General features: G+C 66.7%; 61 protein-coding genes, 1 riboswitch and 1 other annotated feature (2 of these 63 only partly in view). Of the genes, 19 read left to right on the plus strand and 42 right to left on the minus strand.

Features of this window, described 5'->3' with window-relative positions:
* Positions 1-1,361 carry the 3' portion of an ATP-binding protein gene (locus AC3WRC_RS05160; RefSeq protein WP_492303129.1) on the plus strand. Its footprint begins 526 nt before the window's first position, so only the last 1,361 of its 1,887 coding nucleotides appear in the window; its start codon lies off the left edge, out of view; its stop codon occupies positions 1,359-1,361.
* Here the strand turns inward: AC3WRC_RS05160 and AC3WRC_RS05165 are convergent.
* A complete protein-coding gene (locus tag AC3WRC_RS05165) occupies positions 1,337-1,765 on the minus strand; it encodes a very short patch repair endonuclease (RefSeq protein WP_492303130.1) in 429 nt (142 codons plus the stop codon). The genes AC3WRC_RS05160 and AC3WRC_RS05165 overlap by 25 nt on opposite strands.
* Positions 1,766-1,816: 51 nt before the next feature.
* A complete protein-coding gene (locus AC3WRC_RS05170; protein ID WP_492303131.1) occupies positions 1,817-2,302 on the minus strand; it encodes a peroxiredoxin in 486 nt (161 codons plus the stop codon).
* Positions 2,303-2,431: 129 nt separating this feature from the next.
* Between AC3WRC_RS05170 and AC3WRC_RS05175 the strand changes: the two genes are divergently transcribed.
* Complete coding sequence (locus tag AC3WRC_RS05175; protein WP_316409329.1) at positions 2,432-3,001, plus strand: YqgE/AlgH family protein; 570 nt, start codon at positions 2,432-2,434, stop codon at positions 2,999-3,001.
* A 24-nt stretch (positions 3,002-3,025) separates the two neighbouring features.
* On the opposite strand, the gene AC3WRC_RS05180 is transcribed toward AC3WRC_RS05175, so the two are convergent.
* The 5 genes from AC3WRC_RS05180 to AC3WRC_RS05200 all read right to left on the minus strand — a co-directional run bounded on the left by AC3WRC_RS05180 (position 3,026) and on the right by AC3WRC_RS05200 (position 7,437).
* Positions 3,026-3,880 carry an outer membrane protein gene (locus AC3WRC_RS05180; RefSeq protein WP_492303132.1) on the minus strand — a complete coding sequence of 285 codons (855 nt, stop codon included), beginning with the start codon at positions 3,878-3,880 and terminating at the stop codon, positions 3,026-3,028.
* Positions 3,881-4,020: 140 nt separating this feature from the next.
* A complete protein-coding gene (locus AC3WRC_RS05185; protein ID WP_492303133.1) occupies positions 4,021-5,721 on the minus strand; it encodes a bifunctional protein-serine/threonine kinase/phosphatase in 1,701 nt (566 codons plus the stop codon).
* Between the two features lie 42 nt (positions 5,722-5,763).
* Positions 5,764-6,546, minus strand: coding sequence for a sulfite exporter TauE/SafE family protein (locus AC3WRC_RS05190; RefSeq protein ID WP_492303134.1), 783 nt, complete (start codon positions 6,544-6,546; stop codon positions 5,764-5,766).
* Between the two features lie 4 nt (positions 6,547-6,550).
* Positions 6,551-7,099, minus strand: coding sequence for a rhodanese family protein (locus AC3WRC_RS05195; protein WP_492303135.1), 549 nt, complete (start codon positions 7,097-7,099; stop codon positions 6,551-6,553).
* Between the two features lie 5 nt (positions 7,100-7,104).
* The gene (locus tag AC3WRC_RS05200) at positions 7,105-7,437 is read right to left on the minus strand and encodes an ArsR/SmtB family transcription factor (protein ID WP_492303136.1); all 333 of its coding nucleotides are present in this window, start codon (positions 7,435-7,437) and stop codon (positions 7,105-7,107) included.
* 71 nt (positions 7,438-7,508) lie between these two features.
* On the opposite strand from AC3WRC_RS05200, the gene AC3WRC_RS05205 reads away from it, so the two are divergent.
* A complete protein-coding gene (locus AC3WRC_RS05205; RefSeq protein WP_492303137.1) occupies positions 7,509-8,372 on the plus strand; it encodes an MBL fold metallo-hydrolase in 864 nt (287 codons plus the stop codon).
* Positions 8,373-8,375: 3 nt separating this feature from the next.
* Here AC3WRC_RS05205 and AC3WRC_RS05210 read toward each other — a convergent pair whose 3' ends face one another.
* The 3 genes from AC3WRC_RS05210 to AC3WRC_RS05220 are packed head-to-tail and all read right to left on the minus strand — an operon-like array spanning position 8,376 to position 11,284.
* Entirely contained in the window at positions 8,376-10,043 is a 1,668-nt protein-coding gene (locus AC3WRC_RS05210; protein ID WP_045809768.1) for a putative bifunctional diguanylate cyclase/phosphodiesterase, read from the minus strand.
* A gap of 31 nt (positions 10,044-10,074) precedes the next feature.
* Entirely contained in the window at positions 10,075-10,653 is a 579-nt protein-coding gene (locus tag AC3WRC_RS05215) for a GNAT family N-acetyltransferase (protein WP_039244861.1), read from the minus strand.
* A 37-nt stretch (positions 10,654-10,690) separates the two neighbouring features.
* Entirely contained in the window at positions 10,691-11,284 is a 594-nt protein-coding gene (locus AC3WRC_RS05220) for a TetR/AcrR family transcriptional regulator (protein WP_492303138.1), read from the minus strand.
* Positions 11,285-11,331: 47 nt separating this feature from the next.
* Here AC3WRC_RS05220 and AC3WRC_RS05225 point away from each other — a divergent pair, with 47 nt between their 5' ends.
* The 4 genes from AC3WRC_RS05225 (at position 11,332) to AC3WRC_RS05240 (ending at position 16,580) form a co-directional block, all read left to right on the plus strand.
* Complete coding sequence (locus AC3WRC_RS05225; RefSeq protein WP_066549725.1) at positions 11,332-12,168, plus strand: metal-dependent hydrolase; 837 nt, start codon at positions 11,332-11,334, stop codon at positions 12,166-12,168.
* An 87-nt stretch (positions 12,169-12,255) separates the two neighbouring features.
* Complete coding sequence (locus AC3WRC_RS05230; RefSeq protein ID WP_492303139.1) at positions 12,256-13,752, plus strand: DUF1800 domain-containing protein; 1,497 nt, start codon at positions 12,256-12,258, stop codon at positions 13,750-13,752.
* Positions 13,749-14,930: a DUF1501 domain-containing protein gene (locus AC3WRC_RS05235; RefSeq protein ID WP_492303140.1), complete on the plus strand. Its 1,182-nt coding sequence runs from the start codon at positions 13,749-13,751 to the stop codon at positions 14,928-14,930. The genes AC3WRC_RS05230 and AC3WRC_RS05235 overlap by 4 nt, the downstream gene beginning before the upstream one ends.
* A gap of 49 nt (positions 14,931-14,979) precedes the next feature.
* Positions 14,980-15,043 (plus strand) — a sequence feature (sul1 is cis-regulatory element that is thought to sense ions involved in sulfur or methionine metabolism; They are found in Alphaproteobacteria).
* A 52-nt stretch (positions 15,044-15,095) separates the two neighbouring features.
* Complete coding sequence (locus AC3WRC_RS05240; RefSeq protein WP_492303141.1) at positions 15,096-16,580, plus strand: SulP family inorganic anion transporter; 1,485 nt, start codon at positions 15,096-15,098, stop codon at positions 16,578-16,580.
* Between the two features lie 4 nt (positions 16,581-16,584).
* Here AC3WRC_RS05240 and AC3WRC_RS05245 read toward each other — a convergent pair whose 3' ends face one another.
* Positions 16,585-16,794, minus strand: coding sequence for a hypothetical protein (locus tag AC3WRC_RS05245; RefSeq protein WP_055753991.1), 210 nt, complete (start codon positions 16,792-16,794; stop codon positions 16,585-16,587).
* A gap of 239 nt (positions 16,795-17,033) precedes the next feature.
* On the opposite strand from AC3WRC_RS05245, the gene AC3WRC_RS05250 reads away from it, so the two are divergent.
* Together AC3WRC_RS05250 and AC3WRC_RS05255 are read left to right on the plus strand one after the other, a co-directional pair.
* Complete coding sequence (locus AC3WRC_RS05250; protein ID WP_008260410.1) at positions 17,034-17,246, plus strand: cold-shock protein; 213 nt, start codon at positions 17,034-17,036, stop codon at positions 17,244-17,246.
* Between the two features lie 225 nt (positions 17,247-17,471).
* The gene (locus AC3WRC_RS05255; RefSeq protein ID WP_165118199.1) at positions 17,472-17,801 is read left to right on the plus strand and encodes a hypothetical protein; all 330 of its coding nucleotides are present in this window, start codon (positions 17,472-17,474) and stop codon (positions 17,799-17,801) included.
* On the opposite strand, the gene AC3WRC_RS05260 is transcribed toward AC3WRC_RS05255, so the two are convergent.
* From AC3WRC_RS05260 to coxB, 14 genes are all read right to left on the minus strand, one after another.
* Entirely contained in the window at positions 17,798-18,352 is a 555-nt protein-coding gene (locus AC3WRC_RS05260; protein WP_492303142.1) for an NADPH-dependent FMN reductase, read from the minus strand. The genes AC3WRC_RS05255 and AC3WRC_RS05260 overlap by 4 nt on opposite strands.
* A 151-nt stretch (positions 18,353-18,503) precedes the next feature.
* Positions 18,504-18,884 carry a hypothetical protein gene (locus AC3WRC_RS05265; RefSeq protein ID WP_492303143.1) on the minus strand — a complete coding sequence of 127 codons (381 nt, stop codon included), beginning with the start codon at positions 18,882-18,884 and terminating at the stop codon, positions 18,504-18,506.
* Between the two features lie 2,112 nt (positions 18,885-20,996).
* Positions 20,997-21,416: a hypothetical protein gene (locus tag AC3WRC_RS05270; RefSeq protein ID WP_492303144.1), complete on the minus strand. Its 420-nt coding sequence runs from the start codon at positions 21,414-21,416 to the stop codon at positions 20,997-20,999.
* 551 nt (positions 21,417-21,967) lie between these two features.
* A complete protein-coding gene (locus tag AC3WRC_RS05275) occupies positions 21,968-23,182 on the minus strand; it encodes a M16 family metallopeptidase (RefSeq protein WP_492303145.1) in 1,215 nt (404 codons plus the stop codon).
* A gap of 58 nt (positions 23,183-23,240) precedes the next feature.
* Positions 23,241-23,981 (minus strand): SURF1 family protein, encoded by a 741-nt coding sequence (locus AC3WRC_RS05280; RefSeq protein WP_492303146.1) that lies wholly within the window; start codon positions 23,979-23,981, stop codon positions 23,241-23,243.
* Positions 23,978-24,379, minus strand: coding sequence for a DUF983 domain-containing protein (locus AC3WRC_RS05285; RefSeq protein WP_492303147.1), 402 nt, complete (start codon positions 24,377-24,379; stop codon positions 23,978-23,980). The genes AC3WRC_RS05280 and AC3WRC_RS05285 overlap by 4 nt, the downstream gene beginning before the upstream one ends.
* Positions 24,376-25,284 (minus strand): cytochrome c oxidase subunit 3, encoded by a 909-nt coding sequence (locus tag AC3WRC_RS05290; RefSeq protein ID WP_055806286.1) that lies wholly within the window; start codon positions 25,282-25,284, stop codon positions 24,376-24,378. Before AC3WRC_RS05290 ends, AC3WRC_RS05285 begins: the two co-directional genes overlap by 4 nt.
* Positions 25,285-25,398: 114 nt before the next feature.
* Entirely contained in the window at positions 25,399-26,100 is a 702-nt protein-coding gene (locus AC3WRC_RS05295) for a hypothetical protein (protein ID WP_492303148.1), read from the minus strand.
* A gap of 73 nt (positions 26,101-26,173) precedes the next feature.
* Positions 26,174-26,590: an NUDIX domain-containing protein gene (locus tag AC3WRC_RS05300; protein WP_055806293.1), complete on the minus strand. Its 417-nt coding sequence runs from the start codon at positions 26,588-26,590 to the stop codon at positions 26,174-26,176.
* The gene (locus AC3WRC_RS05305) at positions 26,587-27,123 is read right to left on the minus strand and encodes a cytochrome c oxidase assembly protein (protein ID WP_017505722.1); all 537 of its coding nucleotides are present in this window, start codon (positions 27,121-27,123) and stop codon (positions 26,587-26,589) included. The genes AC3WRC_RS05300 and AC3WRC_RS05305 overlap by 4 nt, the downstream gene beginning before the upstream one ends.
* Positions 27,120-27,290, minus strand: coding sequence for a cytochrome c oxidase system small membrane protein (locus AC3WRC_RS05310; RefSeq protein WP_017505721.1), 171 nt, complete (start codon positions 27,288-27,290; stop codon positions 27,120-27,122). The genes AC3WRC_RS05305 and AC3WRC_RS05310 overlap by 4 nt, the downstream gene beginning before the upstream one ends.
* Positions 27,291-27,294: 4 nt before the next feature.
* Positions 27,295-28,260: a heme o synthase gene (gene cyoE, locus AC3WRC_RS05315; protein ID WP_492303149.1), complete on the minus strand. Its 966-nt coding sequence runs from the start codon at positions 28,258-28,260 to the stop codon at positions 27,295-27,297.
* Positions 28,261-28,348: 88 nt separating this feature from the next.
* Complete coding sequence (gene ctaD, locus AC3WRC_RS05320) at positions 28,349-30,031, minus strand: cytochrome c oxidase subunit I (protein ID WP_055753981.1); 1,683 nt, start codon at positions 30,029-30,031, stop codon at positions 28,349-28,351.
* A gap of 17 nt (positions 30,032-30,048) precedes the next feature.
* Entirely contained in the window at positions 30,049-31,029 is a 981-nt protein-coding gene (gene coxB / locus AC3WRC_RS05325; protein ID WP_492303150.1) for a cytochrome c oxidase subunit II, read from the minus strand.
* Positions 31,030-31,289: 260 nt separating this feature from the next.
* Here coxB and AC3WRC_RS05330 point away from each other — a divergent pair, with 260 nt between their 5' ends.
* Genes AC3WRC_RS05330 through AC3WRC_RS05340 form a run of 3 tightly spaced genes read left to right on the plus strand, consistent with a single transcriptional unit; the run spans position 31,290 to position 33,009 of the window.
* On the plus strand, positions 31,290-31,634 hold the full coding sequence (locus AC3WRC_RS05330) for a PadR family transcriptional regulator (protein ID WP_039244893.1): 345 nt from the start codon (positions 31,290-31,292) through the stop codon (positions 31,632-31,634).
* The gene (locus AC3WRC_RS05335) at positions 31,631-32,230 is read left to right on the plus strand and encodes a DUF1700 domain-containing protein (RefSeq protein ID WP_066549694.1); all 600 of its coding nucleotides are present in this window, start codon (positions 31,631-31,633) and stop codon (positions 32,228-32,230) included. The genes AC3WRC_RS05330 and AC3WRC_RS05335 overlap by 4 nt, the downstream gene beginning before the upstream one ends.
* A complete protein-coding gene (locus AC3WRC_RS05340) occupies positions 32,227-33,009 on the plus strand; it encodes a GIN domain-containing protein (RefSeq protein WP_492303151.1) in 783 nt (260 codons plus the stop codon). Before AC3WRC_RS05335 ends, AC3WRC_RS05340 begins: the two co-directional genes overlap by 4 nt.
* Before the next feature lie 60 nt (positions 33,010-33,069).
* Here the strand turns inward: AC3WRC_RS05340 and cuyB are convergent, their stop codons facing one another.
* From cuyB to AC3WRC_RS05370, 6 genes are all read right to left on the minus strand, one after another.
* A complete protein-coding gene (gene cuyB / locus AC3WRC_RS05345) occupies positions 33,070-33,744 on the minus strand; it encodes a cysteate racemase (RefSeq protein WP_492303152.1) in 675 nt (224 codons plus the stop codon).
* Positions 33,741-34,946, minus strand: coding sequence for a chromate efflux transporter (gene chrA / locus AC3WRC_RS05350; protein WP_492303153.1), 1,206 nt, complete (start codon positions 34,944-34,946; stop codon positions 33,741-33,743). Before chrA ends, cuyB begins: the two co-directional genes overlap by 4 nt.
* Before the next feature lie 48 nt (positions 34,947-34,994).
* Complete coding sequence (locus AC3WRC_RS05355) at positions 34,995-35,576, minus strand: hypothetical protein (protein WP_492303154.1); 582 nt, start codon at positions 35,574-35,576, stop codon at positions 34,995-34,997.
* Between the two features lie 96 nt (positions 35,577-35,672).
* Positions 35,673-35,939: a DUF3253 domain-containing protein gene (locus AC3WRC_RS05360; RefSeq protein ID WP_492303155.1), complete on the minus strand. Its 267-nt coding sequence runs from the start codon at positions 35,937-35,939 to the stop codon at positions 35,673-35,675.
* 14 nt (positions 35,940-35,953) lie between these two features.
* Positions 35,954-36,952, minus strand: coding sequence for a D-cysteate sulfo-lyase (gene cuyA / locus AC3WRC_RS05365; protein WP_492303156.1), 999 nt, complete (start codon positions 36,950-36,952; stop codon positions 35,954-35,956).
* Between the two features lie 95 nt (positions 36,953-37,047).
* On the minus strand, positions 37,048-37,578 hold the full coding sequence (locus AC3WRC_RS05370) for a hypothetical protein (protein WP_492303157.1): 531 nt from the start codon (positions 37,576-37,578) through the stop codon (positions 37,048-37,050).
* Positions 37,579-37,688: 110 nt separating this feature from the next.
* Here AC3WRC_RS05370 and AC3WRC_RS05375 point away from each other — a divergent pair, with 110 nt between their 5' ends.
* Positions 37,689-38,519, plus strand: coding sequence for a TIGR02587 family membrane protein (locus AC3WRC_RS05375; RefSeq protein ID WP_295217513.1), 831 nt, complete (start codon positions 37,689-37,691; stop codon positions 38,517-38,519).
* 4 nt (positions 38,520-38,523) lie between these two features.
* Positions 38,524-38,901 (plus strand): hypothetical protein, encoded by a 378-nt coding sequence (locus AC3WRC_RS05380; protein ID WP_161639519.1) that lies wholly within the window; start codon positions 38,524-38,526, stop codon positions 38,899-38,901.
* Between the two features lie 7 nt (positions 38,902-38,908).
* Here AC3WRC_RS05380 and AC3WRC_RS05385 read toward each other — a convergent pair whose 3' ends face one another.
* Complete coding sequence (locus AC3WRC_RS05385; RefSeq protein ID WP_091750051.1) at positions 38,909-39,316, minus strand: BLUF domain-containing protein; 408 nt, start codon at positions 39,314-39,316, stop codon at positions 38,909-38,911.
* 133 nt (positions 39,317-39,449) lie between these two features.
* Positions 39,450-39,559: riboswitch (TPP riboswitch) on the plus strand.
* 141 nt (positions 39,560-39,700) lie between these two features.
* Here AC3WRC_RS05385 and thiC point away from each other — a divergent pair.
* The 4 genes from thiC (at position 39,701) to AC3WRC_RS05405 (ending at position 45,170) form a co-directional block, all read left to right on the plus strand.
* Positions 39,701-41,530: a phosphomethylpyrimidine synthase ThiC gene (gene thiC, locus AC3WRC_RS05390; RefSeq protein WP_492303467.1), complete on the plus strand. Its 1,830-nt coding sequence runs from the start codon at positions 39,701-39,703 to the stop codon at positions 41,528-41,530.
* 79 nt (positions 41,531-41,609) lie between these two features.
* Complete coding sequence (locus AC3WRC_RS05395; RefSeq protein WP_055753966.1) at positions 41,610-43,679, plus strand: ATP-binding protein; 2,070 nt, start codon at positions 41,610-41,612, stop codon at positions 43,677-43,679.
* A 170-nt stretch (positions 43,680-43,849) separates the two neighbouring features.
* Positions 43,850-44,731 carry a hypothetical protein gene (locus tag AC3WRC_RS05400; RefSeq protein ID WP_492303158.1) on the plus strand — a complete coding sequence of 294 codons (882 nt, stop codon included), beginning with the start codon at positions 43,850-43,852 and terminating at the stop codon, positions 44,729-44,731.
* 49 nt (positions 44,732-44,780) lie between these two features.
* Positions 44,781-45,170 carry a DUF983 domain-containing protein gene (locus AC3WRC_RS05405; protein ID WP_153923044.1) on the plus strand — a complete coding sequence of 130 codons (390 nt, stop codon included), beginning with the start codon at positions 44,781-44,783 and terminating at the stop codon, positions 45,168-45,170.
* On the opposite strand, the gene AC3WRC_RS05410 is transcribed toward AC3WRC_RS05405, so the two are convergent.
* The 5 genes from AC3WRC_RS05410 to folP all read right to left on the minus strand — a co-directional run bounded on the left by AC3WRC_RS05410 (position 45,167) and on the right by folP (position 48,179).
* Entirely contained in the window at positions 45,167-45,742 is a 576-nt protein-coding gene (locus AC3WRC_RS05410) for a nucleotidyltransferase family protein (protein ID WP_492303159.1), read from the minus strand. The genes AC3WRC_RS05405 and AC3WRC_RS05410 overlap by 4 nt on opposite strands.
* Positions 45,739-46,539 (minus strand): bifunctional hydroxymethylpyrimidine kinase/phosphomethylpyrimidine kinase, encoded by an 801-nt coding sequence (gene thiD / locus AC3WRC_RS05415; protein WP_492303160.1) that lies wholly within the window; start codon positions 46,537-46,539, stop codon positions 45,739-45,741. Before thiD ends, AC3WRC_RS05410 begins: the two co-directional genes overlap by 4 nt.
* Positions 46,536-46,880, minus strand: coding sequence for a DMT family transporter (locus AC3WRC_RS05420; protein WP_492303161.1), 345 nt, complete (start codon positions 46,878-46,880; stop codon positions 46,536-46,538). The genes thiD and AC3WRC_RS05420 overlap by 4 nt, the downstream gene beginning before the upstream one ends.
* A 42-nt stretch (positions 46,881-46,922) precedes the next feature.
* Positions 46,923-47,279, minus strand: coding sequence for a DMT family protein (locus tag AC3WRC_RS05425; protein ID WP_492303162.1), 357 nt, complete (start codon positions 47,277-47,279; stop codon positions 46,923-46,925).
* Between the two features lie 63 nt (positions 47,280-47,342).
* Positions 47,343-48,179: a dihydropteroate synthase gene (gene folP, locus AC3WRC_RS05430; protein ID WP_492303163.1), complete on the minus strand. Its 837-nt coding sequence runs from the start codon at positions 48,177-48,179 to the stop codon at positions 47,343-47,345.
* A gap of 202 nt (positions 48,180-48,381) precedes the next feature.
* On the opposite strand from folP, the gene AC3WRC_RS05435 reads away from it, so the two are divergent.
* Complete coding sequence (locus AC3WRC_RS05435; RefSeq protein ID WP_492303164.1) at positions 48,382-48,795, plus strand: GreA/GreB family elongation factor; 414 nt, start codon at positions 48,382-48,384, stop codon at positions 48,793-48,795.
* Here AC3WRC_RS05435 and AC3WRC_RS05440 read toward each other — a convergent pair.
* The 5 genes from AC3WRC_RS05440 to AC3WRC_RS05460 form a co-directional block, all read right to left on the minus strand.
* Positions 48,792-49,088, minus strand: a complete 297-nt coding sequence (locus AC3WRC_RS05440) for a winged helix-turn-helix domain-containing protein (RefSeq protein WP_492303165.1) — start codon at positions 49,086-49,088, stop codon at positions 48,792-48,794. The two genes, AC3WRC_RS05435 and AC3WRC_RS05440, sit on opposite strands and share 4 nt — an antisense overlap.
* 3 nt (positions 49,089-49,091) lie before the next feature.
* Positions 49,092-49,745, minus strand: a complete 654-nt coding sequence (locus AC3WRC_RS05445) for a hypothetical protein (RefSeq protein WP_492303166.1) — start codon at positions 49,743-49,745, stop codon at positions 49,092-49,094.
* 64 nt (positions 49,746-49,809) lie between these two features.
* Positions 49,810-51,027: an acyltransferase family protein gene (locus AC3WRC_RS05450; protein ID WP_492303167.1), complete on the minus strand. Its 1,218-nt coding sequence runs from the start codon at positions 51,025-51,027 to the stop codon at positions 49,810-49,812.
* Between the two features lie 166 nt (positions 51,028-51,193).
* The gene (ftsH, locus tag AC3WRC_RS05455; protein ID WP_055753954.1) at positions 51,194-53,149 is read right to left on the minus strand and encodes an ATP-dependent zinc metalloprotease FtsH; all 1,956 of its coding nucleotides are present in this window, start codon (positions 53,147-53,149) and stop codon (positions 51,194-51,196) included.
* 86 nt (positions 53,150-53,235) lie between these two features.
* On the minus strand, positions 53,236-53,859 hold the 3' portion of the coding sequence (locus AC3WRC_RS05460; RefSeq protein WP_492303468.1) for a PP-loop family protein. The gene runs 633 nt beyond the window's last position; 624 of the gene's 1,257 nt are visible here — the last part of the coding sequence; the start codon falls outside the window, past its right edge; its stop codon occupies positions 53,236-53,238.

The raw sequence follows: 53,859 nt of genomic DNA on the forward strand, positions 1-53,859 counted from the left end.
ATGTCGCCATCACCGGCCAACGCATGGTCGAGGCCAGCGTCACCGTCATTCGCGCCCATGCCCTGGCTGAGGAATCCCGCCTCAAGGCCGAGCGCAGCCTGGCCGACCACACCACCTTCCTGGCCGCCATCGGCCATGACCTGCGCACCCCGATCGGCGCGATCCTGGCCGGCGCCGCAGAGCTGCGTACGCCCGACGCCCAGTCGCGCAACAGCGCCAATCTGATCACCGACGCCGGCCTGATGATGAAGGCCCTGCTGGACGACCTGCTGGACCACACCCGGATCGGCGCCGGGCGGATGACGGTCGAGGCCAAGGATTTCGACCTGCGGCAAATGCTGGCCCAGACCCTGATGCTGTGGCGCGGCGTCGCCGACGCCAAGGGGCTGAAGCTGCGCATCGAAGGCGCCTCGGCCATGCCGCGCCACGTCAAGGGCGACGTGATGCGCATCCGCCAGGTGCTGAACAACCTGATGTCCAACGCCATGAAGTTCACCGAGCAGGGCCAGATCACCCTGCGGGTCAAGGCGTGGCCCGAGGAGCCGTCGGGCTACGCCCTGCTGTTCGAGATCTCGGACACGGGTCCGGGTATGACGACCGATCAGCTGGCGCGCCTGTTCACCCCGTTCGACCAGACCGCCGAGGGCGTCTCTGCCCGCTACGGCGGCTCTGGCCTGGGGCTGGCGATCAGCCGCAATCTGATCGATCTGATGGGCGGCCGATTGACCGTGCGCAGCGCGCCGGGTCAGGGCTCGCGCTTCACCGTCTCGCTGATCCTGCCGCGCGGCGACGAGGCGGCGCAGATCGTCGAGGTTGTCGATGAAAGCCGTCTGGACATCGCCCGCTCGCTGACGCCCTCATTCGCGCCCACGCCTCAGCCCGCATCCGTCGCTCCTTCGTCCGCGCCTCAGCCCGAGCCGGTCGTCGCGACCCCTGCGGTCGTCGACGAGGCCGAAGACCAGCCGCTGCGCCTGCTGGTCGTGGACGATCACGACATCAACCGCCGCGCGGTGCAGCTGATCCTCCAGCCGCTGGGCTGCGAGATCACGACCGCCGCCGACGGCATGATCGCGCTGGAACGCTGTCAGGAGGCGGTGTTCGACGTCATCTTCATGGATGTCCGGATGCCCGAGCTGGACGGGCGCGAGACGACGCGTCGCCTGCGCGCCGGCGGCGGACCCAACGCCGCCACCCCGGTCGTCGCCGTCACCGCCGACACAGCGCCCGAGGACGTCGCGGCCTGTCAGGCGGCCGGCATGGCCTATTTCGTCTCCAAGCCCCTGACGCCGCCCGCCCTGATCGGCGCCTTGCAGCACGTCCTGAACGACACCGCCGCTCAGGCCGCGACCGAGGCCGCCTGACCCCGGACGCGCGCGACAAAGCGCGCGGCGAAATCAGGCTGTTTCATCTCGCATTCCCAGACGACGACCACGCGCCAGCCTGACGCCTCCAGCGCCTGAACAGCGGCGGCGTCGCGCACGCGGTTTCGGCTGATCTTGGCGATCCAGTAATCGGCGTTGGTCTTGGGCTGGCGTGCTCCACGGGTGCAATCGTGCCCGTGCCAGAAGCAGCCGTGGACGAAGAGGGCGACCTTGCGGCCCTTCATCACCACATCCGGGCGGCCCGGCAGACCCATGCCGCCCAGCCGATAGCCGAGCCCGGCCGAACGCAGGATCCTGCGCACGGCCAGTTCCGGCGATGTATCCCACCCCTTCACGCGACGCATCACGGCGCTGCGCTTCTCGGGGCTGAACACATCCGTCATCAACGTCGATCCGGGCTCAAGCAGCGAAGCGATAGCCTGGATCGACAAGCATCAGAGCTGCGCCAGCAGATGCTCGGCGGACGACACTTTGAACTCGCCGCCCTGCTCGATGTTCAGCTGCTCGACCACGCCGTCCCTGACCAGCATCGAATAGCGCTGCGAACGCTCTCCCAGACCGAAGCCCGAACCGTCCAGCACCAGACCCAGGGCGCGGGTCAGTTCGCCGTTGCCGTCGGCCAGCATGACGATGCTGTCGTCGGTGATGCCCTGGCTTTCAGCCCAGGCCTTCATGACGAAGGCGTCGTTGACCGAGATGCAGGCGACCGTATCGACGCCCTTGCCCTGGATGTCGGCCAGGTGATCCTTGAAGCCCGGCAAGTGGCGCGCCGAGCAGGTGGGGGTGAAGGCGCCGGGCACGGCGAACAGGGCCACGGTCTTGCCGGCGAAGATGTCGTCGGTGCTGACGGGCTTGGGGCCCTCGGCGGTCGCTTGGGCGAGGGTTGCGTTCGGGATGCGATCGCCGATCTGAATGGTCATGTCTGTCTCGCTGAGGTTTAAGGCCGGCGCGTTTGAACGGCCGTGTGCGACACATAGACACCACGGGCGACACCGCAAGCGCCGGTTCGGCTTGCTTGCGCCGCTTTCCGGACGGATGATGCCAGGATCATGAGCCAAGCCTCCACCCTGACCGGCCGACTGCTGGTCGCCATGCCCGGGATCGACGACGCCCGGTTCGAACACGCCGTCATCCTGATCTGCGCCCACGGGCCTGATCACGCCATGGGCCTGCGGCTGGATCGTCCGGCGCCGGGCGTGGATCTGAAGACGGTTCTGGACAAGCTGGACGCGCCGGCGCCCGATCAATCCATCGGTCGCGCGGTCCTGATGGGCGGACCGGTCGAGCGCGAGCGCGGCTTCGTGCTGCATACCGACGACTGGACGGTCGGCGACGACACCCTGGCCTTCGGCGACGGTCTGGCGATGACCGGGACGCGCGAAGCGCTGGCCGCCATGACCGACGAGATCGCCGGTCCGCGCCGCTCGGCCCTTCTGCTGGGCTACGCCGGCTGGGGCGAGGGGCAGTTGGAGGAAGAGCTGGCCGACAACGTCTGGCTGACCGCCGACGCCGATCTGGATCTGATCTTCGACGGCGAACACACGTCGAAATGGACGCGCGCCCTCGCCCAGTTGGGCGTGAACGCGGCCATGCTGTCGAGCCGGGGCGGCCGGGCCTGAGGCCAGACCGCCCCGCCTTGAGGCTTAGAAGCGGTAGTTCATGCCGATGCGGAACATGTGGGTTCCGAAGCGACCGTTGCCGCGCACCATGTCCGTGCCCGTGGTGTTCGGCGCCAGGATGAACGGGTTGGTCGCCGGGGTCGTGCCGGTATTGCCGACGCGGATCACCGGGCTGTCGACGTCCAGCGAGGTGTAGAGGTATTCGCCGCTGACCGTCAGGCCGCGGCCCAGGGCGTATTCCACGCCGCCGCCGGCCTGCCAGCCGTCGCCGTCATCGCCTTCGCTGGTTTCGGTGAAGCTGTTGGCCAGGTTGGACGTGCGGAAACGGTTTTCGAACTTGCCATAGGCGTAACCGCCGGTGCCGTAGATCAGCGCCGGGCCGACCGCATAGCCCAGCTTCAGGCGCGCGGCCGCCGTGCTCTGCAGCTCGCGCGTGAAGGTGTAGAAGGCCGGGGTCGTCGAGAAGCCGGTCACTGAATCCTGGACATTATTAACGCTGTATTCGGCCAGGGCGCCGACGACGAAGTTGCCGAACTGCATGTCGTAACCGGCGCGAACGCCCGCTTCGACACCGTCGTTGTCGTCACGGCAGCCCGTGGTGGGAACGGTGCTTGTGGCCATGCCGCCGCAGAAGCCGGGGCTGAAGGCGTTGGTTCCGACGGTGGCGGGGGCGACAGGCGCAGTGGTGACCTGGTCGCCGTAGTTGCCGTCCAGATTGCGGTCGAAGCGCAGGATCTCGTCACCGTCGTCGTTCGACTGGTTGTAGCCGCCGAAGATGCCGATGTAGGGGCCGGACCAGTCGGGGGCGACGGACTGGGCCAGGGCGGGGGTGGAAACCATGGCCAGGGCCAGGGCGCTGGAAGCGAGGGTCTTGATCATTTGGGGGAGGCTTTCGTGCCGAAAGTGCGGGCGCGACATCCCCGCTCGCCGTCACAAAAGCCGAAGGCGGCCACAGGTTCCCTCGAGTTCCCATCGCCAAATGTCGCACATCCAAAGGCTTAGGTTGAACGTAGGCCGCCCTAGCGCGTCGCCATCGACACCAGAAAAGCGATCAGCAGGACCAGGCTGACCGCCTGCCAGAACCGCACCGGATCGCGCTCGATCAGGGACAGTTGACGCGGCGGCGGGGCGGCGACGGCGCTGCCGGTTTCCAGCACATGGATCAGTTCCTCCACATCCTCGAACCGCTCGTTCGGATCGACGGCGACGGCGCGCATGATGGCCGCCTCCAGCCAGGCGGGCATATCCGGCCGGTGTCGCGTCGGCGGCGCGGGCGCCCGGTCGAAGCGCGGCGCATCGGCCGGATCCACCTCGCCCCACGGATAGGTGCGGGTGAACAGCCGGTACAGCGTCACCCCCAGGGCGAACTGATCCGTGGCGGCGTCGCCGCTCTCGCCCGCATACATTTCCGGCGCCTTGTAGCCGGCGGTGCCCGGCGCCTCGGCCTCGGCGAACTCCTCGGCCAGCCGCAATCGCGCGACGCCCAGGTCGACCAGTTTCAGCCCGCCCTGTGTCTCCAGGATCACATTGTCCGGCTTGATGTCGCGGTGCGTCACTCCCGCCCGGTGCAGGGCCGACACGGCGCGCGACAGGCGCAGCGCGACGCCGATCCCGTCGGCGATCTCGAACGGCCCTTCCTGCGCCAACCGCGCATGCAGGGTCTGTCCGGCATGGAAGGGCTGGGCGATATAGAGGCGGCTCTGACGGCCCGCATCCAGGCTCAGCACCTTGCCGACGAAGGGGCTGTCGATGCGCCGCCCGATAAAGGCCTCGCGCAGGAAGGCGGTGCGCGCCCCGCGCTCGGACACCACGGCGGGCTTGGGGAACTTCAGCACCACCGCGCCTGCGTCGCCCAAAGTGTCCCTCGCCAGGAACAGGGTCGTATAGCGCCCGTCCGCCACGATCCGCTGAAGCGCGAACCCATCGACATTATCGCCCACGGCGGGCGGCGGCAGGATGGCCAAGCCTTCCGCCTCGGCCGTGATCGCCTCCCAGTCGGGCGCACCGGTGCGGACCACGTCGATGACGATGGCGGTGGCGTTGTCGCGGGCGCCCGCCGCCTCCACCTCGGCCAAGATCGCCTTGGCGTCCGCATCGGGCGAACTGCGCCGTCCCAACAGGCCCGCGATCACCGCATCGGCCAGAACCCCATGCACCCCGTCGGTGGTCAGCAGCAGCCGGTCGTGCGGCTCCAGCCGCACTTGACGGACGTCCAGCTTCACATCCGCCTCGATGCCGACGGCGCGGTACAGCACATGGCTCAACCCTTGCTGGGCCCGCGTGTGATCTTCCGTCAGCCGCGTCAGCACCCCGTCGCGGAAATGCCAGGCCCGGCTGTCCCCCACATGAAGCGCCGTCGCCTCGCGCCCGCGCAGGATCAGGGCCGTGAAGGTGGTCGCCGCTCCCTCCATGGCCGGATCGATCCGCCCGCGTGAATGGAGCCAACGATTGAAGCCTCGCAGCGCCTTGATGCCGTTGGCGGCAATGCCGTTCAGCGGATTCTGATCCAGATAGCCGTCGATGAAGCTGCGCGTCGTCAGCTCCGCCGCCATCCGCCCGGCCTTCGATCCCGACACCCCGTCGGCGATCACCGCCACCACCCCATGCTCGCGCTGCTCGGCCGCCGTGCCGATATGGACGCCGCCAAAATCCTGATTATCCGCCTTGGGCCCCTGCAAGGTCGCAAAGCCGGCGGCGATCTCCAGTCTGGCGTCGGTCATGGGCGCAACTGTCGTCGAAAGACGGCCCGCTGAACAGAGGTCTCAGAGCGCCAGGATCGCCCGCACCGCGACATAGGCGGCGACCATCAGGATCAGCCCCGCAAACAGGATGTGCCCAAGCCGGGCGTTCGACCCCAGCCGTCGCGCCAGCGGCAGACCCGCCGCCGTCCCGGCGACCCCGCCGACCGCCATGGCGGCGACCAGGCCCGGATCGACCCATCCGGACAGCGCATAGTTGCCCGCCGTGGTCGCCCCGAACGCGGCCACGCTGAGCAAAGACGTCGCCTGGGCGGTCGCCAGGCTCATGCCCGTCGACGCCATCAGACCGGGCACGATCAGAAAGCCGCCGCCGATGCCGAAGAAGCCGGTGGCCGAGCCGACGCCGGCGCCCGCCATGCCGACGCGCGGCGACATGGACCAGTTCAGCCGGGGCTCGGCCCGCGCGACCGCCGCCTTGGGACGCAGCATCGACACGCCCACGGCCGCCATGGCGACGGCGAAGATCAGCAGCAGCTGATGGCCGTCGATCATCTTGGCCAGGGACGATCCGAACCAGGCCCCGGCCGCGCCGGTGAAGGCGAACAGGGTGGCGCAGGGCCAGCGCACCCGCCCTGCGCTGGCGTGACCGGCCAGAGCCGTCAGGGCGTTCAGCGCCACGCCCGCCGCCGACACGCCGATGGCGACGTGGGGATCGGCGACGCCGACGACATACAGCAGCAGCGGCACGGCCAGAACCGATCCGCCGCCGCCGAACAGGGTCAGCAGCAGGGCGACGACGCCGCCGCTGAAGGCGGTCAGGACCAGCGGTGTCAGCTCGGTCGTCATCGGATCACGCTGCTCTTGTCACGGGCCGGGTCGCGGTTCTGTTCCAGGGCATGACGGCCAGCAGCCGCGCCATGCCGCAAAAGCCCGTCGCACCCGCGACGAACAGACCCGCGCCGACGAAGGCGGACAGACCCCAGAAGGCCGGATGCACCAGCAGGCCCAGCGCTGCGCCGATCAGGATCAGGCCGCCCGCGACCATCTGCACCTGACGCATCAGTTCGATCGGCTTTGAGCGGTCGGCGTGGGTGGCCAGGCCCTTCGCCTTCCACGCGTCCAGCCCGCCTTCCAGGACAAAGGCTTGCCCCGTCGTCTTGGCCGCCAGGCGGTCGCAGTTGACGCCCGTCCGATTGCCGGTTCGGCAGGTGAAGATGACGTCGCGCCCGTCGATGCCCGCCGGCGTGAAGGCGTCTAAGGCCGACAGCGGCGCATGGACGGCGCCGACGACATGCTCTCTGACGAACTCGTCGGGCTCGCGAATGTCGATCAGCACGGCCGCGTTCTGCTTCAGCCGATGCGAAACCTCGGCGGGGGACAGGGGGGTCAGGACGCTCATGAGGATCATGCCTTTTCGGAGGAAACAGGGGGACAATAGATTTCGGCCAGCACGGCGATGACCTTCAGGACGGCCGGATCGGCGATGCGGTAGAAGATGGTCGTGCCGTCCCGACGCGTGCTCACCAACGCCTCGTCGCGCAGCTTGGCCAGGTGCTGGGACAGGGCCGATTGCGACAGGCCGACTTGAGGCAGCAGCTGGCTGACGGCCATCTCGCCGTCGCCCAACTGACACAGGATCATCAGCCGCTTCTCGTTGGACAGGGCGCGCAGCAAGGCCGCCGCCTCGCCCGCGCTGGCCTGGAATCGCTCAAGTCCGATGGTCTGAAGGTCGATCATGGCGTGCAATATATGCGAGGTTGCTAAATAAGCAATACCTAATATATTGGGTGGCGAAGGAGCATTCACGCATGACCCAATCCCCCGATGTTCGCGGCTTTTTCGATCCCGCGACCCACACCGTCACCTATCTGGTCAGTGACCCCGCGACGGGTCAGGCGGCGATCATCGACCCCGTCCTGGACTTCGACGCGCCCTCGGCCCGCACCTCGACGCGGTCGATCGACGCCGTCATGGCGGCGCTGCGGTCATCGGGCCTGACCTTGGCTCTGGTTCTCGAAACCCACGCCCACGCCGACCACCTGACGGCGGCGGCGCACCTGCGTGCGATGACGGGCGTGTCGATCGGCATCGGCGGGCGGATCACCCAGGTTCAGTCGGCCTTCGGCCCCCTGTTCGGCGCCGACAACGTGCGACCGGACGGCGCGGTTTTCGATCATCTCTATGCGGACGGCGACGCCTTCGCCCTTGGCGATCTGACGGTCGAGGTCATCCACACGCCCGGCCACACCCCCGCCTGCGTCAGCTACCGGATCGGCGATGCGGTCTTCACCGGCGACACCCTGTTCATGCCCGACTACGGCACGGCCCGAACGGACTTCCCCGGCGGCGACGCCCGGACCCTGTATCGCTCGATCCAGCGCCTGCTGACCCTGCCGGACGAAACCCGCGTCTTCGTCGGCCACGACTATCTGCCCCAAGGCCGCACCGACTACCAGTTCGAGACGACCGTGGCTCGGCAACGCGCGCACAACATCCACATCGGCGGCGTGTCGGAAGACGCCTTCGTCGCCATGCGAGAGGCGCGCGACGCGACCCTGGGCGCGCCGCAGCTGATCCTGCCCTCGCTTCAGGTCAACATCCGCGCCGGCGACCTGCCGCCCCCCGACGCCAACGGCCAGCGCTACCTGCGCCTGCCGCTAAACGCGATCTGAGCCTTACGCCGAGCGCTGCTTCAGCGGCGCGGTGCCGTCCGCCAGGCTTTCGGCCAGATAGACCTCGGCCTCCTGCGCGGGCAGGGCGGGGGCATAGCCGAAGCCCTGGCCGTAGTGGCATTGGGCGTCCAGCAGCAGGCGGGCCAGTTCGGCGTTCTCCACGCCCTCGGCGACGACTTCCAGCGACAGGTCGCGGCCCAGGTTGACCACCGACTTGACGATCTTGGCCGAGCCTTCGTCCTTGTTCATCGTCAGCACGAAATAGCGGTCGATCTTCAGCGTATCGAACGGCAGGCGCGCCAGATAGGAAAGCGACGAGAAGCCGGTGCCGAAGTCGTCCAGCGCCAGCGAGGCGCCGACGTCCTTCAGCGATTGCAACACCTCGGCGGCGCGCGCGGTGTCGCGCATGATGTCGCCCTCGGTGACTTCCAGCTTCAGCGCGCCCTTGGGCAGGCCTGTCTCCTTGATGATGCGCGCCACGTCCTCGCACAGATGAGGGCGCTCGATCTCGCCGACCGAAAGGTTGACGCTGCAGAACAGCTTGCCGGCCAGCGGATGGCGTTCGATCCATTCGGCCAGCTGTCTCGCCGACTGGGTCATCATCAGCAGGCCCAGGTCGTTCATCATGCCCAGGTCGGCGGTCAGGCCCAGGAACTCGTCTGGCGGCACCAAACCCCGGCGCGGGTGACGCCAGCGCGCAAGGGCCTCGAAGCCGGCGACGGCCCCGGTGTTCAGGTTCACGATGGGCTGGAAGAAGGGCACGATCTCGCCGCGCACGAAGGCGTTCCTCAGATCCGCCTCCAGCGCCAGACGGCTCAAGCTGTCGCTTTCCAGCGCCCGGCCATAGGCGGCCGACCCGCCGCGCCCGGCGCCCTTGGCCGATTCCACCGCCAGCTCGACCCGGCGCAACAGTTCGGCGGCGTCGGGCGCATCCGGCCCGCCCTCCACCATCACCGCCCCGATTGAGACGGTCGGATAGATGTCGAAGCCCGCGACCCGCAACGGCTGTTCCAGCGCGTCGCGAACGCGATAGCTGGTGTGGGAGGCGGTCTTGGGGACGATGATAGCGAACTCGTCCTCGCCGATCCGCGCGGCCGAGGCGTCCTTGTTGAAGGCGGCGGCGAGGCGCGAACCCAGGGCCGACAGCACAAGGTCGGTCCGCTCATGACCCAGCGCCTCGTTCAGGCGCCGCAGCCGGTCCACGTCGCCGACCACGATCTCATATTCGCCGGGCTGGGTCAGCACCTCGCTGACGCGGGCCAGGAAGGCGCGACGATCCAGAAGGCCTGTCAGGGTGTCGCGGTCCGATCCGGCGAACTTGGTCTCCAGCGCCACGACGCCGGCGGCGCGCAGGCCGTCCTCCAGCCAGACGCCGCGCCATAGACAGGTCTCGGACCCGCGCATGCGCAGACGCACGGCGATCTCGGCCCCCTCGTCCTGGGGTTTGAGCATCCGCTCGGCTAAACTGCGATCCTGCGGCATGGCCAGGGCCACGAATCCGGCGGCCGTGCATTCCGGCGCCAGCGGTCCCAGGCCCAGCGATCGCGTAGCCCCGGTGAAGCGCAGTTCGTCCGCCGCAGGCGTCCAGACCCACAGGGCCGTCTCGGCGGCGGCCAGCGCCTCGATGGCGGTCGTGGCGTCCCAGGCCAGCGATCGGGATCGTGGTGTCACGCGTCTCGCCCTTCCAGACGGCCCCCGGCCGTCAACGCTCGTCCTCGACCAGGCCGAACAACAAATGGTCTGCCCACTCGCCGTTAATTTTCAAATAAGCGCGAGCCCGACCTTCGTTGCGAAAGCCGGATTTCTCCAGCACCCGTCGCGAGCCGTGGTTGGTGGGCAGACAGGCCGCCTCCAGCCGGTGCAGCTTCAGCTTGTCGAACGCGTATCCGACCACGGCCCGAACGCCCGCCGTCGCCACGCCCTGACCGGAAAACGGCTGACCGATCCAATAGCCAAGCGTCCCCGTCTCGGCGACGCCGCGCCGCACGTTCGACAGGGTCACCGCCCCCGCCAGGGTCTTGCCGTCCTGCACGAAGACGAAGAAGGGCCAGGCGTTGCCCAGCTCCATCTCGCGCGCATAGATCGACAGCCGGCGCCGGAAGGCCGCCTTGGTCAGGTCGTCCTCGGGCCAGGCCGGCTCCCACGGTTGCAGATAGTCGCGCGAACCGTCGCGCAGCGTGGACCAGGCGGCGTAATCGGCGGCACGCGGCGGGCGCAGCAGCACGCCGTCCCCCCGGATCACGGGCCCGGCCACATCGCTCATCCAATCCAGAAGCGCCATCGATGGGAACTATAGCACCAAGATTCGGCTCTGAACCTTACGGTTCGGCCAAAAGTGTCGCGGTCAGCTTCAGCGCCAGGTCGCGGCCCAGCCCCTCGGGCGCGCCCAGCATCGGCGTCAGGATGTCCCCGATCAGCCCCTCGGCGAAGGCCATATAGGCCGCCGTAACCACCAGGGCCTTGGCCCGCTCGGCCGCCTTGGGATCATCGGGCGCCATGGCCGCCAGCCGTTCGGCCAGATCGCGCACCACCTCGGCGAAGCTCTCGGCGCGGCCCTGCTCGCGCGCCAGCGCCAGCCAGGCCGCCATCTGAGAGGCGCCGCCCGGTCCGAAGGCGTCGAACACGACGCTCATCAGCCGCCCCGGCTCGACGCCGTCGCGCCCTTCTCCCAGGCCGGCCTCGATCCGCTGCGCCAGATCGCGCACCATCGCATCCATCAGCGCGCCCTGAAGCCCGGCCGCCGAGCCGAAATGATGGATCAGATTGGCGTGACCTACGCCCATCCGCTCGCCCACCGCCTTCAGCGTCACCGCCGCCGGCCCGCCCGACAGCAGCAGGTCGCGCGCCGCCTCCAGCGCCTCTTCGCGCGCCACCGCCCCGCGTCGTCGCTTTACCGGACCATTAGTTGACATTGATGTCAGTTAACTCCATCCTCTGCTCGAAATCGAGGAGCAGAACCATGGCGAAATCCGCCACCCCCGCCGACCTCCAGATCAAGCCGCGCGACCTGCATATCGACCGCGAGGCTCCGACGCCACGCTGGTGGCTGAACGGCGACCCGTTCGGCACCGCCGTGATGAACGCCCTCAGCCTCACCTTCCCCGACGGCGAGCGGTTCTTCATCCAGTCGGTCAAGCGGTTCGCCAAGGACGCGCCCCCGGCCCTGGCCGCCGACATCCGCGCCTTCACGGTCCAGGAGGGCGCCCACACCCGCGAACACATGGCCTTCAACGCCATCACCGAACGCGCCGGCTACGACACCGCCGAGATCGAGGCCTATGTCACAGCGCGGCTCGACATCGCCCGCGCCCGTCCGGCCCTGGCCCAGCTGGCGGCGACCATGGCGCTGGAGCATTTCACCGCCGCCTTCGCCCATCGGCTGCTGGCCGATCCGGAGCTGCTGAAGGGCTCGCCCCACGACCTGGCCCGCCTGTGGCGCTGGCACTCCATCGAGGAGATCGAGCACAAGGGCGTGGCCTATGACGTCTTCCTGCACGCGACCCGGGACCTCAGTCCGCTGAAGCGCTGGCGCATCCGGCGCTGGGCCATGTTCCTGACGACCCTGCTGTTCACCCGCACGGTGCGCGAGACGACCTTCATGCTGCTGAAGCAGGACGGCATCGTCGGCTGGCGCGCGCGTCTGGGCCTGTTCCGCTGGCTGTGGCTGAAGCCGGGTCTGTATCGCCGGATGATCGGCGACTACCTGGCCTTCTACAAACCCGACTTCCACCCGTGGCAGGTTGATGACCGCGACCTGATCGCGGACGCGGAGGCCGGTTTGGCCCAACCCGCCTGATTGGCCGCCTACCCTCAAATCCGACCCCGCGACGGAGTTTTCGCCCGAAGGCGTTACAATGTGCGGGGGACGGACGAGGAGAAGGCCATGGCTTCATCACCGACCGACGCCGCCGTCGCCCTGACGCGCCTGGGTCTGGGCGCCCGGCCGGGCGAGATCGACCGCGTCGCCGCCGATCCGCGCGGCTGGGCCACAGCCCAGATTCGTCGCCAGGGCGCGCCCCAGCCGTCGGGCCAGTTCGCCGACACCACCGAACGCGTCGCCCAATATATCGACTATCAGAGCGACGCCGGCCTCGCGCGCCGCGACCGACGCGCCGCCGCTCCGGCGACGGCCGAGGCCGCCCCCTCCCCTGCCCCCGCTTCCGGTATGCCGGACGCCGCCGATCCGCAGGCCGTCGCCCGGCGCGAAGCCCGCCAGGCCGCCCGCCGCGACATCACCCAAGACACGGCGCAGGAGTTCCTGGCCCGCGCCCAGCTCGGCGCGACCACCGACGACGGCTTCGCCGAGCGCTGGGCCCTGTTCTGGTCGAACGCCCTGACCGTCTCGGCCGCCAAGTTCGCCAGCGGCGCCTTCGTCGGCCAGTACGAGCGCGAGGCCATCCGCCCCCACGTCTTCGGCCGGTTCGAGGATCTGGTCCTGGCCGCCGATCAGCATCCCGCCATGCTGCTCTATCTGGATCAGGCCCGCTCGGTCGGTCCCGACAGCATGGCCGGCGCGCGCCGCAACGCCGGGCTGAACGAGAACCTGGCCCGCGAGATGATGGAGTTGCACACCGTCGGCGCCGACGGCGGCTATACGCAGGGCGATGTGACCGAACTGGCCCGCGCCCTGACCGGCTGGTCCGTTCCCGCCGCCCGCGACCAGCGTCAGGCCAACCGTCCGCGTCGCGCACGCAATATGGCCGCCCCGACCGAGCCCGGCCCCGACGGCTTCGTCTTCCGCGCCAATGTGCACGAACCCGGAACCCGCACGGTGATGGGCAAGACCTATCCGGCGGCGGGCCTGGCCCAATGTCAGGCCATCCTGCGTGACCTGGCCCGGCATCCGGCGACGGCCAAACGCCTGTCGCGCCGTCTCGCCGCCCATTTCGTCGCCGACGATCCGTCGCCCGCCCTGGTCGCCCGACTGGAAGCGGCCTGGACGGGGTCCGGCGGCGATCTGGCCCAGGTCGCCCGCGCCCTGATCGCCGCGCCCGAGACCTGGACGCCGCAACCGGCCAAGATCAAGACGCCCTACGACTTCATCGTATCGACCCATCGCGCGCTGGGAACCCGGCCTCAGCGGGTCCAGCCGTTGCGCCAGGCCCTGCTCGACATGGGCCAGCCGCCGTTCGCGCCCCCGTCGCCCGAGGGTTGGCCGGACACGGCCGCCGACTGGGCCGGCTCCGACGCCCTGGTCAAACGGCTGAATTGGTCGCGCACCGCCGCCGATCTGGCCCAGGCGGGCGATCCCAATGCGGTCGCCGCCTCCGCCCTCGGTCCGCGCCTCGGCGAACGCACCCGCATGGCCGTCGCCCGCGCCGAAAGCCGGCCCGAGGCCCTCACCCTTCTGTTCATGTCGCCGGAGTTCCAACGCCGATGACCGCCCTCAATATCAACCGCCGCCATCTGCTGGCCGCCGCCTCCGCCGGGGTCGGCCTGGCCTTCGCCGGCCGCGTCGCCGCCCAGACCAGCGGCTTGGCCAACAAGCTGGTTGTCGTCATCGCGCGCGGCGCGATGGACGGGCTGTCCGTCACCGTGCCCTACGGCGACGCCAACTATGTCCCGTTGCGTGGCGGTCTGGCCATCGCCGCACCCGGCGAGGCGAACGGCGCCCTGGCCCTGAACGAAGGCTTCGGCCTGCACCCGGCGCTTGCGGGCCTGCACGCCCTTTATGGTCAGGGTCAGATGCGGTTCGCCCCCGCCGTCGCCCTGCCCGTGCGCATCCGCTCGCACTTCGACGCCCAGGACGTGCTGGAGAACGGCGGCGAAGGTCTGCGCCAGCAATCCGACGGCTGGCTGAACCGCGCCATCGTCGCGGCCGGCGGAACGTCGCTGAAAGGCCTATCGATCGGCGCCCAGACGCCCCTGATCCTGCGCGGCGACGCCCCGGTGTCCAGCTGGGCGCCCGGTGGTCTGGTGCGCGACGGCGACCGCATCGCCTCATTGCTTCAGGATCTCTATGTCGAGGATCCGATGCTGGGCCAGAACCTGGCGCGCGGTCTGGCGACCGAGCAGCTGGTCAGCATGGAGGGCGGCGACAAAAGCCTGCGTCGCAACGACGTCCAGGGCCTGGGCCAGGCCGTCGCCAAACTGATGACCGGACCGGAGGGCGCCGACATCGTCGCCGTCTCGTTGGACGGCTGGGACACCCACGCGGGCCAGCGCGCCCAGCTCCAGACGCGGTTGACGGGCCTGGATCAGCTCATCATTGGCCTGAAGGACGGCCTGAACGACGCCTGGTCGCGCACCGCCGTAATCGTCGCCACAGAGTTTGGCCGCACCGCCCGCGCCAACGGCACCCAGGGCACCGACCACGGCACCGGCTCGTCGCTTCTGCTGGCGGGCGGGGCGGTCAAGCGCGGCGGCCCCATCGGCGACTGGCCGACCCTGGCCGACAACCGCCTATTCGAGAACCGCGACCTGGCGCCGACCCTGGACATCCGTTCGGTGTTCAAGGGCGTGTTGCGCGATCACATGGGCCTGGACCGCGCCGCCCTGGACGCCCGCGTCTTCCCCGGCAGCGCCGCCGAAGCGCCGGCCATGGATGGACTGGTCTAGCCGTCACGCTTGCTTTTCGCGGCGCAACATCGCATCAGGACGCCATCACCTTGGACCCGGCCCTGTTCGCAGGCGACGGGTGGCTATCCCCGCCGCCGATCCGCTGGGAAACCGAGCCGCCGGAAACCGAAACATCGGTCAGGCTCATCCAGATGAAATCCTGACATGTCCATCATCGCCTCCGCGCGCCAGCAATGGCTCGCCAATCCTCGCCGCGATCTTCTGGCTGGGACCGTCGTGGCCCTGGCCCTAATCCCAGAAGCCATCGCCTTTTCCATCATCGCCGGCGTCGATCCCGCCGTCGGCCTCTACGCCAGCGTGGTCATCGCCGTAACCATCGCCTTCGCGGGCGGCCGGCCGGCCATGATCTCGGCCGCGACCGGCGCCATGGCCCTGCTGATGGTCACGCTCGTGCGCGACCATGGGCTGGAATATCTGTTCGCCGCCTCGATCCTGTGCGGCGTGTTCCAGATCGTCATCGGCCTGCTGAAGCTGGGCCGCTACATCAAGTTCGTCAGCCGCAGCGTCATGACCGGCTTCGTCAACTCGCTGGCGATCCTGATCTTCCTGGCCCAGATGCCCGAGCTGATCGGCCGGGGCTGGATCACCTACGCCCTTGTCGCGGCGGCCCTGGTCGTCATCTACGGCTTTCCGCGCCTCACCAAGGCCGTGCCCTCGCCCTTGGTCGCCATCGTGGCCATCAGCGCCCTGGTGATCGTGCTGAAGCTGGACGTGCGCACCGTCGGCGACATGGGCCAGATGCCGACCAGCCTGCCGATGTTCCATCTGCCCGCCGTCCCCCTGACGTGGGAGATGCTGGTCATCATCGCCCCGATCTCGGCGACCCTGGCCTTCGTCGGTCTGCTGGAAAGCCTGCTGACCGCGAACCTGATCGACGACATCACCGACACGGCGTCGGACAAGGACCGCGAGACGCGCGGCCAGGGGATCGCCAACATCCTGTCGCCCCTGTTCGGCGGCATGGCCGGTTGCGCAATGATCGGCCAGTCGATGATCAACGTCACCTCGGGCGCGCGCGGGCGTCTGTCCACCCTGTGGGCCGGCCTGTTCCTGCTGTTTTTGATGCTGGCGCTTCAGACATGGGTCGCTCAGATCCCGATGGCCGCCCTGGTCGCCGTCATGATCATGGTCTCCATCGGCACCTTCGACTGGTCCTCGGTGATGAAGCTGCGCTCCACCCCGCTTCAGTCGTCCATCGTCATGATCGCCACGACCGTGACGGTCGTCGCCACCCACGACCTCTCCAAGGGCGTCATCTTGGGGGTGCTGCTGTCGGCGATCTTCTTCATGCGCAAGGTCGGCAAGACCATCGCCGTGACCGAGGTCCCGACGCCGGGACCGGGCGTGCTGCGCTACCGCGTCTCAGGCCAGCTGTTCTTCGCCTCGGCCGATCTGTTCGCCGCCAGCTTCGAGCATCACGGCCAACCCACGCGCGTCGAGATCGATCTCAGCGACGCCCATCTGTGGGATCTGACCGGCGTCGCCGCCGTGGACAAGGTCGTCTTCCGCTACCGCCGTCAGGGCGCGGAGGTGCAGGTTTTGGGCATGAACGACGCCGCCCGCACCCTGGTCACGCGGGTGGGGCGGTTCGAGAAGATGCATCTGCCGGACGGCGCCGGCGCGCATTGAGCCGTCAGGCGGCGTTGGAGGTCGGTTCGAGGTCGGGCTTGGGCATCTTGCAGATGCGGTTCAGGTCGGCCCGGATCGAGCTGCCCTGGAAGTGCGAGATTTCGGCGCCCGAATAGCCCTCGCCCGACAACGCTTTGACGACATCGCCGGTGTTCAGACAATCGTTGGTCCGAGCGAGCTGGTAGGCGCGCTCCACGACGTGGGTGCGGTTCATGTTGGAAGCCTTTCGTGCCTTCCAACAACGCGCGCCAAGCTAAACCGTTCCCATTATTGGATTTTCGGCCCGACCGGCCCGCGCTTGCATCTGTCATGAATATCTGCGCACATAGAGCTCGTCGATCTCTCTGCGTAACGCCCACTCTCTCTGCGAACGCACGAGTCAAGGCCGCTCCCATTCAGACCCGACAGGCCGCAGGGACGTTCCCTCGGTCAATTTCTAACGGAGGTCTCAAAATGGCTACCGGCACTGTCAAATGGTTCAACCCGACCAAGGGTTACGGCTTCATCCAACCCGACGACGGCGGCAAGGACGTCTTCGTCCACATCTCGGCCGTCGAAGGCGCTGGCCTGCGCGGCCTGGATGAAAACCAGAAGGTTTCCTACGAGCTGGAACGCGACAAGCGTTCGGGCAAGGAATCGGCTGGCCAGCTGCAAACCATCGGCTGATTTCAGCCTCACAGCTGATCTGGCGACGGCGGCTCCTCACGGAGCCGCCGTTTTCAATTTCAACTATCCGATGGAACAGATGACTCTCGTCTGACCCAGCCCTAGCTTAGCCACATGAAACCAGAGATCGTTTTTCTAACCGTCTGGGTAATAGGCGTTGTTATCACATGGCCAGCCTTGATCTGGTTTGCCGTGAATAGCCGACGAGGTCGGGGCGAACCCCTCATGCCCAAGCCTCCCGCTTCGGCGCGTTACGCTGACACCCGCGCCTCTGGCAAACAAAAGGGGAAGTGGGGAGGCGCGAGCAACTGCCTGATGGTGGTCATCGATGGCGGAGAGCTTTGGCTTTCGCCTATTTTCCCGATCACCCTGTTTATGCCCTACGGGACGTTCGGGCTTGAGTTCCGCAAACCTCTCGCCGTCGTCAGAGCCGAGGCGCGTAGGGATTGGACAGGTATGAACGTCCGACTGCGTCTCACCGACATGGACAATCCCGTCGTTGTCGATCTTCGGGTAAGCGACCCCGCGAAATTCATATCAGCTTTGCAGGTCTAGGCCTTCGTCTTGTCGATCCAGGCGGCGAAGGCGTCGGTGAAGCTTTTCAGGAAGGTCTTGGTGTCGTCCTTCTTCAGCTTGCCGTTCTCGTCCAGCAGGTCCACGACATTGCCGATATAGGCCTCGGGCTGCTGCATCGTCGGCATGTTCAGGAACACAAGCGGCTGGCGCAGGTGGTGGTTGGCGCCGAAGGCCGCGACGGCGCCGGGCGAGACGCTGACGATGGCGGCGGGCTTGCCCTGCCAGATGCTGTGGCCATAGGGGCGAGAGCCGACGTCCAGCGCGTTCTTCAGCGCGCCGGGAATGGAGCGATTGTATTCGGGCGTGACGAACAGCACCGCCTCGGTCGTCGCCACCTCCTCGCGGAACCGCTCCCAGGCGGGCGGCGGGTTCTCGGTCTCCAGATCGGGGTCATAGAGCGGCAGGTCGCCGATCTCGACCAACTCGATCTCCAGCCCCGGCTCGGCCAGCGCCTTCAACGCCATGCCGATGGCGCGCGAATAGGAGTCTTTGCGCAGGCTGCCGACGATCAGGGCGACGCGGACGGTCATGGAAGGTCTCCGGGCTGGACGGGTTCAAGCGCCAGCATAACCGATCCCGGCGGTCGGATGTTCCGTTTTAACCCGCCCAGCCGTTCACCTGCGCACAAAGCGGACATCGCGAAGGGCTGTTACGGGTGGGAAAGTGACATTCCCTGGCCTGTTACGGATGAAGGACGGAAGCACTCATCTCACCTACGTCAGACTGCAGCTGATCACACACGCTGCGCTTAGCTTCACATTGAACGCGCACGATCGTGTCCAAATAGGCTCCGCGCCCGCGAACGAACGTAGTCACGACTGCTGAGGGATAGGCGGGATGTTCATTTCGAACGAACGCCCAGTAGCTCAACGTGGAGTCGTCCTTGAAAAGGGTCCAATCGACTTCGTCCTCACGGATGACGCAGGGCATGGAAGAGACACGCGTCATCATCTCTTGGACGCTCTCATTGTGAGGAGCAGCCAACGGTTCAGTGGCCGGGACAACTGATCCGCAGCTAGAGCCCCAAATGATTGCCATGGTCGAGACTGCGATGACGATCATGTGCTGGTCTTGTCCCCCGGTTGTTTACGCGTTCAGACCTGGCAAACAGACACAACGAATAGGGCCTCCCTTTCCAGCTTCCAATCCTAATGTCCGCTGTGGGCGGTTTGCGGACACTTCTTGGGGGCTTCCGTCTAGGGGCGTCAGCCTACCTCTCGAGCCAGTCCGCCACGATCAACGGCAGGTATGCAAAGGAAGGCGCAAGCTCTTCGAGCGCTGCTCGGCAGCCGCGCTCCAACGACACCAAACCTTGAAACCCAATGACCACTCCCAAGTGCGTTGGTTCAGACCCCCCGTTACATCTCAGGGTCAACTGGCCACTGGGGTTCGGCGCCAGTGGGGTGTCACAGATCAACAGCAGAGGCACGTCATCGACAGTCCACATCGCTTGGATCCGTAAGCTGGATTTGTCAGGCGACGGCGGCGGTGGCAGGTCGTCGACGCATTGCTGCGTATCCAACCATAGATCGACATCGGGAAGTTCGGGCAGGCCACGTTCCGACCGAACCCATCCGTCCGGAACCGGGACCGAAGTTGGAGCTGGAGCCGGAAGCGCGGCCGGCCCACGCGGACGATTGAAGTCGACCGTGGCAAGCACTCGGTTTCGCGGCGGGTACAAATCCCCCGGCTGTTGGACGGCCATTTTCACGGTTCTCAGCATAACCGCCGCGCTCTTATACGCAGTGGGCGTCCCATGGCCGAACTCGGCCAAATCGATATAGGGCACACGCGGAATCGAGTACCGACGATTCCCGACTTGAACGTTCCCAGCGGCTTCCATGGCCGTAAAGTTCTGCAGTTGATGGATTTCGCGGCCCGTGAGTAACGAGGTGCTTGAGTCCGACCGCACTGACGTCTCGGCCTCGCATCCCGAAGACACTAGCAGAACGAGAATCGCGCTGGTTACCCGGCTCACATTCCCCAGGCGGCAGCGTCGCCACGCATCGCGCTCGCCACCAAGCGTCGCATCCTTGGAACTCAGACACCTAGCCTGGGGCATTGCTTTACTCTCAAGACCGGTCTGCGCCGCGGATGGCGCGAAGCGGGTCCATAGACTGCCAAGACAGAAGTTCTGCAATGGGTCGATTTCGGTCCAAGGCTTCCCCGCCTGAAACGGACGTTGGCTACCAGGCCGGAAAGCGGCCGCTGTTGATTTCAGCTAGGGGTGGGAAGCGGACTTATCGCACAAGCGGACCTGGTGGGGACCGAGGAGTGCGCCCATCGTTCAGGCCGTAAGCTTCCATAAACCGAAAATAGTCTGAGTATTGAGGTCTCGCGGCCGTTCCGCACGCAACGTCCAGTTGATGCTGACGAAGAACATTCCCTTCGACCGGTTCGAACCCAGATGGAATGGGCGCCGGTCTAAATGGATCGGCATTTGGTCTGTAATACTTAGCATGGTGGACTCTGACCGATTCATCCCGGCAATCAAAAACGAGCCACTCTTCACTATAGGCTGGCGTTTCCCCGGCTGAGAAAGCCGAGCCATTCCGAAAGACCGTGTAAGCCCAAGCTCTCAGCCGGCCGTCGTCCAACCGAAAGGAAGCGCCAACCGCAGTGGCCTTTTCGTTGTCCGCATAGGCGACGACTACAGCTGGCGCATCATTGACCGGCCGCTCGGTCGTAAGGGCCTGTCCAGAAAATACGAGGGCAAAAGCTAGGATGGATGGTGTCACCAGCAAAGCTAACCATGCCCACGCAATGTTGCCTATAGGTCGATTGCGGTCCCAGCCTGAAGCGCTGAGAGCGGACGTCACCATCAGTCCGAAGACCGGTCCGGGTTGCATGTCACTGATGGGTGGCTAGCGGATGGATATTGTCAGCTAAAGCCTCGGACCAGCCCAACGACAGCTACCGCGAGCATGGCTGCCAAAGCCGCGTAAAAGCCTGCCCGTCTCCAAGGTCCGCCCCAGCGTTCACGGTCACGATCTTCCATGATCATACCTCCTGATGTGAGAGCACTTTCGGCGATGGCTTGAATGTCCGCAACGGGTCGATTTTAGCCCTGGTCTTCGAAGCCGAAAGCGGACGTTGGCCTCCAGGCCGGAAAAGCGGTCGCGGGCATCGTCAACTAAGGGTGGGAAGCGGACAATGCACATTTCATTGGCAAGGCTACTCGGGCGTCGCCTCGATCTCGGTGGCTGTCAGGAGTGCGAGCCGCACTCCATCGTCGTCTTGATAAGATTGGGTGTTGGGCGGCACGAGTTCGATCCTCGCCGTGAATAGAGCTTCAATAGAGCGCCTTGGGTAGAACCCAATAAGCGCTTTGGGATCCATCACCTTCTCAAGCCCATCTGCGAACCGGTGGACGCTATAGCGATGTTGGCAATCGATGACGTCGATCCGAGCTCGTTCGCGCCCGTCGGAGGAATAGCGGCCTCTGAAAGTGATCACCTCACCCGCGTGATGGCGTGCCGCCGTCCGCAAAGCACAAGCTTGAGACGATAAAGTTGTAAATTCTGCTTCCTGCGATGGCGTAGTCGCACAGGCGACAAGGATGGACGAGGCAGCCATAATCATGATCGCTTTCATGATCGAACGGTCGCACCGACTATAAATGTCCGCAATGGGTCGATTTCAGCCTTAAGAGTCGCCGCCGAAAGCGGGCGTTGCCGGCGAGCCTGAAAACCGGATTTGCAAACTGCGGCTAGCGGCGGAATGCAATCATTACCTACGGACCGCAGCCTTCAGCCCAAAAAACTGGCAAACCAAATAACCGCCTGCCAAAGCCACAAGCAGCAGATAGGATAACTCGCTTGAATACGGCCTAAACGCAGGACCCTCGCCCATCGCCCATCCGATAAAATACAGAAGGACGAAGTAAGACATTAGCCAATAGACTGCGGAAATCAGCAAAAACGAGATGAGCGCTCGGAGCAGTTTTCGCATCATTGATCTGGTCATTGGTGCCCCTTGAGCCGCCACATGCCTCATTCTCTCACGCTGACCAATGTCTGCAACGGGTCGTGAAGAGAAGTTAGCCTCGTGCCCTTGTCCGGACATTCAGACGGCCGCCGCTGGGATAATCTGCCGCTGAACCTCCGCGCGAGAGCGACTGAAGTCAGCAAAGACCAGCCGAAAGCCTAACCCCCGAACAGGGCTGTCGCGAACGCCTCGCCCGCCGGTGCGGCCGACTTCGGGCCCAGGACGGCGCTGGCCGCCTGGCCAGAGGCCAGCACCCGGCCGCCGACCGCGCGCACGTTCTCAATCGTCTGGGCTTCCAGCTGTTCGGTCATCGACAGGCTGGAGCGTGGGGCGCCGAAGATCAGGGTCTGGGCGGCGTTGCGTCCCGCCCGGCTCATCGGGTTTTCGTCCGACATCCACAGGCCGGCCTTCATCACCGCCTTGGCCCGCGACAGCTCCTTTTCGGTCGGCCCGACCTCGGCCAGGGCCCGCACCTCGGCCGCCGAGACTTCGGCCAGTTCTTTCGCCCGATCCGCCGCCGCCCCGGCGTAGATGCCCAGCACGCCCGCATCTTCGTACGGCTCCTGATAGGCGTCGATGGCGTAGGCCAGGCCTCGCTCCTCGCGCGCGCTCTGGAACAGGCGCGAGGCCATGCCCCCGCCCAGGATTTCGCCGAACAGCCGCATGGCCGACAGCGCCGGATCGGTCGCGGACAGGGCCGGCAGTTGGAACACCAGATTGGCTTGTTCGATCTTGCGCGTCAGCTTCGCGTGTCCGCCGACGAAGGCGGCCGGCGCGGGCGCGTCAGCCGGCGTCGCGACCGCATCGCCGAACCAGCGCTCGGCCAGGGCCAGCAGTTCGGTTTCGTCCACCGCGCCTGAGACCGACACCACCATCCGGTCGGGCGAATACAGCCGCGCGCGCCACGCCTCGACCGACGCCTTGTCGGCCGGCTTCAGGCTGGCGACAGAGCCCAGGATCGGACGGCCCAGCGGCTGTTTAGCGAAGGCGCGCGTCTGCACCATCTCGAACACATGGTCGTCGGGCGTGTCGAAGGCCTCGGCGATCTCCTGGGCCACCACGTCCTTCTCGCGCTCAATCTCGGCCGGGTCCAGCGTGGGGCGGAACACCAGGTCCGACAGCACCTGCATGGCCAGCGGCAGCGAGCCGTCCAGCCCCCGCACCTCGAAACTGGTCCGCTCGTAGCCGGTGGAGGCGTTGATCGTGCCCCCCTCGGCCTCGATCCGCTCGACGATCTCGCGCGCTGCCATGTCGCCGGCGCCCTTGAACACCAGATGCTCCAACAGGTGCGACCAGCCGGACCGATCCAGCGGCTCCCACCGCGCCCCGCCCTTGACGGTGACGACGACGGCCAGGGTCTTCAGCCCCGGCATCGGATCGCAGATGACGCGAACGCCGTTGGACAGGGTGTGAAGCGTAGCGGTCAGGACTTTAGTCTTTCCTATCGCCGCGCACGCGGCGCGCGGCTGCTTGAGAACCGTCTTTCGTCATTCGACGGCGAAGCAGGGCCACATAGAAGCCCGCAAGCGCGATCGCCAGTCCGAACCATGTCAGGGCGTATCCGAAATGGTTGTTGGAAAAGGCCGCAGGCGGCGCGGACGGCCTCAGCGCCGGGAATTCGGGATTGACGGCGGTGATGGCGAACACGGCCTCGGGCCGGACCGGGCCGGTGACGTTCAGCGCCTTGGCCATCGCCGCCGTGTCGCGGGCGTAGAAGCGGCCGTCGCGCGGCGCGGGGCTCATGGCGCCGGGCTTGTCGAAGGTGCGGAACTCCCCGACCATCACCAGCGGCAGGGTGGTTTCGACCACCCGCGGACGCGCCGTCACGCCGTCGCCGACAAAGCCGCGATCGACCAGCAGGGTGAAATCCGCCCCCGCCGGCTTGCACGCCGAGATCAGCCGCACCCCGGCCTCGCCGTCATGGATGCTCTGAAGCTCGACGAAGGGCGCGCTGGCCAGGCCCGGACAGACGATCAACGCCTTCCTGAACTCCAGATCACCTTCCGCCAGCACCTGCTCCAGCGGCGCAGGCGGTTTCGCCGCCGCCGCATCGGCCGCCGCGATCAGCCCTTCCTTCCACTTCAGCCGCTCGACCTGCCACACGCCCAGCCCGATCAGCAGGATCAGGCCCAGCATCGTCAGCACAGTCAGGATCCAGGGGAAACGCTTCATCGCTGGTTCCGATATTGCAGCCCGATCATCAGTCCCCGCCCCGGCCGCATCAGGGCCAGCGACAGGGCGACCACCAGCGGCAGCCAGACGATCAGATGCAGCCACATGGGCGGATGGTATTTGATTTCCACGAACAGGGCCGAGAAGCCGACGATGAATCCGGCGATCTGCATGATGAAGCTGGCGGGGCCGTCGCCCGTCTGGATGGTGGAATAGTCCAGACCGCAGGCCGCGCAGGCGGGAGCCACCTTCAGAAAGCCCGCGAACAGCGCGCCTTGGCCGCACCGGGGACAACGCCCCCGCAACGCCCAGCGAACCGGCGTATCGGAAACGACGACGGCGCGGGACGATTCCTCGTCCCGCGCCGCTGCGATGTCTTCAGGGCCGTCTTGGATCAACCGAAGACGACATAGACGAAGGCGAACAGGAACAGCCAGACCACGTCCACGAAGTGCCAGTACCAGGCCGCCGCCTCGAAGCCGAAATGCTTCTGCGGGGTGAAGTCGCCCTTCAGCAGACGGATCAGGCAAACCGCCAGGAAGATGGTGCCGATCAGGACGTGGAAGCCGTGGAAGCCTGTCGCCATGAAGAAGATCGAGCCGTACAGGCCCGAGTTCACGGCCTCTTCGTTGAAGAACAGCTTCTCGTGCAGGATGTGGTTGTACTCATAGGCCTGGACGCAGGTGAACAGCACGCCCAGGGCCACGGTGATGATCAGGGCGATCTTGGCGCCCTTGCGGTCGCCGACCTGGATCGCGTGGTGAGCCCAGGTGACGGTGCAGCCCGAGAGCAGCAGGGTCACGGTGTTCAGCAGCGGCAGCTGCCACGGCGACAGGACCTCGACGCCCTTCGGCGGCCAGGTCGACCAGGCCTTGGCGGTGTCGGCCCAGGTGCCGACTTCCGGCGTAAGCGCCCGCGATTCATGGAACAGGGCCATGTCGAAGAACATCCAGAAGAAGGCGACGAAGAACATCACCTCCGACGCGATGAACAGGATCATGCCGTAGCGCAGGCCCAGCGACACGACGGGCGTATGGTCGCCCGCCTTGGATTCCTTGATGACATCCGCCCACCAGCAGAAGGCCGAGATCAGCACGCCGGCCAGACCGGCGAAGAAGACGCCCGGCTTGCCTTCGGCCAGGAAGTTGGCGGCGATCGGGCCGCCGTCCGCCGGCGCCAGGCCCTTCATCCAGATCACCGCGCCGATGAACATGATGGTCGCAGCGACCGAGGACACCAGCGGCCAGGGGCTGGGCGCCACCAGGTGGTAGTCGTGCTGCGGAGTGGCGTGGGCGTCAGCCATGAATCGCGTCTCTTCGTCGGCCAGAGTCGGTTGTTATAGCGGCTATAGCGTTCGATTTTCCCCGACGCCAGAGCCACGCCGTCTTTCCGCCTTGTTCGGGCGTGCGGACGGGGCTCAGCCCTTGCGGGCCATTGAATCGGCGGGGTCGTCCGGGCTGTGGCCCAATGCGCCGCCCATGCCCATTCCACCGCCGCCCATCCCTACGCCCATGCCGCCCCCGCCCTCGCCACGGCCGCCCGTTGCGCCGGCGCCTGAGCCGCGGCCTCCGGTCGAGGACGGGCGCGTCGGGCCTTGCAAGGGAATGTCCGGTCCGGTCGGCACGGGCGCCAGGTCCAGCGCCTGACGGATGAAGTCGCGCAGCGAAACGACCAGATCATGCGTCCGCACCGGCCGCCCGGCGACCAGTTCACGCGCCGCCTGCTGCGCCAGTCGCACCTGGTCCTCGGTGCCCAGCAGGATGATATCCGCAAGACTGGCCTCGACCGCGTCGCGGATACGCCGGGTCCGGTCCGACCCCGCCGTCGCCTCGGCGCTGAGATCCAGTCCCGCCTCGCCTTGCGGGACGTTGCGGCGGCTCAGGTCGCGCTTGTGCGTCGGATCGACGGTCAGGTCGCCGGTGAAAGACCCGCCCAGCACCTTGTAGGCGGCGATCAGGGTCTTCAGCCGTTCGTTGATCTGGCGATTCATCCGCTCGCGCCGCTGCTGGATGGTGAACATCATCACCAGCCGGATGCCCATGCCGATCAGCGTCACGAGCGCCAGCCCGACCAGGGTCAGCAACAGACTGTGCCAGTTGGTGAAATCCAGACCGCGCAAATCCCGTCTCCGTCTCGGCGTGCAGCATGCACCTTGAGACGAAACGCGCGCCGACGCGAACGGCGCCGTGTGATCAGCCGTTCATCGCCGCGAACGCCTTGGCCGAAAAAGCCGACAGCGGCTGGGGAAGGTCGTCCAGCGCGAACCAGCCGATCTCCGACAGCTTGTCCGGTTCGGTCAGCGTCGGCTCGCCGGTGAAGTCCCGGGTGACATAGATCAGCGACACCCAATGCTGGCCGTCGGCCGGAATGATCTCTTCGGCCAGGCACAGAAAGTCGACGGCGCCGATCTTCAGCCCGCTCTCCTCCTCGGCCTCGCGCCGCGCGGCGTCGATGGAGCGCTCCATCAGGTCGACCTTGCCGCCCACGATGTTCCAGAACCCGGCCTCGGGCGCCTTCAGCCGTTTGCACAGCAAGACCCGCCCGTCGGCGCGCTGGATCACCAGCCCGCAGCCGACGCCGGGAAAGTCCACGCCCGGCTTCAAAGTCACGCCTTGGGCGCGTCCACGGAGGGGTAGAAGGTGTAGCTCAGGGTTATGTCGCGCGCGCCCTTGGCCTCACGGTCCGTGGCCAGTTCGGGGGCGATGAAATATTGGACCGGGAACTGGCGCGTCTCGCCCGCCGCCAGCGTCTGGTCGGTGAAACAGAAGCATTGCAGCTTCTGGAAATACGGCCCCGTCTGCTCGGGTGAGACATTGTAGCTGGCGCGCACCTGGATCGGCTTGTCCGAGGTGTTGGTCACGTCGAAATAGGCCAGGCCCGTCTCGCCGATCCGCACCCGCTGGGTCGACTGTTCGGCGCGGAAGGTCATCGGCACGCCGCGCACATTGGTGTCGAACCGCACCATGACCGTCTCGTCCAGCACGGTGTCGGAGGCCTTGTCGGCCTTCATCGTCGTGCCGCCAAAGCCCGTGACCTGACAGAACATTCGATAGAGCGGCACCGCCGCGAACGCCGCCCCGGTCATGCCCATCACGCCGAAGACGCAGATGATGGCGATCAGATTCTTGCGGCCCGCCTTCATGGCTGGGAGGTCTCCACCGCCGTCGCCAGCGCGCGCTCGGCCGCCTGGTTCTGTTGCAGGCGCAGCACCGTGGTGGCGAACACGAGCACGATGAAGGCCACCAGCGCCGAGGCGATCCAGACATTGCGACGCTTGCGCGCGCGAAGTTCCTCAGGCGTCAGACGCATGGTTTTACGCTCCCAGACCGGACAGGGCCTCGACCAGCAGCGCCGAAAACAGCGCCATCAGATAGAGGATGGAAAAGGCGAACAGGTCCCGCGCCGGTTTGGCCTGGACCTTGACGTCATACAATGCGGCCTCGCGTCCCACGGCCTCGGCCTTGTCCGGTTCGTCGCCGGCGCGCGAGCGATAAAGGCGCACCGCCAAGCCGAGGAAGCCTAGGCCGCCCGCGACCGATACGACCAGATAGATGATCCCGCCCAGGCCCGCGAAGGCCGGGGCGATCGCGACCGGCACGAAGACCAGGGTGTAGAGCAGGATCTGCAACCGCGTGGACTTGGCGCCCTTGGCCACCGGCATCATCGGAATGCCCGCCTTGGCGTAATCGCCGGCCGAATACAGCGCCAGCGCCCAGCTGTGCGGCGGGGTCCACAGGAAGATGATGAGAAACAGCAGCCACGCCTGCCACGGCGCATGGCCCGTCGCCGCCGCCCAGCCGATCACGGGCGGAAAGGCGCCCGCCGCGCCGCCGATGACGATGTTCTGGGGCGTCCGCCGCTTCAGCAGCAGGGTGTAGAAGCCGGCGTAATAGACGATGGTCATGGCCAGCAGACCGGCCGCCAGCCAGTTCGCATTCATCCCCAGCAGCATGACCGAAAACAGGCTCAGGATGACGCCGAAGGCCATGGCGTCGTTCTTGCGCACACGCCCCGCCGCCACCGGCCGGCCGCGTGTGCGCCGCATCAGGGCGTCGGTCTCACCTTCCAGCGCCATGTTCAGCGCCCCGGCCGCCCCTGCGCCCACGGCGATGCACAGGACGGCGATGGCCGCGACCAGCGGATTGACCGATCCCGGCGCGACGATCAGCCCGGTCGCAGCGGTGAACACCACCAGCGACATCACGCGCGGCTTCAGCAGCTGGAAGAAATCCTCCGGCTGGGCGGTCGAGATGGCGGGGCGGGTCTGAACTTCGGTCATCTGTGAGGGCCGCATAGCATACCCAAATGAAGAAGGCCGCCCCTTCCGACGGAAAGAGCGGCCTTCGATTTCATATCGCCGGAAAGGCTTAGTGCTCTTCCGCCTTGATGACCGGCAGTTCGTTGAACTGGTGGGCCGGGGGCGGCGAGGACAGGGTCCACTCCAGTGTCGTGGCGCCTTCGCCCCACGGATTGTCGACGCCCGGACGACGACGGATCGCCGCCTCGGCCAGCATGATCAGGAAGACCAGCACGCCGACCGCCGTGATCGCATAGCCGATCGACGAGACGTGGTTCCAAAGGGTGAAGGCTTCCGGATAGTCGATGTAGCGACGCGGCATGCCCTGCAGACCCAGGAAGTGCTGCGGGAAGAACACCAGGTTCACGCCCACGAACATGATCCAGAAGTGGGTCGCGCCCAGGAACTCGTTGTACTTCACGCCGAACATCTTCTCGAACCAGTAGTAGAAGCCCGCGAAGATCGCGAAGACGGCGCCCAGCGACAGCACGTAGTGGAAGTGCGCCACCACGTAATAGGTGTCGTGCAGGCTGTAATCGATGCCGGCGTTCGACAGGACCACGCCGGTCACGCCGCCGACGGTGAACAGGAAGATGAAGCCGATCGCCCACAGCATGGGTGTCTTGAAGCTGATGGAGCCGCCCCACATGGTGGCGATCCAGCTAAAGATCTTCACGCCCGTCGGCACCGCGATGATCATGGTGGCGGCGATGAAATAGGCGCGCAGATTGATGCTCATGCCGACCGTGTACATGTGGTGGGCCCACACGATGAAGCCGACGAAGCCGATGGCCACCATGGCGTAGGCCATGGCCAGATATCCGAACACCGGCTTGCGGCTGAAGGTCGAGACGATGTGGCTGATGATGCCGAAGCCCGGCAGGATCAGGATGTACACTTCCGGGTGACCGAAGAACCAGAACAGGTGCTGGTACATGATCGGGTCGCCGCCGCCGGCGGGATCGAAGAAGTGGGTGTGGAAGTTGCGGTCCGTCAGCAGCATGGTGATGGCGCCGGCCAACACGGGCAGCGACAGCAGCAGCAGGAAGGCGGTGATCAGCACCGACCAGGCGAACAGCGGCATCCGGTGGATCGTCATGCCCGGCGCGCGCATGTTCAGGATGGTGGTGATGAAGTTGATCGCGCCCAGGATCGAGCTGGCGCCCGCGACGTGCAGGGCGAAGATCGCCAGGTCGAAGGCGGGGCCGACGTGGCCCGTGGTCGACAGCGGCGGATAGGCCGTCCAGCCCCCGCCGAAGCCCTTACCCGGTCCGCCGTCGGTGAACATCGACAGGATCAGCAGGCACCAGGCGGCGACCAGCAGCCAGAACGAGATGTTGTTCATGCGCGGGAAGGCCATGTCCGGCGCGCCGATCATGATCGGCACGAACCAGTTGCCGAAACCGCCGATCATGGCGGGCATGACCATGAAGAAGATCATAATCAGGGCGTGGGCCGTGACGACGGCGTTATAGCCGTGCTTGGATTGCTCCACGAGACCCAGCAGCTGGATCGACGAGCCTTCCTTGAAGATCTGGATGCCCGGCTCGGCCAGTTCCCAGCGGATCAGGCCCGACAGGGCGCCGCCCACGATGCCCGCCATGATGGCGAACATCAGATACAGGGTGCCGATGTCCTTGTGGTTGGTCGACAGGAACCAGCGGGTGAAGAAGCCCAACTTGTGGTCGTGATGGTGGTCGTCGTGAGCGTGACCGATGTGGGTCGCGTCGCGGGTTACGGTAGCGTCAGCCATGTGTCTCTGTTCGCCTCTTACTGGGCGGCCGGCGCGGCGGACGCCGCGGCGGGAACGGGTTGGTCGGCGGTGGCGCCGACGGGGGCGGCGACCGGGGTCGCGGCGTCGGCGGCGGGCGCGGGAGCGGCTGCAGCCGGAGCCGCAGCGGGCGCGGCGACCTTGGGCGTCATCGAACCGCCCTTGGAGGCGATCCACTGTTCGAACTGGGCCTGGGTGACGACTCGGATCTCCAGCGGCATGAAGGCGTGGTCGACGCCGCACAGTTCCGAGCACTGACCATAGAAGACGCCGGTGCGCTCAGCCTTGAACCAGGTGGTGTTGATGCGGCCGGGAACGGCGTCGGTCTTCAGGCCGAACGCCGGCAGGGCGACGGCGTGGATGACGTCCGAGGCGGTGATGACCAGCTGGACCGTCTTGCCGACCGGCACGACCATCGGCTCGGTCGCGGCCAGGCGATAGGGCACGCCCTTGGCCTTGGCTTCCTCTTCCGGGAGCATGTTGGAGATGTATTCCGCGACGCCCTGGTCCGGATACTCATAGGCCCAGTTCCACTGGTTGCCGGTCACCTTCACCGTCAGGTCAGGCGACGGCATGTCGTGATAGGCGAACAGCAGGCGGAACGAGAACAGGGAGATGAAGACCAGGATCAACACCGGCAGCACGGTCCAGATGATCTCGATCGTGGTGTTGTGGCTCCAACGCGCAGGCGTCGGATTGGCCTTCTTGTTGTAGCGGAACACGATCCACGCCAGCAGGCCCAGCACCAGCAGGGTGATGGCCGTGATGATCGGCATCAGGATCACGTCGTGGAAGAAGTGCGCATCATGCTTCAGCGGCGACGCCGCCGGTTGCAGCGTGATGCCGCCCGGGGTCGGCTGACCCATCAGGTCCTGCGCCCACGTCGGCGCCGCAGCGAACATCGCCAGTCCGGCGCCCAGAACGATGGAGGACGCGCAAGTCGCGGCCTTCCTCAACGTCCCTTGGGCTCGCTTGCCCATCCCCATATGAGACTTCCCCATAAAACCGTTATGCAGCAGACACTTGCGAATGGCTCGCAAGAGATCACGCTGGCGCGATTCCCACGCCCGGCGTTCTCGGTCACCTATCGGATCGCTTTCGGCTTGCCAAGCGATCAACGGCGCTCAGGCCGCAAAGCCGCCTTCAGCCGGCCTCGATTAAATCGCTGTCATGTTTCGATAGCTACCTTGCGTCACAAGATACCTTGTCGTAGTCAATGGTCATCAACGGGAGAGCCGAGGTGCCAGAAACTATCGAGATACAGCTGAAGAAGGGTGTGTTGGGGCTTTGCGTCCTGGCTCTTCTGAACCGGGCGGACAGCTACGCCTATGAGATCGCCAGCCGCCTGTCGGACGCGATCGATATGGGGGAAGGCACGATCTACCCCCTGATGCGCCGCATGCAGTCCGAAGGACAGGTCGAGACCTATCTGGTCGAGTCCTCCGCCGGGCCGTCACGCAAATACTACCGACTGACCGAAGCGGGCCGGGGGGCCCTCGCCGCCCAGACTGCCGAATGGTCCGCCTTCACCAAGGCCGTCGACGCCATCGTGGCGAACGACGCCGATCAGGGAGCCGCTCAATGACGCGCGCCGAATTCATCGATCGTCTGAAGGAAGGCCTCGTCGGCCTGCCGACCACGACCGCCAACGACATCATCGCCGACTATCAGACCCACTTCGACGACGGCCTGGCCGCCGGCCGCACAGAGGCCGAGGTCGCCTCCGCGCTCGGCGATCCGGTCCGCCTGGCTCGCGAACTGAAGGCCGAGGCCGGCATCCAGCGCTGGCATCAGGAGAAGAACCCCTCCGCCGCCGCCGGCGCCGTCTTTGCGGTCCTGGGCCTGGGGGCGCTGGACATCCTGATCCTCCTGCCCCTGCTGATGGGCGTGATCGGGACGGTGTTCGGCTTCTTCATCGCCGCCATCGGCCTGTTCATCGCAGGCGGCGTGATCATGGTCGCCGGTCCCTTCGCCGGCTTCCCCGGCGGGCCGTTCGCGGCGATCCTGATGGGGCTGGGCCTGATGGCCGGCGCCGTCTTCATCGGCGCCCTGCTGACCATCTTCACCATCTGGCTGGTCAACGGCGTCGTCTGGTTCGCCCGCCTGCACTACCGCCTGCTGAAGCCGGCGCTTGAGCCGACCAGCGTTCAATCCACCTCGACCTCGGGAGTCTCGGCATGATCCGCACCCTGTTCATCATCGCCGGCGCCGCCCTGGTGCTGTGCCTGGTCACCGTCGGCGGCGCGCTGGCGATCGGCGGCCACGACCTCCAGCGCCACGGCTGGGCCTGGACCATCAAGGACCAGGACGGCGAGACCATCCGCTTCGAGCGGGTCAAGGGCGGCGGGACCGACGACCTCGGCCCGCTCACCACCCGCACCCTCGCCTGGACCGGCGGCGAGACCCTGACCGTCGATTCCAGCATCGACGTCGACTATGTCCAGGGTGACGCCAACACCGTCGTCATCACCGGGCCCAAGGGTCTGACCGACCGGGTCCGCCTGATCGACGGCCGCCTCGATCTGGGCGACGGCGACGAGCGGGTCGTGTTCGGCTGGAGCAACGGCAACTTCTCCGCCCGCTCCGAGCGTGACGAACTGAAGGTCGTCATCACCGCGCCCAAGGTGAACCGCTTCAACGCCAAGGGCTCGGGCGACCTGCAGATCACCGGCTATGACCAGCCTTCGCTGACGCTCGACATCGCCGGTTCGGCCGAGGTCACCGCCTCGGGCCGCACCGACGAGCTGAAGCTGGACATCGCCGGCGCGGGCGATGCGTCCCTGGGCGACCTGGCGACTCGCGACGCCTGGGTGGACATCGCCGGCTCCGGCGACGCCCGCATCGCCCCGACCGGCGACGTCAAGGTCGCCATCGCCGGCTCCGGCGACGTGGCCTTGGCCAGCCGCCCCGCCAACCTGAACAGCACCGTCTCCGGCTCCGGCGACGTCTATCAGGACTGACGGTCGCGCCGATCACCGATGGAAAAGGGGCTGGATCCGCCAGCCCCTTTTTTCATGCGTTCAGCGACACGCCTGCACGCACACCTGCGCCAGCACCTCGGCCGAATCCGTCAGAGGGACCGGCGCGTCCTCGGCCTTAAGCAGCAGCGGCACCTCGGTGCAGCCGGCGATCAGCCCATGCGCGCCCGCGTCCGCCAGGGCCTGGGCCAGCCGCAACATCCCTGCCCGCGCCGCCTCGCCGACATCGCCGCGCTTCACCCCATAGACCAGACCCATGAACGCCTCGCGGTCGGCGCCCTCCAGCAGCACAGTGTCGACCCCGCGCGCCGCCAGCGCCTCTGTGTAAAGCCGCTCGCCCCCCGGCGTCGCCAGCACCCCGATCCGCTCAACTCCAGACGCCGCCGCCGCATCCGCCGTCGCCGCGATCATGTCGATGAAGCGCAGGCCCTTCGCCTCGCACGCCGCGCGTATGCCGCCCGCCTGGGCGTGGGCGGTGTTGCAGGGCATGGCGATCACCTCGGCCCCCGCCGCCGCCAGCCCCTCGGCCATCTGTCCCAGCACGACCTCGGCCTCGCCCGGCCGGGTGTTGCGATCGGGCACCTGGGGGTTCAGGTCCATCACCACCCGGATGTGATCGGCGTCCCCGTCCGCCGGCGTCAGCGCCTGCACCCGCGCCAGAAACGCCACCGTCGCCGCCGGTCCCATGCCGCCGATCACGCCCAGGATTTTGCTCATCGCATCACACCCCATCCCACGACCGCGGCGGCGGCCAGAACTGCCGGCACGGCGTAGCGGCTCTTCCAGGCCCACGCCACCGCCAGGGCGACCGCAAAGATCGCCACGGCCGCCGCCATCGACGGGGCCCGCTGCAAGGTCGCCCATCCCAGCTCCACGCTGGTCGCGGCGATGATCCCTACGACGGCGGCGGCGACCCCGGCCAGAAGATCGTGCAGCCGCCGGTCCTCGACCACCGCCTCCAGCCGCTCATAGAAGATCATCGAAAAGGCGAAGGCGGGGGCGAACACCCCGGCCGTCATCGCCAGCGCCCCGCCCCAGCCCGCGACCACGAAGCCGACGAAGGTGCAAAAGATCACCAGCGGCGCCGGGATCACCCCCGCAAAGGCGATCCCGTCCAGAAACGCCCCATCGTCGATCAGCCCGCGCCCCACCGTATCGGCGCGCACATAGGGAATGGCGGTATAGGCGCCGCCGAACGTCAGCAGCCCCGCCTTCAGCCCCGTCCAGAACATCGCGACCCAGCCGACGTCGCCCGCCGGCCCAGCCGTTTGTCCAAACAACGGCCCGCCGTCCCCCAGCCCGTGCATCGCCAAGGCTGCGACGCCCGCCAGCACCACGACCCCGACGGCCAGACCGACCCGCCCGGCCCGGACCAGCACATAGGCCGTCCCGCCCGCCGCCAGCACGATCCAGAACGCCGCCCCGGCCAGGGTCGCCGCAAAGCCGACGACGGCGACGGCCCACAGCCAGCGATCCTCCAGGATATGCGATCCGATCTTACAGACGGCGCGCACGATCACCGCGACCACAGCCGCCTGAACACCCAGGAACGCCCCGGCCAGCAGGCCAACGACCGGCGACAGCGCCACATAGGCCCAGCCGATCCCCAGCATCAGCATCAGCCCGGGCAGCATGAACCCCAGGCCCGCCAGCAGACCGCCGATCCGCCCCCGCGCCCGCATGCCCATATGCACGCACAGCTCGTGCGCCTCCGGCCCCGGCAGGACCTGCAACACCGCCAGCAGCCGGTTGAACCGCGCGCTGGACATCCACCCGTCCTGATCGACCAGCTCGCGCCGGATCATCGCGATCTGCGCCACCGGCCCGCCAAACGCCAGCAGCCCGAACCGCAGGAACCGCAGAAACACCGCCGTCAAAGACAGCGCCGGCGGGACAGGTTCGGACTGCGGCGCAATCATCCGATCAGTCCTGATCTCGCGAAAAGGGTTTGCAAGTCAGGCCAGCCCTTACTGAGGGCTCGCCATGGCTCTTGCGACCGCGTCCTGCATCTCCACCCTCAAGCCGGCCCACTCGCTTTCGGGCCTCAGCTTGCCCTCACATTGCTGTTGAAGGTGGCCCACGGGATAGACGTAGCTTTCCGATCGCTGCGCTGCGGCGCCGATCTCTTGAGGCCCGACAAAAATGCCAAGGTCGGCAAGCCGACTTTCGGTGGCCATGCGGGCGGCGACCATCGATGACACGAGCGCGTCTGGGACAGGCGCCGCGCATCTCACGGCGTCGTATCGATAACGGACCATCGCCAGTGCGTAGAGGTCAGACGCCTTCTGTCGATCATGATCCGCCCAAGCCACCGAAGCCACGAACAGACAGAGAGGCTGAGCGTCGCCACGACCGTTCCAAAGCGCCGCACGATCGGCGTCGGATAGCGAGGCGCCCATAAATGTCGAGCATTGGCCCAGGGTGTTCGAGGCAACCGGCTGGATACCCTGGCCAGCGCTGTCTTCACGCTTATTTTCGGCGGAAGTGGCGGATTCTGACCCGCAACCCAAAAGGCCCGCGGCGACAAGCAGGGGGACAAGAACTTTCAAGATGCTCACCTTCGTCAATGTCGCCTTCCGATCCGCAGCCCGGCTATGAAACTGGCGTCAGCCTAAACCAGCACAAGCAGCGCGGCATAGACGCGATCATCCAAAGTCGCCGCCCCCGTCTTCACCGCCTCGAGCCCGCGCGATCCGATAGGGCCCCGCACGCATCGTCAGCGGCCTTCCCTTCCAGCTCAAACGCACCGCGCCCTCGTTCAACATGGCATCCACCGCGGCGTGAACGTCAGGCATCGCCTCGCGCCACGCGCCGTCGTCGCCCGCGACCGCCCGCGCGACCTCGCTGGGGCAGACGGTGGCGTCCTCGGCCCGAGCGGCCAGCAGGGCCAGGGTCGCCTCGCGCGAGTCCATGACGGACGGCGGGCCTACAGCGTCCCTTCGATCTCGGTCTGATAGCCGAACAGCCCCTGCGCCCCGCCGGTGTGCAGAAACACCACCGTCTCGCCCTTGAACTGCCCCGCCCGCGCCAGGGCGATCAGCCCCTTCATCGCCTTGCCGGAGTAGACCGGGTCCAGCACGATCCCGTCCAGACGCGCAGCCAGGGTCAGGGCGTCGATCACCCCCTGGTCGATCAGGCCATAGCCCTCGCCCACATAGTCGCAGTCGGCGACCACCTGCTCGCGCGTCACCCGGCCCGGCTGGCCCAGCAGGGCGGCCGTCTCCTCGGCCAGTTTGAAGACGTTCGCCTCCTGCCTGTCCCTGGGCGCCCGCACCCCGATGCCCAGCACGGGAATGTCCGCCCCCATGACCGCCAGCCCGGCGACCAGACCGGCGTGGGTGCCCGCGCTGCCCGTCGCCGTCACGATCCGGTGGACCTCCAGATCCATCTCATCGGCCTGGACCACGATCTCGCGCGCGCAATCGACATAGCCCAGCGCTCCGACCGGGTTCGATCCGCCGCCGGGAATGACATAGGGCTTGCCGCCCCGCGTCCGCACCTCGGCCGCCGTCTTCTCCAGCTCGGCGACCATGTCCGTCCCGCCCGGCACGGTGCGCAGGGTCGCGCCGAACAGCCGATCCAGCAGCACATTGCCGTTGCCGACATAGTCCGTCGCCTTGGACCCCGTCCGCTCTTCCAGAATGATCTCGCACGCCAGACCGTGGGCCGCCGCCGCCGCCGCTGTCTGGCGCACATGGTTCGACTGCACCGCCCCTTGCGTCACCAGGGTGTCGGCGTCCGCTTCGAACGCCGCGCCCAGCAGGAACTCCAGCTTGCGGGTCTTGTTGCCGCCGCCGGCCAGGCCGGTGCAGTCGTCGCGCTTGATCCACAGATCCAGGCCCAACTCTTCCGACAGACGGGGCAGCGGCTCCAGCGGCGTCGGCAGATGGGCCAGGCGGATGCGGGCGAAACGGGCGAGATGCATGGGACGGTTTCCTGTTCGCCGTCTTGATAGCCCGCGCCCGTGACATTCAAAAGCGTCCAGCCCCAAGCCGGCCAGCCGTTCGGTCGCCCTCGACCTCAGCCCGGCGCGCCGGCCTCGGCCACACGCGTCGGCGCGACGAAGGCGGCGTCGCACAGGGCCTGGGCGAAGGCGTGGGACGTGACCGCCTGCCGGTCCATCAGGGCGTCCAGCACCCCGGCCCCTGCATCCACCGTCACGACCAGCGGATAACGCCCGACCACCTGACCGCCCTGCGCTGGATCGCGCAGTTCGGCGGTCGCCCGCATCCGGTGTTCGGCGCGATCGCCGGCAAGAATGGCCAGGCGCGGCGCCCGGCTCAGCGCCTCGACGTGGATGCTCAGGTTCAGCCGATGCCGGCCGCCGGCGCACAGCCCCATTTCGTTCAGCACCTCGTCGTTGAAGGTGTCGGCGAAGTCGTCCTCGGCGTCCAGCCAGCCGGTCGTGGTTGTGACGCTGCCGATCCGCGCCTGCTCGGCCATGGCGGGCGACAGGGCCATCGGCGCGCCTCCGACCTCCACCGAGGCGCAGGCCGTCAAGCCCGCGTACGCCAGAACCGCGATCACGGCGGTCGTCTTGATCTGTTTCATCGTTCCCTCTCCCTAGAGTTGATACCAAGCTTGGCTGCGAATGAACGCCGCCTGAACGCCGTTCGACAAGCGGTCCGGAGCCAAAGCCGGCGTCCAAGCGTTGCCGCCGCATGATCGCCGCCGCGCCCCCTTTGGATCTGCAACGCGAGCGCGCCTATGTCCGCGATCTGGGCCGCGCCTTCGCCGGCGCCCTGGTGTTCAACATCCCGCTGTTGATGACGATGGAGATGTGGGCGCAGGGCGTGATCATGGACCGCTGGCGGCTGCTGACCTTCATCGTCGCCGGCCTGCCGCTGCTTTACGGCCTGGCCTATTACGCCGGCTTCTCAAAGCGGCGCGGACCGGTCAACGATGCGCTCGACACCGCCGTGGCCCTGGCCGTCGGCTTCATCACCGCCTCGGTGCTGCTGATCCTGTTCGGCGTGGTCGAATGGGACGCGCCGCCGCGCGAGGGCCTGGGCATGGTCGCGCTGCAGGCCATTCCCGGCGCCATGGGCGCGCTTCTGGCCCGGCGTCAGCTCAGCGGCGACGGCGGGGGAGACACCGACGAGGATCAGGCCTCCTATTTCGGCGAACTGTTCCTGATGGCGGCCGGGGCCCTGTTCTTCGCCCTGAATGTCGCTCCGACCGAAGAGATGATCCTGATCGCCTACAAGGCGACGCCCGCCCACATCCTGGCCCTGATCGCCGTCTCCATCCTTCTGCTGCACCTGATCGTCTTTAAGGCCGGCTTCGCAGGTCAGGAAGAGGCCGATCATCCGATCAAGGCCTTCCTGCATTTCACCCTGCCCGGCTACGCCATCGCCCTGGCCGTCAGCCTGTTCACCCTGTTCCTGTTCGGCCGCACCGACGGCCATGCCGTCGCCGGCGTGGTCCAGACCATGGTCGTCCTGGGCTTCCCCGCCGCCATCGGCGCCGCCGCCGCCCGTCTGTTGGTCTGACCCCATGCCCACGAAGAAGAAGCCCGCCGCAACGACCCGCCCTCTGTTGCAATGGGGCATGGCCTTGCTCGGCGCCGTCATCACCCTGACCGCCATCGGCATCGTGGTTTGGGAGGCGCTCCAGCCCACGGCCCCGCCCGCGCTCAGCGCCCGCATCGTCGCCGTGGACGTCACCGCCGCAGGCCAGGTTGCGACCGTCCGGGTCCAGAACGACGGCGACGACACCGCCGCCGCCGTGGATATCGAAGGGGTTCTGGGCGACCAGACCGCGACCGCCAGCCTCGACTACGTCCCCGGCCACGGCCACGCCAAGGCCTACCTCCGCTTCGACGCCGATCCGCGCGCGGCGGCTGTCTCGGTCAAGGGCTGGTCGGCGCCCTAGGGGGCGTTCAGGCCGCCTGGGCCAGCACCGCGTCCTGCATCCGCTCGACCGTCTGCTGGGGCGCGCCGGCGCCGTCCACCGTGGCCCGCAGCGTCTCTTCCAGCGCCGGGGTCACGCGAACGCTGGCCATGGCCCAGCCGGAAAAGCCGCGCGCCGGGATCGGCTTGCGCTCGATCACCACTACCTCGTCATGACGCGGATCGCCCGCCAGCCGCGTCATCAGCCGGTCCAGATCCTGCGCTGCGCCCTCCAGCACCTGCAGGAACCGCCCGTCGTGGATCAGCAGCGCCCCGGTCAGGTCGTCGCGCGCATTGTTCCGCTGCGACGTGGCCAGGATGTCCACCTGCATCAGCAGGCTGTCGGCATTGCCCCGCGCGCGGCTGGTGTAGAGGACGCGTTCCAGGTTCAGGCTCATATCCTCGTTTCACTCCGCCGACGCCGGCATCCGGCCCAAGCTTTGCGCATAGCCCAATAAATCCGCCGCGCCTACAAGGACTTATGTGCGGTTTCGGACAACTCGACATCCGCTGCGACGCGGGTTAGCCTGCAGGCGTTCTCCGGGGGGTCGCAATCGAGCGGCTGAGATAGAGGTTTCTCCTCTGACCCGTCGAACCTGATCCGGGTCATGCCGGCGAAGGGATGAGTAACGCTATCGGTCCTGACGTCACAGGACCCCTCGCGCCCGACGTCGGCGGACCTCAAACCGTTTGAGGCCGCCATGAACATCCAAGTCACCCCGCCCGTCCTGCCCGAAGAGCCCAATGTCGAGTTGGCTTTGAAAGACGCCCGCGGGGAGGTCATGCGCGAGACCGGGACCATCCCGACCGGCGAACGGGCCGGCAGCCGCAAGGTCTATGTCGCCGGCGAACTCTATCCCGACATCCGCGTCCCCTTCCGCGAGGTCGCCGTCCACGCATCCGCCAACGAGCCGCCGGTGACCATCTATGACTCATCGGGCCCCTACACCGACCCGACCGTGACCATCGACATCAAGCGCGGCCTGCCCCGCGTCAAATCCAGCTGGCAGCTGGATCGCGGCGACATCGCCCCGGTCGCCAACCCGCGCGAGGTCAAGCCCGAGGACAACGGCCATGCGTCGGGCCGCCATCTGGCCCCGCGCTTCGACACCTCCAACCACCGCGTCTTCAAGGGCGTCGAGGGCCGCCCGGTCACCCAGTACGAATACGCCCAAGCCGGGATCATCACGCCCGAGATGGAATATGTCGCCATCCGCGAGAACCTGCGCCGCGAGCAGAACAGCCCCTGCATCCGCGACGGCGAGGACTTCGGCGCCGCCATCCCCGACTTCGTGACGCCCGAGTTCGTGCGGCAAGAGATCGCGCGCGGCCGCGCCATCATCCCGCACAACATCAACCACCCCGAGGTCGAGCCGATGATCATCGGCCGCAACTTCCTGGTGAAGATCAACGCCAACATCGGCAACTCCGCCGTCCTAAGCTCCGTCGACGACGAGGTCGACAAGCTGGTCTGGGCCACCCGCTGGGGCGCCGACAACGTCATGGACCTGTCGACGGGCCGCAACATCCACAACATCCGCGACTGGATCATCCGCAACAGTTCCGTCCCCATCGGCACCGTGCCCATCTACCAGGCGCTGGAGAAGGTGAACGGCGTCGCCGAGGACCTGACGTGGGAGGTGTTCCGCGACACCCTGATCGAACAGGCGGAACAGGGCGTGGACTATTTCACCATCCACGCGGGCGTGCGCCTGCCCTTCGTGCCGATGACGGCCAAGCGGGTGACGGGCATCGTCTCGCGCGGCGGCTCCATCATGGCCAAATGGTGCCTGGCCCACCACAAGGAGAGCTTCCTCTACGAGCATTTCGAGGACATCTGCGACATCATGCGCGCCTATGATGTCAGCTTCAGCCTGGGCGACGGCCTGCGCCCCGGCTCCATCGCCGACGCCAATGACGAGGCCCAGTTCGCCGAGCTGCGCACCTTGGGCGAACTGACCAAGATCGCCTGGGCCAAGGGCTGCCAGGTCATGATCGAGGGCCCCGGCCACGTGCCGATGCACAAGATCAAACAGAATATGGACGAGCAGCTGAAGCACTGCCACGAGGCGCCCTTCTATACGCTCGGGCCCCTGACCACCGACATCGCGCCGGGCTACGACCACATCACCAGCGCCATCGGCGCGGCCATGATCGGCTGGTTCGGCACGGCCATGCTCTGCTACGTCACGCCCAAGGAGCACCTGGGCCTGCCGGATCGTCAGGACGTCAAGGACGGCGTCATCACCTACAAGATCGCCGCCCACGCCGCCGACCTGGCCAAGGGCCACCCCGCCGCCCGCCTGCACGACGACGCCCTGTCACGCGCCCGGTTCGAGTTCCGCTGGGAGGATCAGTTCAACCTGGGTCTGGACCCCGAAACGGCCCGCAAATACCACGACGCCACCCTGCCCAAGGAGGCCCACAAGACCGCCCACTTCTGCTCCATGTGCGGCCCCAAGTTCTGCTCGATGAAGATCAGCCAGGACATCCGCGACGCCGCCGCCGCCCAGAACGACGCCGGCGCCTCGCTGGCCGAGGCCGAGGCCGGCATGGCCGAAATGAGCGCGAAGTTCAGGGCTGGGGGCGGCGTGGTAGAGGTGAAGGTGTGAGGGGGGCTACAAGGATTAGTTGCGTAAAACTCGCCGTTACGCTTCAACCCCTTTTCCACCAGTCGGAACTCGTGAAACCATGCCCAGCCTCGACGAGCCCGTCCTAGAGTTTGATCATAATGTGATCGAACACCTCGGAATCCGGCTCTACCAAAACAAGCCCGGAAATGTTCTTGCGGAGGTAGTAGCGAACGGCTGGGACGCGGATGCCAAAGCGATACACATAACTACGTCTGCGGACGGGTGCCCTGCAGAAGATCGGTTCATTTCCGTCGCCGATAATGGTGTGGGAATGGATTTGGCTACGATCAAATCTCGCTACCTCGTCATCGGTAAGCCCAAACGGACCGGCCCGAAAATGCTGTCTCCGGGTGGACGACGCCCTATGGGTCGCAAAGGGATTGGCAAGCTCGCGCCGTTCGGGGTAGCTCGGACTGTTGACGTTGCGACGAGCGCCCAAGGCGTTCTGACTTGGTTCACTCTTGATTTAGACGGTCTGCTCGATGCCGGCAAAAGGGGGGTGGCCTATCCGCCGGTCTTCAACGCTCGTGAAGTTTCAGTAGACGCCCCTCTTCCCACGGACACCGCTCAGGACATAGTAGATTTCGTCGAGCGGACTCGCATCTCGACTTCCCGCTCTGGCACTCTTATTCGTATGAGCAGGCTGACTTCCAACAGCGATCTCGGCGACGGCGAAATTGAGAGCTCACTTGTTAAAAAATTTACTGTCATTCTGGCCCGTGACGACTTCCGGGTCTTCGTAAACGGTACGCCTTTCGACCAAGAAAGAGCGACACCGGAATTCGAGCTTCGAATTCCGGCAACCGGGTATTCGACAGAAGTATTGGGCGGAAACGAAATCCGCTTCTGGGTTGGTTTCGTTAAATCAGCAGCTTGGTCATCAGACCAAGCTGGAGTCGCGGTTTACGCTCACGGCAAGAGCGCCCAAGATCGACCCTTCTTCTTTGGAGCAAAAGGGAAAGAGATTTTCCAGCGCTATATGTATGGCGTGATCGAAGCAGACTGGATCGATGAACTCGACCAGGATTTAGTCTCAACGGACAGATCCAACTTGGACTGGGCACATCCAGATTCGGCCGACCTGTTGGAATGGGGGCGGACAAAGGTCGGGGTTTGGCTGGCCGAGTATGATCGGCATCGAGCTACGAACCACTTACGCAAGGTCAAGATTCGCGCCTCCGAAAGACGTCAAAAGGCAGAAGTTCTCACCTATTCATCCTCCGAAAACGATCAGATTGATTCCTTAGTTGCTGAGGCGACCAAGGAGTTGGGGAAAAATCAGGACGATGTGGCGGATCAGCTTCTCGAAGCTGTCTCCATGGCTTGGATCAACCTCCCGAGTCGCACACTGATCAAAAATCTCTGGGCAGAGCTCGAGGGCTCCCACGACGGTCCGGACGCGTTCCTCAAGATTACTGCGAGGCTGCACGACCATTCAGTTCCAGAGTCAATGGGACTGGCGGTGACGTTTGCTCAACGCGCTTACGCATTGAGCCTACTGACTAAGCTGGTTCATCAGAGGAGCGAAGTCGACCTGCAAGAACTCATCGAAGATTTTCCTTGGGTTCTTCAACCCCGAGGCGACCTGCTCACATCGGACCGGCATCTAAAGACCACCATCGAACATGCGGCGCTCACGGGCGATACGAATGATCGAGCTGGCCGTTTGGTACGAGGAATTTCTGAGAAAGAGCGAGCAGACTTCGTATTTCTGACTGACCCTTCGAAGAAGGTCATCCAGATTGTAGAACTCAAGGCACCAGCCATTGAACTTACGTCAGACCATGATCGTCAGTTGCGCGATTACTTGGACTTCACGAAAGCGTTCCATCCAGCAGCGAAACTAAGCGGATTGCTCGTCGGGAACCCTGGCAATCCGGCCATCGAGTCAGATGACCGCCGAGTTACCATTCGTGGCTGGGACGAAATCATACTCGAGTGCCGTGCGACATATGTGCAGCTTCTGGCGTCGATGCTTGAGAGGGCTGACCCGGACCCAAGCGATGCAAGGCTTCAACTAGTGAAGGAGTTTGGGGGCGCTCCTGTTTGGGAACTTCTCAAGAAGATGGCTCAAACTGATCAGCCTTTGCGGGACCTTATGGCAAGGCTGGATCATCTGGCTAAATAGGGGTTGAAGTAAATCGCATCTGCCCTCTAGCTATACACGACGTCCCTGCCCCGGCCGTTGAAATCCCTCGCCTTTCGCGAAATCGACGCCCTCTACCCTATCACGATGTCGGCCGGCCTTAGACTGGCGGGGCGTCCTGTGTCGGGCGCGGGCGACAGGCCGGGGATGGGATGGACGACGACCACAGCTATGACGACGGCGGGTTCGAGGGGCCGCGCGATCCGTTTTACGATGCGATGACCCAGCAGGCGCTGGATCAGATCCGCATCCTGCGCGAGGCGGGTCTGGAGCAGACGTATCGCGACGCCCTGCATCACGATTCCTCGCCCGAGGCCGAGGCGGCCTTCTGGCGCGCGCACGGCCTGCCGATGCATCTGTTGCGGCTGCCCGATCTGGTCACCTCGGACCCCGCCGCGCGCGCGGCCGACCGGGTGCAGAACCGGGGCTATCGCCGCCTGTCGAAAGAGGCGTGGGAGGCGGCGGGCACGGCCTATCTGGCCGGGTCCACGGCCGAGGAGGTCAGCGCCGTCTATGGCATGGCGGTCAGCACCTTTCGCGCCCGCGCCAAGGACGAAGGCTGGCGGCGCGAGGATCAGCCCGATCCGCTGCGCGAGCCCATCGACCTCGAGGCCGAGACGGCCGACGGCTTGCCCGACTATGGGGCCATGGCGGCCCACGCCCTGGTTCGGCTGAACCGGGCGCTTCAGGCCGGGCGCGCGCTGGAGGCCGCGCGCTGGGTGCGGCTGCACGCCGACCTGACCCGGATGGAGGCCGCTCCGCCCGCACCTTCGTCTCCGCCCCCGCCCAAGCCGCCGACGCCGCCCAAGGAACCCGACCTGGCCGAACGCGCCACCGCCGTCGCCGAACAGGTCGGCCAGATCGCCCGCGAAGCCTGCGCCCTCAAACGCGGCGATTACGCCGGCCGCGACGCCCTGATGGCCCGCCTCGAGGCGCTCGACGACCTGAAACCGGCCCCGAGATCAGACGAATTAGACGAAATAGACGGTGTTTTTGTCCCCCCACCGTCCAAAGTCGCGCCGCCGGGCGATTAGGACAACCGGTCCACGCGACAGCGCCGTTTTAAGCGCCCATAGTCGTTCCATGACCGATTATCCGCGCCTCAGCACCCTGAAGACCGGCCTGGCCTGTCGCTGCCCCCGCTGCGGCAAGGGTCCGCTGTTCAAGGGCTATCTGACGCTGCAGACCGAATGTCCTCAGTGCGGGCTCAGCTACGCCTTCGCCGATCCGGCGGACGGCCCGGCCTTCTTCGTCATGACGGCCGTCGGGGTGGTGGGGATGATCCTGCTGATGGTGTTTGACTTCACCGTCCACCCGCCGATCTGGGTGCATCTGGTCGTGACCCTGCCGATCCTGGTCGCCCTGTGCCTGGGGTGCCTGCGCCCCTTCAAGGCCTGGCTGGTCGCCGAACAATATGTTCACAAGGCCGCCCCGCCCGAGTTCTCCTCGAATGGCAAGCACGGGCCCTTCTAGGGTTCGATCACCGTCAGCTCGGGCCAGCGCGCCCGCGCGCTGTCGACGGCCTTGGCCCAGCCCTTGGCCACCGGCCGGTTCGGGTTGGGCCGGATCGTCATCGCGAACACGTCGTCCAGCCCGAAAGGCGCGGCGATGCTGAGGCTGTCGTCCGCCTCCAGCCGCACCCCGACCGCAAAGGTCGGCGCTACGAACCGCCCCAGCGCCTCGTCCGTCGAATGCAACGGCGCATAAGGTTCGCCGAACCGGTTCTGGAACCACAGGTGCACCCGCGCCTGGTTGCGGACCTCGACCTGGCTGCGGACCGGTTCGTCGAAGGCGGCGGCGACGCGTTTGATGACGACGTCCTCGGCCTCGTAGGACAGGTCCGAACCATCGAAATAGGCCAGGTCGTAGTCCTTGACCCCATAGCCCGCCGGCCGCCCCGTCCTGGCGTTCCACACGGCCTGATAGACCGCCCCCGACACCAGCCGCCAATCGGGCAGGTCCAGCGCCCGGACGGTCGTCAGGACGTGCATCAGACCGGGATCGGCGCGCACGATGGCGGTCAGGTCCGCCTCCAGCTCGCTCATCCCCGCACCGGCCAGCCGTGATCCAGCGGCCCGTGTCCGCCGCCCAGGCCCGGCGCCCGGCGGATCGCCTCGCCGACATAGGCCCAGGCTTCGGCCACCGCGACCTCCAGCGGCCGCCCCATCGCCAGCCCGGCTGCACAGGCGCTGGCCAGGGTGCAGCCGGTGCCGTGGGTGTGGCGGGTGTCTACCCGTTCAGCCTCCAGCACCGTCTCGCCGTCTGCAGTCATCAGTAGGTCGATCACCGTCGGCCCCGACACATGGCCGCCCTTCATCAGCACCGCCCGCGCCCCCATGGCCAGCAAGGCCTCGCCCGCCCGCCTCTGGCCGTCCAGGTCGTGGACCGCAAAGCCCGTCAGGGCCTCGGCCTCGGGCGCATTGGGCGTCAGCAGGGCCGCGCGCGGGATCATCAGCCGCTTCACCGCTTCGACCGCCGCATCCGGCAACAGCGGGTGCCCGCCCTTGGCCACCATGACGGGATCGACCACGGCCGGGGCGTCGGCCTCGTCCAGCAGGGCCGCGACCGTCTCGACCACATCGACCGAACCCAGCATGCCGGTCTTGACCGCGTCGGTCCCGATGTCGTCCAGCACCGCCCGCGCCTGGGCCGCGATCAGATCCAGCGGCAGCGGATGAACGCCGTGGACGCCCAGGGTGTTCTGCACCGTGATGGCCGTGATGGCGGTGGCGGCGAACCCGCCCATCATCGTCACGGCCTTGATGTCGGCCTGGATGCCCGCGCCGCCGCCGCTGTCGGACCCCGCCAGGATCAAGACGCGTCCTTGATGAAGCGCGCTCATGCCGCCGCCCCCGAAAACAGTTTCAGCCCGACGAAGCCCGCCACGATCAGCAGGATGCACACGGCCCTGACCGCCGTCGCCGGCTCGCCATAGACCAGGATGCCGACCACCGCCGCGCCCACCGCCCCGATGCCGGTCCACACTGCATAGGCCGTGCCGATCGGCAGCTTCTGCGTGGCGACCCACAACAGGATCATGCTGCCCGCCAGCGCGACCAGCACCCCCAGCGAGGTCCACGGCCGGCTGACGCCCACATTCTTGAGGCCCGAGGCCCACAGAACCTCCAGCAGACCGGCGACGACCAGCGTCGCCCACGGATTGATCGACATCACCCAGGACATGGCGACCAGATGGAACAGGCCGCGGTCCGGAGCAAGCTGCGATCAGCCGCCCAGCGGCCCCTTGAAGATGAAGAAGGCCCCAAGCGCGATGAAGGCGAAGCCGACCAGATGGTTCACCGTCAGCTTCTCGCCCAGATACAGGACCGAGAAGCCGGCGAAGACCAGCAGGGTGATCACCTCCTGCATCGTCTTCAGCTCGGCCGGCGAATAGACCTGAATGCCGACCCGGTTGGCCGGCACCGCCAGCCAGTATTCGAAGAAGGCGATGCCCCAGCTGGCGATGACCAGGATCCACAGCGGCTTGTGATCGAACTTCAGATGACCGTACCAGGCGAAGGTCATGAAGACGTTCGACAGGCACAACATGACGATGGGGGCGATGTAGGCGGTCAGGGGCATGGGCAGATCAGGGCTGTTGCAGACCTGCCCTCTACACCGGCTGCGACCGTCCGTCGCGGGCCTTCAATCCGCCGCCGTCACCGCCGCCTGGACCTTCAGCGCCTGCACCGTCTCGCGCACGTCGTGGACCCGCACCATCTGCGCCCCGCGCCGCGCGCCTTCCAGCGCCAAGGCCAGCGACCCGCCCAGCCGGTCGGTCGCCAAGGTCGCCGTTGGATCGAGGGCCTGGATCGTGCGCTTGCGACTGGCGGCGTACAGCACCGGAAAGCCCAGATCGACCAGCGCCCGCAGCCGCGCCGTCAGCGCCAGATTGTGCGCCAGCGTCTTGCCGAACCCGATGCCGGGATCCAGCCAGATCCGCTCGCGCGCCAAGCCCGCCGCCATCGCCGCCTCGGCCCGGCTGCGCAGATAATCCCGCACCTCGCCGACCACGTCCTCATAGCGGGGGTCAGACTGCATCGTCCGGGGCTCGCCCTTCATGTGCATCAGCACCACGTCGCACCCCAGTTCGGCCGCAACCGCTGCACTGTCGGGCGCATGGCTCAGCGCCGTCACGTCGTTCCACATCGTCGCCCCGGCCGCGACGGCGGCGCGCGCGACGGCGGGCTTCATCGTATCGATGCTGATCGCCCCGCCCCACCGCGCGCGGACGCCGGCGATGACCGGCGCGACCCGGTCGATCTCCTCGGCCTCGCCCACCGGCTCGGCCCCCGGCCGGGTGCTCTCCCCGCCGATGTCCAGCACATCGGCCCCGTCCGCGACCAGCCGCATGGCCTGATCAATCGCGCCTTCAGTCGAGGCCCATCGCCCCCCGTCCGAGAAGCTGTCGGGCGTCACATTGACGATGCCCATCACCTGCGACAAGGCGGCCGTCCGCGCGGTTTGACTTTCATGGGCCATGGGACCAGCCTGTAACCGTGATCGCGCATTTCGTCAGCCAGGCTCGACGCCTTTCCCACGCGGGACGCCTCGTCGCAGGCGACTGACCCGGAACGGCCGCGCGCCCTTCGCCCCGTTCCGGGCATCGATCTGAACCCCATTCCTCTTCGCCGCCGCACGACGCCACGCGCGTGCGGCGTCCCATGCCATCTGCGAGCCCGCCATGATCGAATCCACTCTGCCCGTCCGCCCCGACATCTTCCTCAGCGCCCAAGACCACGACACCCTGTCGCGCCTGGTCGGCGACATGCCCGGCGACGGCGTGGCGGGAATGCTTCAGGAGGAACTGGAGCGCGCAGTCATCTGTGAAGCGGGCGACCTTCCCAAGGGCGCCGTGCCCCTGAACCGTTGGCTGCACTATATCGACGGCCGCGCGTCCGATCCGCGCCGCATCCAGATCGTCCTGCCCGCAGACGCCGACATCGATGCGGGCAAGGTTTCGGTCCTGTCCCACGTCGGTGCGGGCCTGATCGGCCTGGCCGAGGGCCACACCATCGCCTGGACCGACCCCTCCGGCGCCGCGCGCAGCCTGACGCCGGTCATGGTCGAGGATCCGGAAATCCTTGGCGGCGACTAGCGCCCGATCAGACCGCCCAGCGCCTCCAGATAGGCGGCGAAGGCCTTGCGGCCGGGGGGGGTGATGGACACGCGGGTCAGGGGCTTGTTGTTCACGAAGCTCTTGGCCACGGCGACGTATCCCGCTTCCTCCAGCTTCTTGATGTGGACCGACAGATTGCCCTGCGTCGCCTCCAGCACCGTCTTCAGCTCGGTGAAGTCGGCGGCCTCGGCGTCGGCCAGATAGACCATGATCCCCAGCCGCATCCGGCCGTGGATGACCTCGTCGATCTTGCCGAGCGCGTCCAGTCCCATGGATCAGTCGGCGTCCGCATCGACGACGCGGGCCTTAAGCGCTGCACGCGTCATGATCCAGCCCGGCCCCGCGAACAGCACGAACAGGGCGAGGGTGCAGACGTAGAGATAGATCACCGCGTCGCGCACCAGCACGCCCAGCGCGACCGCCGTGAGCCAGCCGCCCAACGACGTCGCCAGCATCCATGGCTTCTTCTTCAGACTGTAGGCCACGAACCAGGCCGCCGACTGAAGCGCGAAGATCATCGCCGGATAGTAGAGCCAGACCGCGAAGTCCTGATCGCGGCGCGCCCCCACGCCGAACACGATGATGATCGCCAGATTGGCCATGCCCGCGCCGCTGAAGGCCGCATTCAGGGTGCGCGTGACGATGGGGCCGGCCGTGCCCGTCTTGCGGTCCTCACGCACGGCCCAGGTCAGGACGATAAGGAAGGCCACCGTGATGGCGACCACGAAGCTGAGATTTCCCAGCGGCGGCCAGCGCACGACGCCCCACACCTGACCGATATGGAACAGGCATTGCAGACCGTAGAGCAGACCGCCCGCCAGATAGGCGACACCCAGCGTCAGGGTCGCCTTGGGATTATTGCCGCCCTGAACAATGGCCTTCATGAAGGCCAGGTCGGCCTCGGGGCCGGTGCGGGACTTGTCGGACATCGCTGTGTAATTCCTGTGCGACGGGCGCGTCCCTCGGATGGACGCCGCTGGAAGGGTTTGCAAATTATTCGGCGGGGACCAGGGCAGGCGCAGGTCGGTTGCGCCACGGCATGCGCCGGCCATTCAGCCACCGCCCCATGAAACTGTGACGGATCAGCAGTTCGTAGGACGCCAGGCACACGGCGAAGACGCCCGCCGACACGCCGATCAGCTTCACCCACCACGGCCCGGCCCAGTCCTGCACCCAGACCTGGGCCAGCATGACCAGCGGCAGATGCACGATATAGATCCAGTAGGAGGCGTCGGACAGGTAGCGTCGAACCGGACTGTGGCCCGAAGCGAATCGCAGGCACAGGCCCATGGCCGCCAAGGCCGAGGCATAGACGGCGACCGCCGTGACGGCGGCGGCCAGGGCCTTGCCGGCCGTCGGCTCGCCCATCGGCGCGATGCTCGGTCCGCCCGCCAGCACATAGGCCGCGACGCCCGAAACCAACGCCACGCTCAGGAACAGCGGCGACCCCTTGGCGATACGGCCCAACAAATCTCTCCGCCGGTCCAGCACGAAGCCCAGGCCGAAGGCAAGGCCGAATCCAACCAGGGCGGAGGTGTTCGGGATCACGCCCGCGTCCGGCGTCGGCACGGCGAAGAAGGCGATCCACGTTGGATCCAGCCACAGCGCCAGGGCGAGCGGAGCGGCAAGCACGGCAGGCGTCCACGGGCCGATTAGCGCGCCGGTGATCCTGTCCACGACCGGACCCGCTCGCCCCGCGCGATCCAGCATGCCGAGCACGGCCCGCACGATCAGGACGACGGCGTAGAACAGCGTCAGCACCCATAGAAACCACAGGTGGGTCAGCGGAAAGTTGGTCCAGTCATAGGTCGGCGGAGGCGGCGGCGGCGCGCCGGGCGTCACCAGGCCATTGGCATGAGCGTTCCAGACCAGGGCCGTGACGATCCCAGCCATCACCGGAAGCCAGAAGACCGCCAGCGGCCCGGCGATCCGCACCACCCGATCCTTGGCGAAGGCGATCCAGCCCCGCCGCGCCAGCATCCTATGGGCGAACAAGCCCGCGATGAGGAAGAAGGCCGTCATGCGAAACAGATGGATGGCGAAGAACAGCCAGGCGGCTCCGATCGACCGGCTGTCGTCCGCCACGATCCAGATCTGCTGCGGAAAGAAGGACAGGCTGGCGTGAAGCACCACCCCCAGCAGCAGCGCCCCAGCGCGCAACGCATCCAGCCCGTGCAGGCGCTCCACCTGCTCTGTTCGCGATATCAACATGACGTCCCTCCCACAATTGAGACAGCCATATCTCACAGACAGGTTTGAATTTCAAACTTGTTCGTCACAATGCTTTGTGTGGGCAGTGGGTCAGCCAGACGCCCAAAGAAAAAACCCGCCGGGAGATCGCTCTCCCGGCGGGTTCGTCTTCAGATCAGGCCTGGGTTTAGTGGACCGTCGGCACGCTGGTCGCGGCCGGCGCGGCGACCGGGACCTCGATGTCCGTGCCGTCCGACACCGGCGTCACCGGCACCGAGACCGAAGGCCCGGCGTTGGGGAAGTTGTTCTCGTCACGGTTCGGCGCGACGCCCTTCTCCAGCAGATCCTTGATCTCCTCACCCGACAGGGTCTCGTATTCCAGCAGGGCCTGAGACAGTTTCTCGTGGTCCTCGGCCTTGGTCGTCAGGATCGTGCGCGCCTCGTCCCAGCCCGAGGTCACCAGGCGACGGACTTCCTCGTCGATGGTGCGCGCCGTCTCTTCGGAGATGTTCTGGCTGCGGGCGACCGAGTGGCCCAGGAAGACCTCTTCCTGGTTCTCGCCGTAGGCCACCGTGCCCAGCTTATCCGAGAAGCCCCAGCGGGTGACCATGGCGCGGGCCAGCTTGGTCGCCTGTTCGATATCCGAGCTGGCGCCCGAGGTGATGTTTTCCGGCCCGAAGATCAGTTCCTCGGCGACGCGACCGCCCGCCATGATGGCGATCCGGTCGATCATCTGCTGATACTTCATCGAATAGCGGTCGCCTTCCGGCAACTGCATCACCATGCCCAGCGCCCGGCCGCGCGGGACGATGGTCGCCTTGTGCACCGGGTCGGCCATCTTGACGTTCATGGCGACGATGGCGTGACCGGCCTCGTGATAGGCGGTCAGGCGCTTTTCTTCCTCGTTCATCGCCATAGAGCGACGTTCCGAGCCCATCAGCACCTTGTCCTTGGCGTCTTCGAAGTCGCGGTGGGTGACCATGCGACGGTCCTTGCGCGCCGCCGTCAGGGCCGCCTCGTTGACCAGATTGGCCAGGTCGGCGCCCGAGAAGCCGGGCGTGCCGCGCGCGATCGTCTTGACGTTGACGTCGGCGGCCAGGGGCACATCCTTCATGTGGACGCGCAGGATGCGTTCGCGGCCGGAGACGTCGGGGTTCGGCACCACCACCTGACGGTCGAACCGGCCGGGACGCAGCAGGGCCGGGTCCAGCACGTCGGGACGGTTGGTCGCGGCGATCAGGATGATGTTCTCGGACGCCTCGAAGCCGTCCATCTCGACCAGCAGCTGGTTCAGCGTCTGTTCGCGCTCGTCATTGCCGCCGCCGAGACCCGCGCCGCGGTGGCGACCGACAGCGTCGATTTCGTCGATGAAGATGATGCAGGGCGCATTCTTCTTGGCCTGTTCGAACATGTCGCGCACGCGGCTGGCGCCGACGCCGACGAACATCTCGACGAAGTCCGAACCCGAGATCGAGAAGAAGGGCACGCCCGCCTCGCCCGCGACCGCGCGCGCCAGCAGCGTCTTGCCGGTGCCGGGAGGGCCGACCAGCAGGGCGCCCTTGGGGATCTTGCCGCCCAGACGCTGGAACTTGCCCGGATCCTTCAGGAAGTCGACCACCTCCTGCAGTTCGTCCTTGGCCTCGTCCACGCCGGCGACGTCGTCGAAGGTCTTACGTCCCTTGTGCTCGGTCAGCAGCTTGGCCTTGGACTTGCCGAAGCCCATGGCGCCCTTCGCCCCGCCCTGCATCTGGCGCATGAAGAAGATCCACACCCCGATCAGCAGCGCGATCGGCAGGATGCCCAGCAGCAGGCTCATCCAGATCGACTGGCCGCCCGACTTGGCGTCGATCTCGACGTTGGCGGCCAGCATCTGGGCCACCAGCTGTTCGTTCGGATAGACGGTGGTGGAGGTGAAGCGTTCGCCGTTCTTCAGCTCGCCGTTCACCTTGTCCAGGCGGATGGTCACCTGTTTGACCTCGCCCGCGTTCACGCGCTGCACCAGCTGGGAATAGCTGATGGCCTCGGGCTTGCCGGCCGGCTGGCCCGTCACGCCGTTCATGGCGCCGCCCTGCGACAGCGCCGCATAGCCCGCCAGCAACGCCAGAATGATCACGCCGGTGATCGCCAGATTACGCAGGTTCATTGAGGTCCTCGGTCGTCCGCGACCCCGGTGGGATCGACGGTCTGGATGTGTCTGTCTGGGAAAATAGGGGCTTAATCAGCGTTACGCTATCGGGTGGCGGAAATCAGGTCGTCTTCGTGCGTCGTTTCGTCCAGCGCCAGCCTGAGCCGTTCCGCGACAAGGCCGCGCCGTTCGACCCCTTCGCCTGCAAGAACCGGGGCCGCCGCGTCGTCCCTGATCAACACAGGCCAGGCCCCGCGCGTCGCCGCCGGCAGCCGATTGATCTCGGCCCTGTCGGCGTCCGACAGGCTGGCCAACCGCCCCCTCGCCGAAACCACAGACCAGCCGGGACGATCGGCGCAGAAGACGAACCGCCCGTCCCAAACCGTCTCGACGCCGGGCGTCAGCGCCAGCGGCGAAATGTCTCGTCTGCGCAGCTCGCCGGCCTCGCGCATCAGCCGCGCCGTCGCGCCGACAGCCTCGATGCGCGCCCCGCACAGGGTCGCCGCGAAATCCTCACCCGCCTTCAGCCGCGCCATCAGGGCTTCCAACCGCGCACCCCGGGGCGGCGTCGATCCGCCGCCGACGCAGACCAGAGCCGCCGCCAGCGCCCGCGCGCCCACGTCCCGGTCCACACGCACCATGGCCTCGCCCTCGATCATCGGCCGCGCCCCGGTTTTCGACGGCGCCTGATCGATCAACCGGGGCGTCGCGCCCGCCAGCGCCTGCCG

Source organism: Brevundimonas sp. EU05-FHT14B07 (genome assembly GCF_058790795.1).

Excerpts from the sequence above, each read along its gene's own strand:
- AC3WRC_RS05165 (WP_492303130.1), bottom strand. The coding sequence starts at position 1,765 with ATGACGGATGTGTTCAGCCCCGAGAAGCGCAGCGCCGTGATGCGTCGC.
- AC3WRC_RS05170 (WP_492303131.1), bottom strand. The coding sequence starts at position 2,302 with ATGACCATTCAGATCGGCGATCGCATCCCGAACGCAACCCTCGCCCAA.
- AC3WRC_RS05175 (WP_316409329.1), top strand. The coding sequence starts at position 2,432 with ATGAGCCAAGCCTCCACCCTGACCGGCCGACTGCTGGTCGCCATGCCC.
- AC3WRC_RS05180 (WP_492303132.1), bottom strand. The coding sequence starts at position 3,880 with ATGATCAAGACCCTCGCTTCCAGCGCCCTGGCCCTGGCCATGGTTTCC.
- AC3WRC_RS05185 (WP_492303133.1), bottom strand. The coding sequence starts at position 5,721 with ATGACCGACGCCAGACTGGAGATCGCCGCCGGCTTTGCGACCTTGCAG.
- AC3WRC_RS05190 (WP_492303134.1), bottom strand. The coding sequence starts at position 6,546 with ATGACGACCGAGCTGACACCGCTGGTCCTGACCGCCTTCAGCGGCGGC.
- AC3WRC_RS05195 (WP_492303135.1), bottom strand. The coding sequence starts at position 7,099 with ATGAGCGTCCTGACCCCCCTGTCCCCCGCCGAGGTTTCGCATCGGCTG.
- AC3WRC_RS05200 (WP_492303136.1), bottom strand. The coding sequence starts at position 7,437 with ATGATCGACCTTCAGACCATCGGACTTGAGCGATTCCAGGCCAGCGCG.
- AC3WRC_RS05205 (WP_492303137.1), top strand. The coding sequence starts at position 7,509 with ATGACCCAATCCCCCGATGTTCGCGGCTTTTTCGATCCCGCGACCCAC.
- AC3WRC_RS05215 (WP_039244861.1), bottom strand. The coding sequence starts at position 10,653 with ATGGCGCTTCTGGATTGGATGAGCGATGTGGCCGGGCCCGTGATCCGG.
- AC3WRC_RS05220 (WP_492303138.1), bottom strand. The coding sequence starts at position 11,284 with ATGTCAACTAATGGTCCGGTAAAGCGACGACGCGGGGCGGTGGCGCGC.
- AC3WRC_RS05225 (WP_066549725.1), top strand. The coding sequence starts at position 11,332 with ATGGCGAAATCCGCCACCCCCGCCGACCTCCAGATCAAGCCGCGCGAC.
- AC3WRC_RS05230 (WP_492303139.1), top strand. The coding sequence starts at position 12,256 with ATGGCTTCATCACCGACCGACGCCGCCGTCGCCCTGACGCGCCTGGGT.
- AC3WRC_RS05235 (WP_492303140.1), top strand. The coding sequence starts at position 13,749 with ATGACCGCCCTCAATATCAACCGCCGCCATCTGCTGGCCGCCGCCTCC.
- AC3WRC_RS05240 (WP_492303141.1), top strand. The coding sequence starts at position 15,096 with ATGTCCATCATCGCCTCCGCGCGCCAGCAATGGCTCGCCAATCCTCGC.
- AC3WRC_RS05245 (WP_055753991.1), bottom strand. The coding sequence starts at position 16,794 with ATGAACCGCACCCACGTCGTGGAGCGCGCCTACCAGCTCGCTCGGACC.
- AC3WRC_RS05250 (WP_008260410.1), top strand. The coding sequence starts at position 17,034 with ATGGCTACCGGCACTGTCAAATGGTTCAACCCGACCAAGGGTTACGGC.
- AC3WRC_RS05255 (WP_165118199.1), top strand. The coding sequence starts at position 17,472 with ATGCCCAAGCCTCCCGCTTCGGCGCGTTACGCTGACACCCGCGCCTCT.
- AC3WRC_RS05260 (WP_492303142.1), bottom strand. The coding sequence starts at position 18,352 with ATGACCGTCCGCGTCGCCCTGATCGTCGGCAGCCTGCGCAAAGACTCC.
- AC3WRC_RS05265 (WP_492303143.1), bottom strand. The coding sequence starts at position 18,884 with ATGATCGTCATCGCAGTCTCGACCATGGCAATCATTTGGGGCTCTAGC.
- AC3WRC_RS05270 (WP_492303144.1), bottom strand. The coding sequence starts at position 21,416 with ATGAAAGCGATCATGATTATGGCTGCCTCGTCCATCCTTGTCGCCTGT.
- AC3WRC_RS05275 (WP_492303145.1), bottom strand. The coding sequence starts at position 23,182 with ATGCCGGGGCTGAAGACCCTGGCCGTCGTCGTCACCGTCAAGGGCGGG.
- AC3WRC_RS05280 (WP_492303146.1), bottom strand. The coding sequence starts at position 23,981 with ATGAAGCGTTTCCCCTGGATCCTGACTGTGCTGACGATGCTGGGCCTG.
- AC3WRC_RS05290 (WP_055806286.1), bottom strand. The coding sequence starts at position 25,284 with ATGGCTGACGCCCACGCCACTCCGCAGCACGACTACCACCTGGTGGCG.
- AC3WRC_RS05305 (WP_017505722.1), bottom strand. The coding sequence starts at position 27,123 with ATGAAGGCGGGCCGCAAGAATCTGATCGCCATCATCTGCGTCTTCGGC.
- AC3WRC_RS05310 (WP_017505721.1), bottom strand. The coding sequence starts at position 27,290 with ATGCGTCTGACGCCTGAGGAACTTCGCGCGCGCAAGCGTCGCAATGTC.
- cyoE (WP_492303149.1), bottom strand. The coding sequence starts at position 28,260 with ATGACCGAAGTTCAGACCCGCCCCGCCATCTCGACCGCCCAGCCGGAG.
- ctaD (WP_055753981.1), bottom strand. The coding sequence starts at position 30,031 with ATGGCTGACGCTACCGTAACCCGCGACGCGACCCACATCGGTCACGCT.
- coxB (WP_492303150.1), bottom strand. The coding sequence starts at position 31,029 with ATGGGCAAGCGAGCCCAAGGGACGTTGAGGAAGGCCGCGACTTGCGCG.
- AC3WRC_RS05335 (WP_066549694.1), top strand. The coding sequence starts at position 31,631 with ATGACGCGCGCCGAATTCATCGATCGTCTGAAGGAAGGCCTCGTCGGC.
- AC3WRC_RS05340 (WP_492303151.1), top strand. The coding sequence starts at position 32,227 with ATGATCCGCACCCTGTTCATCATCGCCGGCGCCGCCCTGGTGCTGTGC.
- cuyB (WP_492303152.1), bottom strand. The coding sequence starts at position 33,744 with ATGAGCAAAATCCTGGGCGTGATCGGCGGCATGGGACCGGCGGCGACG.
- chrA (WP_492303153.1), bottom strand. The coding sequence starts at position 34,946 with ATGATTGCGCCGCAGTCCGAACCTGTCCCGCCGGCGCTGTCTTTGACG.
- AC3WRC_RS05360 (WP_492303155.1), bottom strand. The coding sequence starts at position 35,939 with ATGGACTCGCGCGAGGCGACCCTGGCCCTGCTGGCCGCTCGGGCCGAG.
- cuyA (WP_492303156.1), bottom strand. The coding sequence starts at position 36,952 with ATGCATCTCGCCCGTTTCGCCCGCATCCGCCTGGCCCATCTGCCGACG.
- AC3WRC_RS05370 (WP_492303157.1), bottom strand. The coding sequence starts at position 37,578 with ATGAAACAGATCAAGACGACCGCCGTGATCGCGGTTCTGGCGTACGCG.
- AC3WRC_RS05375 (WP_295217513.1), top strand. The coding sequence starts at position 37,689 with ATGATCGCCGCCGCGCCCCCTTTGGATCTGCAACGCGAGCGCGCCTAT.
- AC3WRC_RS05380 (WP_161639519.1), top strand. The coding sequence starts at position 38,524 with ATGCCCACGAAGAAGAAGCCCGCCGCAACGACCCGCCCTCTGTTGCAA.
- AC3WRC_RS05385 (WP_091750051.1), bottom strand. The coding sequence starts at position 39,316 with ATGAGCCTGAACCTGGAACGCGTCCTCTACACCAGCCGCGCGCGGGGC.
- thiC (WP_492303467.1), top strand. The coding sequence starts at position 39,701 with ATGCGCGAGACCGGGACCATCCCGACCGGCGAACGGGCCGGCAGCCGC.
- AC3WRC_RS05395 (WP_055753966.1), top strand. The coding sequence starts at position 41,610 with ATGCCCAGCCTCGACGAGCCCGTCCTAGAGTTTGATCATAATGTGATC.
- AC3WRC_RS05400 (WP_492303158.1), top strand. The coding sequence starts at position 43,850 with ATGGACGACGACCACAGCTATGACGACGGCGGGTTCGAGGGGCCGCGC.
- AC3WRC_RS05405 (WP_153923044.1), top strand. The coding sequence starts at position 44,781 with ATGACCGATTATCCGCGCCTCAGCACCCTGAAGACCGGCCTGGCCTGT.
- AC3WRC_RS05410 (WP_492303159.1), bottom strand. The coding sequence starts at position 45,742 with ATGAGCGAGCTGGAGGCGGACCTGACCGCCATCGTGCGCGCCGATCCC.
- thiD (WP_492303160.1), bottom strand. The coding sequence starts at position 46,539 with ATGAGCGCGCTTCATCAAGGACGCGTCTTGATCCTGGCGGGGTCCGAC.
- AC3WRC_RS05420 (WP_492303161.1), bottom strand. The coding sequence starts at position 46,880 with ATGTCCTGGGTGATGTCGATCAATCCGTGGGCGACGCTGGTCGTCGCC.
- AC3WRC_RS05425 (WP_492303162.1), bottom strand. The coding sequence starts at position 47,279 with ATGCCCCTGACCGCCTACATCGCCCCCATCGTCATGTTGTGCCTGTCG.
- folP (WP_492303163.1), bottom strand. The coding sequence starts at position 48,179 with ATGGCCCATGAAAGTCAAACCGCGCGGACGGCCGCCTTGTCGCAGGTG.
- AC3WRC_RS05435 (WP_492303164.1), top strand. The coding sequence starts at position 48,382 with ATGATCGAATCCACTCTGCCCGTCCGCCCCGACATCTTCCTCAGCGCC.
- AC3WRC_RS05440 (WP_492303165.1), bottom strand. The coding sequence starts at position 49,088 with ATGGGACTGGACGCGCTCGGCAAGATCGACGAGGTCATCCACGGCCGG.
- AC3WRC_RS05445 (WP_492303166.1), bottom strand. The coding sequence starts at position 49,745 with ATGTCCGACAAGTCCCGCACCGGCCCCGAGGCCGACCTGGCCTTCATG.
- AC3WRC_RS05450 (WP_492303167.1), bottom strand. The coding sequence starts at position 51,027 with ATGTTGATATCGCGAACAGAGCAGGTGGAGCGCCTGCACGGGCTGGAT.
- ftsH (WP_055753954.1), bottom strand. The coding sequence starts at position 53,149 with ATGAACCTGCGTAATCTGGCGATCACCGGCGTGATCATTCTGGCGTTG.